Origin of the sequence: Pseudoalteromonas sp. SG43-8, from assembly GCF_014164245.1 — a bacterium.
GTDB lineage: Bacteria > Pseudomonadota > Gammaproteobacteria > Enterobacterales > Alteromonadaceae > Pseudoalteromonas > Pseudoalteromonas distincta.
The window spans coordinates 938227-995897 of the sequence record NZ_JACJEX010000001.1 but is presented as its reverse complement, the minus strand read 5'-3'; the positions used below and the strand labels follow the sequence as shown (position 1 = coordinate 995897).

Annotated in this window: 42 protein-coding genes (2 of these 42 only partly in view); 22 read left to right on the top strand and 20 right to left on the bottom strand. The window is 39.5% G+C overall.

Translation table 11 applies throughout. The features are described from left to right. On the top strand, positions 1-46 hold the 3' end of the coding sequence (locus tag H5122_RS04455; RefSeq protein ID WP_182681391.1) for a DMT family transporter. The gene continues 824 nt to the left of window position 1, outside the view; 46 of the gene's 870 nt are visible here — the last part of the coding sequence; its start codon lies off the left edge, out of view; it ends in the stop codon at positions 44-46. Positions 47-58: 12 nt separating this feature from the next. Here the strand turns inward: H5122_RS04455 and H5122_RS04450 are convergent, their stop codons facing one another. From H5122_RS04450 to H5122_RS04420, 7 genes are all read right to left on the bottom strand, one after another. Further along, positions 59-748 carry a M15 family metallopeptidase gene (locus H5122_RS04450; RefSeq protein WP_182681390.1) on the bottom strand — a complete coding sequence of 230 codons (690 nt, stop codon included), beginning with the start codon at positions 746-748 and terminating at the stop codon, positions 59-61. Beyond that, positions 748-1878, bottom strand: coding sequence for a succinyl-diaminopimelate desuccinylase (dapE, locus tag H5122_RS04445; RefSeq protein WP_182681389.1), 1131 nt, complete (start codon positions 1876-1878; stop codon positions 748-750). The genes H5122_RS04450 and dapE overlap by 1 nt, the downstream gene beginning before the upstream one ends. After that, on the bottom strand, positions 1875-2222 hold the full coding sequence (locus H5122_RS04440; protein WP_002959693.1) for an ArsC family reductase: 348 nt from the start codon (positions 2220-2222) through the stop codon (positions 1875-1877). Before H5122_RS04440 ends, dapE begins: the two co-directional genes overlap by 4 nt. A 4-nt stretch (positions 2223-2226) precedes the next feature. Continuing rightward, positions 2227-2724 carry a PTS glucose transporter subunit IIA gene (locus H5122_RS04435; RefSeq protein WP_002959694.1) on the bottom strand — a complete coding sequence of 166 codons (498 nt, stop codon included), beginning with the start codon at positions 2722-2724 and terminating at the stop codon, positions 2227-2229. Between the two features lie 3 nt (positions 2725-2727). After that, a complete protein-coding gene (locus H5122_RS04430; RefSeq protein ID WP_182681388.1) occupies positions 2728-3114 on the bottom strand; it encodes an ACT domain-containing protein in 387 nt (128 codons plus the stop codon). A 227-nt stretch (positions 3115-3341) separates the two neighbouring features. Continuing rightward, positions 3342-5501: a phosphate acetyltransferase gene (gene pta, locus H5122_RS04425; protein WP_002959697.1), complete on the bottom strand. Its 2160-nt coding sequence runs from the start codon at positions 5499-5501 to the stop codon at positions 3342-3344. A 1-nt stretch (position 5502) separates the two neighbouring features. Then, on the bottom strand, positions 5503-6717 hold the full coding sequence (locus H5122_RS04420; RefSeq protein ID WP_182681387.1) for an acetate kinase: 1215 nt from the start codon (positions 6715-6717) through the stop codon (positions 5503-5505). A 283-nt stretch (positions 6718-7000) separates the two neighbouring features. On the opposite strand from H5122_RS04420, the gene yfbV reads away from it, so the two are divergent. Then, on the top strand, positions 7001-7447 hold the full coding sequence (yfbV, locus tag H5122_RS04415; RefSeq protein ID WP_024596543.1) for a terminus macrodomain insulation protein YfbV: 447 nt from the start codon (positions 7001-7003) through the stop codon (positions 7445-7447). Here the strand turns inward: yfbV and H5122_RS04410 are convergent. Genes H5122_RS04410 through xthA form a run of 3 tightly spaced genes read right to left on the bottom strand, consistent with a single transcriptional unit; the run spans position 7444 to position 9715 of the window. Beyond that, positions 7444-8259 (bottom strand): putative RNA methyltransferase, encoded by an 816-nt coding sequence (locus H5122_RS04410; RefSeq protein ID WP_182681386.1) that lies wholly within the window; start codon positions 8257-8259, stop codon positions 7444-7446. The two genes, yfbV and H5122_RS04410, sit on opposite strands and share 4 nt — an antisense overlap. After that, positions 8256-8903 carry an energy-coupling factor ABC transporter permease gene (locus H5122_RS04405; protein WP_024596545.1) on the bottom strand — a complete coding sequence of 216 codons (648 nt, stop codon included), beginning with the start codon at positions 8901-8903 and terminating at the stop codon, positions 8256-8258. Before H5122_RS04405 ends, H5122_RS04410 begins: the two co-directional genes overlap by 4 nt. Positions 8904-8908: 5 nt before the next feature. Then, positions 8909-9715: an exodeoxyribonuclease III gene (gene xthA, locus H5122_RS04400; protein WP_182681385.1), complete on the bottom strand. Its 807-nt coding sequence runs from the start codon at positions 9713-9715 to the stop codon at positions 8909-8911. A 240-nt stretch (positions 9716-9955) separates the two neighbouring features. Between xthA and H5122_RS04395 the strand changes: the two genes are divergently transcribed. The 4 genes from H5122_RS04395 to rluB all read left to right on the top strand — a co-directional run bounded on the left by H5122_RS04395 (position 9956) and on the right by rluB (position 12744). After that, positions 9956-10387 carry a hypothetical protein gene (locus tag H5122_RS04395; RefSeq protein WP_007582577.1) on the top strand — a complete coding sequence of 144 codons (432 nt, stop codon included), beginning with the start codon at positions 9956-9958 and terminating at the stop codon, positions 10385-10387. A 227-nt stretch (positions 10388-10614) separates the two neighbouring features. After that, the gene (locus tag H5122_RS04390) at positions 10615-11136 is read left to right on the top strand and encodes an EF-hand domain-containing protein (protein ID WP_002959711.1); all 522 of its coding nucleotides are present in this window, start codon (positions 10615-10617) and stop codon (positions 11134-11136) included. Between the two features lie 151 nt (positions 11137-11287). Then, positions 11288-11878: an SMC-Scp complex subunit ScpB gene (gene scpB / locus H5122_RS04385; RefSeq protein ID WP_002959713.1), complete on the top strand. Its 591-nt coding sequence runs from the start codon at positions 11288-11290 to the stop codon at positions 11876-11878. After that, entirely contained in the window at positions 11875-12744 is an 870-nt protein-coding gene (rluB, locus tag H5122_RS04380; protein ID WP_138488964.1) for a 23S rRNA pseudouridine(2605) synthase RluB, read from the top strand. Before scpB ends, rluB begins: the two co-directional genes overlap by 4 nt. 83 nt (positions 12745-12827) lie before the next feature. Here rluB and H5122_RS04375 read toward each other — a convergent pair whose 3' ends face one another. Next, a complete protein-coding gene (locus H5122_RS04375; protein ID WP_002959717.1) occupies positions 12828-13574 on the bottom strand; it encodes a YciK family oxidoreductase in 747 nt (248 codons plus the stop codon). Between the two features lie 206 nt (positions 13575-13780). Between H5122_RS04375 and H5122_RS04370 the strand changes: the two genes are divergently transcribed. Then, positions 13781-16210 (top strand): VolA/Pla-1 family phospholipase, encoded by a 2430-nt coding sequence (locus H5122_RS04370; protein ID WP_182681384.1) that lies wholly within the window; start codon positions 13781-13783, stop codon positions 16208-16210. A gap of 100 nt (positions 16211-16310) precedes the next feature. Further along, complete coding sequence (sohB, locus tag H5122_RS04365; protein ID WP_182681383.1) at positions 16311-17327, top strand: protease SohB; 1017 nt, start codon at positions 16311-16313, stop codon at positions 17325-17327. A gap of 96 nt (positions 17328-17423) precedes the next feature. On the opposite strand, the gene H5122_RS04360 is transcribed toward sohB, so the two are convergent. Next, the gene (locus H5122_RS04360; RefSeq protein WP_024606768.1) at positions 17424-18758 is read right to left on the bottom strand and encodes a dicarboxylate/amino acid:cation symporter; all 1335 of its coding nucleotides are present in this window, start codon (positions 18756-18758) and stop codon (positions 17424-17426) included. 193 nt (positions 18759-18951) lie between these two features. On the opposite strand from H5122_RS04360, the gene H5122_RS04355 reads away from it, so the two are divergent. Both H5122_RS04355 and topA read left to right on the top strand, forming a co-directional pair. Beyond that, positions 18952-22275: a hypothetical protein gene (locus H5122_RS04355; protein ID WP_182681382.1), complete on the top strand. Its 3324-nt coding sequence runs from the start codon at positions 18952-18954 to the stop codon at positions 22273-22275. 247 nt (positions 22276-22522) lie between these two features. After that, entirely contained in the window at positions 22523-25231 is a 2709-nt protein-coding gene (gene topA, locus H5122_RS04350) for a type I DNA topoisomerase (RefSeq protein WP_149602799.1), read from the top strand. Between the two features lie 357 nt (positions 25232-25588). On the opposite strand, the gene H5122_RS04345 is transcribed toward topA, so the two are convergent. Both H5122_RS04345 and H5122_RS04340 read right to left on the bottom strand, forming a co-directional pair. Beyond that, positions 25589-25831: a hypothetical protein gene (locus H5122_RS04345; RefSeq protein WP_002959734.1), complete on the bottom strand. Its 243-nt coding sequence runs from the start codon at positions 25829-25831 to the stop codon at positions 25589-25591. 511 nt (positions 25832-26342) lie between these two features. After that, positions 26343-27965: an alpha-glucosidase family protein gene (locus tag H5122_RS04340; RefSeq protein WP_182681381.1), complete on the bottom strand. Its 1623-nt coding sequence runs from the start codon at positions 27963-27965 to the stop codon at positions 26343-26345. A 663-nt stretch (positions 27966-28628) separates the two neighbouring features. Between H5122_RS04340 and H5122_RS04335 the strand changes: the two genes are divergently transcribed. From H5122_RS04335 to H5122_RS04310, 6 genes are all read left to right on the top strand, one after another. Continuing rightward, complete coding sequence (locus tag H5122_RS04335) at positions 28629-31421, top strand: TonB-dependent receptor (RefSeq protein ID WP_182681380.1); 2793 nt, start codon at positions 28629-28631, stop codon at positions 31419-31421. Positions 31422-31524: 103 nt separating this feature from the next. Next, positions 31525-33018, top strand: a complete 1494-nt coding sequence (locus tag H5122_RS04330) for a tryptophan halogenase family protein (protein WP_182681379.1) — start codon at positions 31525-31527, stop codon at positions 33016-33018. Beyond that, entirely contained in the window at positions 33018-34874 is a 1857-nt protein-coding gene (locus H5122_RS04325) for a glycoside hydrolase family 13 protein (protein ID WP_182681378.1), read from the top strand. The genes H5122_RS04330 and H5122_RS04325 overlap by 1 nt, the downstream gene beginning before the upstream one ends. Before the next feature lie 89 nt (positions 34875-34963). After that, positions 34964-36823, top strand: a complete 1860-nt coding sequence (locus H5122_RS04320) for an alpha-amylase family protein (protein WP_182681377.1) — start codon at positions 34964-34966, stop codon at positions 36821-36823. Next, positions 36816-38321 carry an MFS transporter gene (locus H5122_RS04315; protein WP_182681376.1) on the top strand — a complete coding sequence of 502 codons (1506 nt, stop codon included), beginning with the start codon at positions 36816-36818 and terminating at the stop codon, positions 38319-38321. The genes H5122_RS04320 and H5122_RS04315 overlap by 8 nt, the downstream gene beginning before the upstream one ends. A gap of 9 nt (positions 38322-38330) precedes the next feature. Then, positions 38331-40745, top strand: a complete 2415-nt coding sequence (locus H5122_RS04310) for a glycoside hydrolase family 15 protein (RefSeq protein ID WP_182681375.1) — start codon at positions 38331-38333, stop codon at positions 40743-40745. 250 nt (positions 40746-40995) lie between these two features. Here the strand turns inward: H5122_RS04310 and H5122_RS04305 are convergent, their stop codons facing one another. The 3 genes from H5122_RS04305 to H5122_RS04295 form a co-directional block, all read right to left on the bottom strand. Further along, positions 40996-42903, bottom strand: coding sequence for a S9 family peptidase (locus tag H5122_RS04305; protein WP_182672685.1), 1908 nt, complete (start codon positions 42901-42903; stop codon positions 40996-40998). A gap of 72 nt (positions 42904-42975) precedes the next feature. Further along, positions 42976-46161, bottom strand: coding sequence for a TonB-dependent receptor (locus H5122_RS04300; protein ID WP_182681374.1), 3186 nt, complete (start codon positions 46159-46161; stop codon positions 42976-42978). A 274-nt stretch (positions 46162-46435) separates the two neighbouring features. After that, positions 46436-47452 carry a LacI family DNA-binding transcriptional regulator gene (locus tag H5122_RS04295; RefSeq protein WP_024596123.1) on the bottom strand — a complete coding sequence of 339 codons (1017 nt, stop codon included), beginning with the start codon at positions 47450-47452 and terminating at the stop codon, positions 46436-46438. A 290-nt stretch (positions 47453-47742) separates the two neighbouring features. On the opposite strand from H5122_RS04295, the gene glk reads away from it, so the two are divergent. The 6 genes from glk to H5122_RS04265 all read left to right on the top strand — a co-directional run bounded on the left by glk (position 47743) and on the right by H5122_RS04265 (position 54970). Next, complete coding sequence (gene glk / locus H5122_RS04290) at positions 47743-48735, top strand: glucokinase (protein ID WP_182681373.1); 993 nt, start codon at positions 47743-47745, stop codon at positions 48733-48735. Positions 48736-48773: 38 nt separating this feature from the next. Continuing rightward, a complete protein-coding gene (locus H5122_RS04285) occupies positions 48774-49787 on the top strand; it encodes a LacI family DNA-binding transcriptional regulator (protein WP_002959752.1) in 1014 nt (337 codons plus the stop codon). Positions 49788-50121: 334 nt separating this feature from the next. Then, on the top strand, positions 50122-51972 hold the full coding sequence (gene edd, locus H5122_RS04280) for a phosphogluconate dehydratase (RefSeq protein WP_182681372.1): 1851 nt from the start codon (positions 50122-50124) through the stop codon (positions 51970-51972). Between the two features lie 33 nt (positions 51973-52005). Beyond that, positions 52006-52626 (top strand): bifunctional 4-hydroxy-2-oxoglutarate aldolase/2-dehydro-3-deoxy-phosphogluconate aldolase, encoded by a 621-nt coding sequence (gene eda, locus H5122_RS04275; RefSeq protein ID WP_002959756.1) that lies wholly within the window; start codon positions 52006-52008, stop codon positions 52624-52626. A 9-nt stretch (positions 52627-52635) separates the two neighbouring features. Next, entirely contained in the window at positions 52636-53640 is a 1005-nt protein-coding gene (gene gap / locus H5122_RS04270; protein WP_002959757.1) for a type I glyceraldehyde-3-phosphate dehydrogenase, read from the top strand. A 205-nt stretch (positions 53641-53845) separates the two neighbouring features. Beyond that, the gene (locus tag H5122_RS04265; RefSeq protein WP_024597617.1) at positions 53846-54970 is read left to right on the top strand and encodes a sterol desaturase family protein; all 1125 of its coding nucleotides are present in this window, start codon (positions 53846-53848) and stop codon (positions 54968-54970) included. A gap of 79 nt (positions 54971-55049) precedes the next feature. Here H5122_RS04265 and H5122_RS04260 read toward each other — a convergent pair whose 3' ends face one another. The 3 genes from H5122_RS04260 to H5122_RS04250 all read right to left on the bottom strand — a co-directional run. Further along, positions 55050-56372 (bottom strand): leucine-rich repeat-containing protein kinase family protein, encoded by a 1323-nt coding sequence (locus tag H5122_RS04260; RefSeq protein ID WP_182681371.1) that lies wholly within the window; start codon positions 56370-56372, stop codon positions 55050-55052. A 41-nt stretch (positions 56373-56413) separates the two neighbouring features. Continuing rightward, on the bottom strand, positions 56414-57127 hold the full coding sequence (locus H5122_RS04255; RefSeq protein WP_182681370.1) for a YebC/PmpR family DNA-binding transcriptional regulator: 714 nt from the start codon (positions 57125-57127) through the stop codon (positions 56414-56416). 258 nt (positions 57128-57385) lie between these two features. Next, positions 57386-57671, bottom strand: partial view of a M13 family metallopeptidase gene (locus H5122_RS04250; RefSeq protein WP_182681369.1) — the end only. 1793 nt of this gene lie beyond the right edge of the window; the window shows 286 of its 2079 coding nt (coding positions 1794-2079); its start codon lies off the right edge, out of view — the gene reads right to left on this strand; it ends in the stop codon at positions 57386-57388.

Below are 57671 nucleotides of genomic sequence, written 5' to 3'. Positions count from 1 at the left end.
ATTAGGCGCTGTGCTGGTGTTTATTTTAAATAAAAAGAAGGCTTAACCTAACCTTCTTTTAGGTGGGCGGGCTCACGTTTGTTACAAAGCGTTTATAAATAGCAGGTAAGTTATCAAGTATTGCCTGCTTACCCTGTAGTTCACTGTTTTTTATGCATTCAAAAAGTATTTGCTCGCTAAGCTTATTCACTAATAATTGTGATTGCTTAATATGGCTTATATGCCAAAGCTCAGGCGCTACGCCACCTAAATCATGCTGGTAAGGACGATAAAAACCAAATTTAGCTAAGTTAGTATCAAGCCAATTACTTAAAGATGCAAACGGCCCACCTTGCAGGTATTCTTCAGGTGTTAGCTGTAGCTTATAATCATCACTCACCGCAGCTTTGTCAAACACATCTAAGTCAGTGCCTAAATGATGTCTGCTTGCGCCAGGTAGTGCAGAGTAGAGCATTATTGCTATGCATTTATCTACATCGTTTAATTTAGTTAAATCTACAACCTTTTGCTGTTTATTATAAACAGGTCGAATACCTAAAAACTTATTATTCCAAATAATTGACTGGCGTTCAAAGTCGCGAAAACTTGAGGCAATAGTAAGCTCAAATCCCGCTTTTTGAGCTGCACTTTGCAGCGATAAAAAGTCGCTAATAATAGCGCTGTGCAAGCGATGATTTTGTATGTCAGTTAAATGTGTATCACTTTGCCCTGTGATACACATTATCGATGTTGGTTTAGTTACATCCATTATGCTAAAAGTTGCTCTAGTATTTGCTCGTAAATGTCGGTAAGGGCTATTAAATCATCGGTACTTACGCATTCATCTACTTTATGAATAGTTTCGTTACGTGGGCCAAGTTCAATTACTTTAGCACCTGTTTGTGCAATAAAGCGACCATCTGATGTGCCGCCGGTAGTTTCTAGGTTTGTGGTTAAACCGGTTACCGATTTAATAGCATTGACTGTGGCATCAACAAGGGGTCCGTGCTCGGTAATAAAAGGCAAGCCATTTACGATCCAACTTAATTCATAATTTAAGTTATGCTTTTGTAGAATGTCATTTACACGTTGTTGTAATTGCTCATGTGTTACTTGCGTGCTAAATCTAAAGTTAAACTGTACTTCTAGCTCACCCGGGATCACATTACCTGCACCTGTGCCGCCATTAATATTTGAAATTTGAAAGCTGGTAGCAGGGAAGTATTCATTTCCGTTATCCCACACCGTTTGGCTAAGCTCTGTAAGGGCAGTGGTTGCTAGGTGAATTGGGTTTTGTGCTAAATGTGGATAGGCGACATGCCCTTGTACACCCTTAACGGTTAAAAAAGCGGTAAGTGAACCTCTTCGGCCATTTTTAACAACATCACCTAATACATCCCGTGATGAAGGCTCGCCTACTAGGCACATATCAATTTTTTCACCGCGCGCCTCTAGCGTATCAATTACACGGGTAGTCCCGTTTATAAACGGGCCTTCTTCGTCAGAGGTTATTAAAAATGAAATCGAACCTTTATGATCTGGGTGCTTAGTAACAAACCGCTCGGTTGCAACAAGCATTGCAGCTAACGAGCCTTTCATATCGGCAGCGCCGCGCCCATGTAATAAACCGTCTTTTATTAATCCTGAAAACGGCGGGTGTTGCCAATTTTTTTCAGGGCCTGTTGGCACAACATCAGTGTGGCCTGCAAAACAAAAATGCGGTGATTGTGTGCCTTTTCGAGCCCATGTATTTAATGTGTCGGTAAAAAATAATGACTCTATATTAAAACCAACCGCAGCAAGGCGGTCGTTCATCATCTGTTGGCAGCCAGCATCCTCGGGCGTTACTGACTCACGTTGTATTAGTGCTTGGGCGAGTGCAATTACATCATCTTTCATGATTTAAATATCTCATCGTATTGAGCTGCTTTAAAACCTAAATGGTAACTGCCATTGTTAATAAGTACTGGGCGTTTGATCATTGCAGGTTGTTCAACTAACAATGGGATAGCACTTTCTTTAGTCAAACTCTGTTTTTGCTCATCAGTTAATGCGCGATAAGTTGTGCCACGTTTATTAACGAGTTGCTCCCAATCGAGTTTATCTGCAAAATCACTTACCATTTGCTCATTTACGCCATCTTTGCGGTAATCATGAAACGTAAATTCGATGTTGTTGTCGGCTAAGTATTTTTTTGCTTTTTTTATCGTGTCGCAATTGCTAATACCGTATAGAGTGATCATAAATTTAGTTCTTCTTAATAATAGTTAATAAGGTATCTACATCCGCATTTACATGCGAATGTGAGTAATGAAATGTGCCGAGATTATGGCCGTTAAGTAAGATTAAACTGGCCAGCATAGGCGTTTCTAGTTCGCGTAAATCAAAATAAGCGAGGCGCTGGCCTTTACTTATTTCACTACCATTTAATTGTGCAATATGGGTATGTGTAATTGATTGCGAACCGGTAATAGTTAAGTTGATTAAAACTTTTAAACCATTTTTAGCCTGTAAAATAAACTCAGTACCTGCGTTTTTTACTTGTAATAACGTGCCATCAAACGGCGCTAAAATTTTGTGGCTACTGAGCTTTACAGTAATACCAGGACCGAGAATACCAAACCTAAAAATAGGTTCGGGGTGTTCTTGAAGCGGTATTACTTTACCTGTAAATGGGCTTGTAATAAGGATGGCACTGCGGGGCGTTTTATTGAGTGCTAGATATTCAATTGTTTGTGCTTTCATATGCTATTGGGCCACCACGTTGTAACCATCTTTTTTTAAGGCGTTAAGTGCTAGTGAGGCCGTTTGTTTTTTTACTAAAATATAATCGGTATCGTAGGTTGAGATTGAAAAAATAGAAATTTTAGCGCTTGCTAATACACCCGATATATTAGCCATTATTCCGGTCAGCGAAAAACCAAGTGGGCCAACCACCTCAAGTGCTTGCCAATCATATTCGGTATCTAAACTCTCTATTTCAAAGCTACTAGGGCAAACAATAGATAGTTCATCCTGGGTTTTAGATATAAAAAATAAAGGAAGCTTGAGTAGCGCCGCAGGTATATCGGCGTCAACATCTAAACTGTGAATAGATAAAACCGTGCTGTGTAATTGTAATGTTTGTTTTGACATTAAACGCCTGCGATACAGCATTATTGATAGCTTTATAGTATAGATTATTGCCTTCAAGTTAAAGGTGTAAGCGTGACTAAAATGAGCATTTGGAAGTGGGTTTTAATAGAGATTAAAAACTTACCCACAATTTCTGTGGATAAGTATGGGGGTTGCAGGGTATAAATAGCCTAACTACTTAATTATTAAATAAATAATAGCTAGGCTATAAAAAGCACACGTTGTGTTTAATGTGCTATTAGCGCTTCTGCTTGGGCTGCCTGAATTGCAGTTAAGGCGATTGTATACACAATATCATCGACTAATGCACCACGGCTCAAGTCGTTTACGGGTTTGCGCATACCTTGAAGCATAGGGCCGATACTTATTAAGTCGGCACTGCGTTGTACTGCTTTATATGTTGTATTACCTGTATTTAAATCTGGGAATATAAATACAGTCGCTTTACCAGCTACAGGGCTGTTAGGTGCTTTTTTAAGTGCTACATTTTCCATTATAGCGGCATCGTATTGTAGTGGGCCGTCGATAATTAAATCAGGACGTTTTTGTTTTGCTATTTTTGTGGCTTCACGTACTTTTTCAACATCGGCACCCGTACCTGACGTACCCGTGCTGTAGCTTATCATGGCTACACGTGGCTCTATGCCAAATGCAGCTGCAGAGTCGGCAGATTGAATCGCTATATCAGCAAGTTGTTCAGCATTAGGGTCGGGGTTAATTGCACAGTCGCCGTAAACTAACACTTGATCAGGTAGCAGCATAAAAAATACGGAAGATACCAGTGATGATCCTGGCGCTGTTTTAATTAACTGCAGGGGCGGGCGAATTGTATTGGCAGTGGTATTTACCGCGCCCGATACTAAACCATCTACTTTACCTTGCTCAAGCATCATTGTGCCAAGTACGACGTTATCTTGTAGTTGCTCTTGTGCTACAACGGCAGTTAGGCCTTTGCTTTTACGAATTTCGACCATAGGCGCAATATAATCATTTATAATACTTTTTGGCTCGATGATACTTACATGTTCGTTTAGCTCAATACCTTGCTGCTGTGCAATACGCATTATTTCTTCGCGATCGCCAAGCAATATAGTTTTAGCAATGCCACGTTGACCACAAATAGCAGCCGCTTTAATTGTACGAGGTTCATTCCCTTCTGGTAATACTACGGTTTTATCTGCTTTACGTGCTTTATCGGTTAATAAATAACGAAATGCAGGTGGTGATAACTTACGCGTTTTGCCTACACTTTGAGCTAGAGTATCGAGCCAGCTTGAATTGATATGTTCTGCGTTGTGATCTTTTACTTTTTCAATGCGTTGGTCATCATCATTTGGTACTTCCATATTAAAGTTATGCAGTAATAGTGATGTGCGCCATGTGTCGGCATCGGTTGCGAGTATTGGTAAACCGGTTTGCATAGCTTGTTCACACAAAGCCATAATGCGTGGCTCTGGCTCAAAGCCACCGGTGAGTAATATAGCGCCAAGTTTAGTGCCGTTCATAGCAGATAAACACGCAGCAACAAGTATGTCTGAGCGATCGCCTGGTGTTACTAATAAAGCACCTGGCGTAAAATAATTTAAAATATTAGAAACCGTACGAGCACAAAAAGTAATACGACGCAGGCGACGATGAAGCATATCGCCTTCGTTAATTATTGTTGCTTTCAAATACGCGCTTAAGTCTTTTACGCGTGGCGCTACTAAGTCAAAATCCCACGGGATTGCGCCAAGCAACATAAACGGATTCTTTTTAAAAATAGGTAAAGACGCTAAACGATTTAACTCGTTTTCAAGCTCTTCGGGTTTGTAAGCGTCGACTAAATCGGCGCGTGCACGGCCCTCTTCATCAAGTGGCGCATTTACTTTATTAAAAATACAGCCCAGTACACGAGGATGATCGATTCCACCGTAATTACCTGCTGCAATTTCTAGGCGGTCTTCTATTTGAGTAATGGTGTAATTACCAGGGGTAAGTACAAATACAATTTCAGCGCCGAGTGTTTGCGCAATTTCGCGGTTTACACGCCCAGCATAAGGTTGGCGACGAGTAGGCACCATACCTTCAATAATAGCTACTTCATCGTCGTTTATTTTACTTTCAAAGCGTTCAACAATTTCCTCTAGTAGATCATCACCTTTACCGTCGCCAATCATTTGCTCAGCATAATCAAGAGCAAAAGGGGTGGGTGGGTTAATAGGTGAACCTTGAGTGACTATTTGTGTTGATTTTTCAGGACCAGTTTCGCCTGAACGAGGCTGAGCGATGGGTTTAAAAAAGTTAACTTTAACTGTTTTTTGCTCAAGAGCGCGAACTAAACCAACTGATACCGACGTTAAACCCACACCGGTAGACACAGGAATTAACATAATACGACGTGCCATATTAAAGCTCCTTTACGATGTTAGCGGCATCAAGTGCAATAACCCACTCTTCGTTGGTCGGCATTACTACCACTTTGGGTGAAGTATTGGCTGAACTAATAATACCTTGATTACCAAAACGTGCATCAAGATTGCTCTTCTGGTCACAACTGAATCCTAAAAAGGCTAATTGATTAATGACATTTTCACGTATGATATCGGAGTTTTCGCCAATGCCGCCAGTAAATATAAGTGCATCTAAACGTTGTAATGGTACCATGTAAGCTGCAATTTGTTTGGCTAGTCGGTAGCAAAAAATATCCAGCGCTAAACGTGCTTGTTTATGTCCGGCAACAGCGGCTTCTTCAATCGTTCGACAATCGTTAGAGAGTTCGCTAATACCTAGTAGGCCGCTTTCTTGGTTTAATAAATTATCTATTTGCTGAGCGTTGTAACTAAGCTGTGTAGTTAAAAAATTAAATAAACCGGGGTCAATATCTCCACTGCGAGTACCCATAACAATACCAGCCAATGGCGTTAAACCCATACTGGTATCAACACTTTTACCATTTTTTATTGCAGTAACAGAGCAGCCATTACCTAAATGAGCACTAATGAAATTACTCTTCTCTATAGGCTGATTTAATAATTTAGCAGTTTGTCCTGCTACATAGTAATGACTTGTGCCGTGCATACCATAGCGTCTTACACCGTAGCCTGTATAAAGCTTATAGGGTAGGGCGTAAAGGTAGGCAACTTCATCCATAGTTTGATGAAATGCTGTGTCAAATACTGCTACTTGGGGTAAACCTATAAATGAAGCTTGTGCAGATGAAATACCTAACAAGTTCGCATGACCATGTAACGGCGCTAAAGAAGACGCTTTAGTAATACCGTTAATTACGTCTTCATCAATTAAGACTGACTTTGTGAAATGCTCTCCGCCATGAACAACACGGTGCCCAACAGCAATAAGGTGCTCATCAAGGTTATGATCCTTTATTAAGCTTACAAGCGTATTTATAGCCTCAGCATGTGCTTGATTAGCCGCTAAGTCGATAACCGTCTTAGTTCCATTGAATTTGTATTTAATGGAGGGGGCTTTGGCGCCCAAGCGTTCAGCAAGGCCTGATATAATTTCGTGACCGTCGTTTGCATCAATAATGGCAAACTTTAAACTAGAGCTACCACAGTTTAAAACTAAAACATGTTGGGATTCAGGGGAGGTTGTTGGCATAGATTCAATTTCCATAAACAAATTTAGTAAGTGAACGTTAATACGTGATAGTTACACTTACGGTATTAAATAAAGCTAAAACAATTAAACGTTCAACTGCAAAGTGGTTAACTCAATGTTAAATATTTTACCTTATTTATGATGTTTAAGTTAGGATTGTTCGCCATTAAAGGGGAAATTTAAGCTCTTTTACTGAGAAAGTGTAACTCCCTCATTTTGTGTTACACTTTGGGTATAGCTCGTTTTCTATTGTATTTAAAAGCAGTATCTGTGAGGAGTCATGATGCAAAAAAGTGTGATGTCACAACTACAAACAGGCCGTTTGTATGGTAAAAAATGGCCAATGCGTAAAGAGCTTGCGCCTTTGTTTTTAGAGTTTAGAGTGATTAGAGCGACTGAGCTTGCCATTACAGTAATGCCAATCTTGGCTATGCTAACGTTGTTTTTTCAGCTTAATTACTTAGGTTCTGATTTTTTACCGCAAGCTATTGCGAGTGCATTATTTTTTATATCGTTACCTTTACAAGGTTTATTTTGGTTAGGTAAACGAGCGCAAACGCCTTTAGATCCTGCGATGCAAAAATGGTACAACGAGCTGTACACTAAAATGGCGGCTAATGGATATCAAACGCAGTTAAGTGAAAACAAGCCCCGTTATATGGAGCTTGCTAACTTACTTAAAGATATGTTTGAAAAAATGGATAGAGCATTTACTAAAGAGCAGTTTTAGCGGGTTATACCATTATCTATTTTGGTAAACTGAGTAATATAAAACGATAAGGTGACATTGTGTTCACCTTTTTCTTCGAGTGCTGTCCAGTGCTCGGGTCTAAATTTCCATGCAAATGGCGTCATCATTATTAAGTTTTTAATATCAGTAAAGCTAAGCGCTACATGCTCTGTTAAAAGAGCCTGTTCTGATTTTTGAAACCCTTTTGGCGTGGCTATTTCAGTATGTTCGTTTACTTCTGAATATATATACGATTTTAGCTCTTTTAAATGATAAGGGCCTGGGCTTGCTACCACTAATGTTGCGTTTTTATTAGCTAGACGTTCAAGTTCATCCTCAAACAAAGGTGCAAATACGCTAATAAGTACATCAGCAAATTGACTTTTAAAAGGTGCTTGGCTAATTGATGCAACACTAAAATGGCAATTAGGGTAGCGCTTTGCTGCATATTTAACGGCAGATTTTGAAATATCGACACCGTACACTATAGCGTCTGTTTTACTGGCTATTGCTTGGGTATAAAACCCTTCGCCGCATCCTAAATCTATAACCGTATTCGCACTTATTCGACCGACTAAATCACTAAGATTTTGTTGTAAAAAGCGGTAGTATCCACGCTCTAAAAATGCGCGTCTAGCTTGTACCATCTCAAGGGAGTCGCCTGGTTGTTTTGAATTTTTTTGTTGGACAGGCAGTAAATTAACATACCCTTCTTTGGCAAAATCAAAGCTGTGGTTATTAGCACAACGAAGTGTTGAATCAGCTTTCAAAAGTGCGAGGTTACATAGCGGGCATTGATATTGTAGACTCATGAGTCTAGGTAGTCCTTATCGTAAAAAGTTTTTACCCAATGCGGGCGATAGGTGATCATAATTGTTATAGCCATGCCGTTGAGCATTGCTTCAGGAAACCAAATTATGGCACTTAAATAAACGTAGTTATCTGCAAGTTCTTGCCAATTGTATTGCCCTATAGCTAAGTAAAATAAAGCACCTAGGCCTATTTTTATACAGGCTATAAATCCTGCGGTTATAAACGCACAAACAAATATATAAACAAAAAAATGACGAGGTAAATATTGGTAACTAATTATAAAGCCAAGATAGCTCAATAAAATAGGAATAAACGCACCAATAAACAGTTGTACTGGTAACAGCTCAAGTTCAATTTGACCAAAGGCAGCGAGTAGTGCTGTGGCAAGTAGGCTACTTAAAATAGTCAATCGCCAGCCTAAAATTAATGTAGCAGCCGTAACGCCTAATATGTGTAAATCAAGGCCAGTTAAAATGCCAGCCTTTATTCGCCAAAGCACTGCAAACACTAACGCACATGCAAGAACTCCAGTTTGACGGGCTGGCGTATTAAGCAATGTTTTATATGTTTTTTTATCAAAGCTTAGTAGGGCAATAATAATTACAAGGGCCCAAAGTAGCCCTTGTATTGTTATGCTGAGCATAGTAATTACTTAAATGTTGACCATATAGGGGCATGATCTGAGGGTTTTTCAATACCGCGCAGTTCGTAGTCAATACCAGTATCTATACAGCGTGATGCAAGCTCATTAGTCGCAAGTACTACATCTATTCGAAGCCCTCGGTTATCTACAAACCCTTTAGAGCGATAGTCAAACCACGAATATTGATCGTCTGTTTCTGGGTTTTGTTCTCTAAAGGTGTCTTTAAAGCCCCAATTAAGTAATGTTGCAAGCCATTCACGCTCTACCGGTTGGAAAGAACATTTACCCGTTTTTAACCAACGTTTTGCATTAACTTCGCCAATACCAATATCTAAATCGGTGGGTGATATGTTGATATCGCCCATAACAATGACGTCTTGATCGGGGGTGTGGTTGGTTTCAAGGTGTGTCATTAAATCTTTATAAAATTGGCGTTTATAAGGAAATTTAGTTTCGTGATTAATATTATCACCTTGTGGGAAATAGCCATTCATGACTGTAAGGTCGCGACCGTTATCTTGTTCAACAGTGACGCTTATCATGCGTTTTTGCGATTCCTCTGTATCGGTAGCAAAGCCTTTTAAGACCGATTTAGGCTCTTTTTTGCATAACATAGCTACGCCATAATGGGCTTTTTGGCCATGAAAGTATACGTGATATCCCATTTTTTGTACATCTTCTAGTGGGAATGCTTCGTCATGAACTTTAATCTCTTGCAAGCCAATAACGTCTGGTTGATGTTTGTCGATAATTGCTTGTAATTGGTGGAGACGAGCACGCAGACCATTGATATTGAAAGAAATCACTTTCATAAAATTTACCTTAAAATTGGATCTATTTAATGAATTAAATTGTATCAGTAAATACGCGTACATAACATGACTGAAATGAGAAAATAGCTGCACAAATGTTGATCAATTGGTGAGTAAAGTTTAAACATTGTAAATGCAGTATTAATTTTTTAAATAAATAAAAAATTCAATTGAACTTAACTTTATTGAATATATAATGCGCGAAATTCACTTATTTAGCTCGTTCAAATAGGATCTCTCATGAAAACACAACTACTTTTAGCTACTGCTTTATTAGCATCTGCAACTGCTTCAGCACAAAGCAATACTTACTTCAGTCAAGATAATAAAATTGAGTCTAAGTTATGTGTACTAAGCGCAAACGAAGGCTTTAGTGTTGCTCGTAAAGAAGCTGCTCAGCACGGTGTTTACTTATCTCGTTTTTCTAAAAGCATTTTATGTAATGGTGAAGATATTCGCGATATTGCTAAAAAAACGACATTAAGCAACGCATCAGTTGAGAAAGTAGAAGTATTTGCAAAAGACGCTCAACAAGAAACTCAATTATGTATGACGGCTTTAAAACAAGGTTTAGCACCTGTTCGTCAAAAAATTGGTAACTTAAACTCATTAAAATGTAATGGTCAAAACGTTACTGAGTTTGTTAAACGCTACCAAAACGCAGCAATCTAATTATTAGCTGAACTATATAACTAAAATTGAGATACCTGGTTTTTTACCGGGTATTTTTTTGCAAAAATTACAAGGTTGTTTGCAAAGCTTGCAAGCTTAACTTATTGAAACTGTTCAATAAATGCACCAGTCGAGATTAAGTTGTTGATTCTTATAAGTTAACTATTATTGGCATTGGATTTGTATTAGTTAAAGTGACATTTAATTAATTACGAAGGATACGTCTTATGAAAAAGTTAACATTAGCAGCCACTATTTTAGCATCATTAAGCCTAGCGGCTTGTTCATCTAATCAAGGTCTTGAAAGAATAGACAGTGACTTTGCAAGTTTAGATAATGACAGCGATGGCTACATCTCAAAAGTTGAAGCTGATGACGATAGCATTTGGGGCCATTTTTCAAATATTGATACCAATATGGATAATGAAATTAGCCGCAAAGAATTCAACACTTACATGAAGTTAAACAATGGTAAAGTAGCCACTGATTCTGAAGTAAGTGAGTCGGCATTTAAAGCTGAAATCGCTAAATTTGATAAAATTGAAAGCAGCTTTTCAAGCTTAGATAACGACAGTAATGGCTATATCTCGGTAGTTGAAGGTAACGATGATGATATTTCAAATCACTTTGGTTACATGGATAAAAACCAAGATAAGCGCATCAGTAAAAGCGAGTTTATGGGTTACATTAAAAAATACGGTAACGCAGTAGCTGAAGATGATGCACTAGAAGCCATTAAACACAGCTAATATTTGTTGTTTTAAAGAGTAAATTAGAAGCCAGTGATAATCACTGGCTTTTTTGTATTTAAAATCTAGTTATTTAGTAGATATATTTTCCTAGTTTGGTGTTGTTCTGTCATAATAGATGGCTGTGTATTTTTATTTGTTAAGAGTGTGTATGGCGGGTCGGCGAATTAGTGATGAACAACTAGTTGAGATCATTGAAGCAGCTATTTTTGTTGCAGATAAGCCTGTGAGTAAACGCCACCTTAAAGATACTGTATTAATAGATTTAGCTATTTCTATGGCGCGAATAAACGACGCAATAGATACAATACAAGAACATTTTCAAACTCGTGGTATTCGCTTAGTTGAAGTTGGTAGTGGGTATCGTTTTCAGGCATGTAGTAGTTTAAGCCCTTGGTTAAATAACTTGTGGCAAGAACGCGCACCAAAATACTCGCGTGCTTTACTGGAAACATTATCACTTATTGCATACAGGCAGCCCATTACACGCGGTGAAATTGAGCAAGTACGGGGTGTTACTACGGGTTCGAATATTATTAAAACCCTACTCGAAAGAGAGTGGGTTAAAGTGGTAGGGCATAAAGAGGTTCCGGGTAAGCCGGCTTTATATGCAACTACTAAACAATTTTTAGATTATTTTTCGTTAACTGGACTTGAAAACTTACCTGCGCTGCCAACAGAGCAGCAAAGTAAAATTAACCAGTTATTAAGTGATCCTTCTGTGAGAGAACCATCCGAATGAGTATACAAGGTGAAAAGTTACAAAAAGTCCTAGCCCGTGCAGGCGTAGGCTCACGCCGTGAAATGGAAAAATACATTGATGCAAACCGCGTTAGTGTAAACGGTAAAGTGGCAAAGTTAGGTGACCGTGTTGAAGAAACTGATTTAATTCGTGTAGACGGACACACTGTAAAGATTGAAGAAAAGGCAGATAGAATCTGTCGTGTAATTATGTATAACAAACCAGAAGGTGAGTTAAGCACACGTAAAGATCCAGAAGGACGCCGTACAGTATTTGACCGACTTCCTCGTATTGATGGTGAGCGTTGGATTGCGGTTGGTCGTTTAGACGTTAATACATCGGGTTTGATGCTCTTTACTAATGATGGTGAATTAGCTAACCGTTTAATGCATCCAAGCTATGAAGTAGAGCGTGAATACTCTGCACGTGTATTTGGTGAAGTAACCAACGAAACGGTTAAAAACTTACTACGTGGTGTTGAGCTTGAAGATGGTCCAGCCAAATTCACGACGGTAACCCCTATGGGTGGCGAAGGCGTTAACCGTTGGTTTAACGTAACGTTAAATGAAGGGCGTAACCGTGAAGTTCGTCGTTTATGGCAGTCTCAAGATGCGGAAGTATCTCGTCTTATTCGTATTCGTTACGGTAAACTAGAGCTTGATAAGCGCGTGCCACAAGGTGGTTGGATGGAGTATGATTTAGAAACAGTAAACTACTTACGCAAAACCGTTAAATTAGGGCGCGAGACACAAACTAAGCTTTCTGTTATGCCTGAAAAACGCAAAGATAAACGCGCTAAAATCAACCAGATCCGCAAAGCAGTTAAAAAACACAATCAACGTGTTAAGCCTACCAAACGTAAATAATAAATTAGTTATTTGTTGAACACAAAAAAGCCGCTAATTGCGGCTTTTTTAATGTGTGTTGTATAAATTTTTTAAACTCTAAATTACTTTTTTACTTGAGCATCTAACGATTCGCCATTCACTTTACTAGAATCATCGCTCATCAAGTATAAGTAGGTTGGCATTAAATCTTCTGGTGTAGCAAGCGCGTCTCTATCTTCTCCTGGGTATGCAGCAGCGCGCATAGAAGTGCGAGTAGCGCCTGGATTAATACAGTTTATACGAATATTCGTTTTGCCTACTTCACATGCCCATGTTTGCATCATGCCTTCTACTGCAAATTTTGAGATGGCATATGGTCCCCAAAACTCACGGCCTTTGCGGCCTACACCTGATGACGTAAACACGATTGATGCATTATCAGACTTACGAAGAACAGGAAAAAGCGCTTTAGTGATCATCGCTTGCGCGGTCACGTTTACTTTCATTATGTTTTCGAACGTAGATGAGCAAAAATGTTCAAGTGGACCAAGTGACCCTAAAATACCTGCATTATTAAGCAGGCCATCAAGGCGGCCAAATTGATATTCAATTGTTGCAGCAAGGTCACGATAGTTTTGTTTAGTTGCGCCTTTTAAGTCCATGGGCACAATTGCAGGTTTAGGGTAACCTGCATTAACAATTTCATCGTAAACACATTCAAGTTTATTAGTTGTTTTTCCTAATAAGATAACTGTAGCACCGTATTTTGCATACGTAATTGCTGCTACTCGGCCAATACCATCACCGGCGCCTGTTATTAAAATAATTTTATCTTTAAGTGCGTTTTCAGCCGCTTGATATGTGTGCATAAAAGTACCCATTCATCTATTTTTTTTGATTTTAACATAGCGAAACGTGAAGTAATCGAATTTATTGTAAAATTAGGTGGCGAAAATAGAAACTTTACGTTAAGTTTAACTGGTCTAATGTCTCATTAATAACCTGATTACATTGTTTTAACTTAATACACTGATTAAACACACTATAAAAATAAAATATGTGCGGAGCCAACAATATGAAAAAAATGCTACTTTCACTCTCTGTTACAGCTGCCTTGGCAGGTTGTGGCGGCGGAGAAACGTTAGAAGATGTTAAGAACGACACAGCAACCGTTATTCCAACAGCAACAGTTACATTTGACCCTGCTGCAGGTATCTTATCGGTACCTAATGATTTATTAATGAGTGGAACCCAAGACGGTACACTTAATATTCCTGGAGAATTAGATGACGACAATGTGTCTATTTCTCGAGCAGCTTATGCTAACCCTCAGCTTGCTCTAGGCGCACTTGACGGTTGGTCTTCTCAGATTCCTTATAAAATCGATTTAACATTTCCGCCAAATGTTAGCTTAGATGAAACGTCTGCTGGGACACCAGGTACAGTCCGTATTTTTGAAGTAGTAATGGGTGCAAGTTTAACTGACGCAGAATGTTCAGTTGTAGCTGCAGGTACAGCTTGTAAATTGGTCGGTGAGCTTACTTTTGGTGTTGATTTTGTCACTCAAGCTTCTGGTGATGCCGTTGCAATTATTCCTTTAAAACCATTTACGGCAGGTAGCTCATACATCAATGTACTAACTACTGGTCTTAAAGATTCATTAGGGCGTTCTATCGAGCCTTCTTCTACTTATGGGCTGGTTAAACAAGAAGCGCCATTAATTACAGAAGCCCAACTTGGTTTGCAGGGAGCTGTTAACAGTTACGAAAATGTAGTTGTAAGTTCAGGAAATATAACAAAAGAAGATATTATTTTTTCTAGCGCAATGACTATTCAGTCTGCGGGGCCAGTACTTGGGACAATTAAAAAATTGCTAGCTGCAAGTTTGCAACAGCCTGCGATGCCAACGCCTGCGCTTCAAGTTCCTGAACAACCGATGGTAAATGTACAACAGGTATTTGCTTCTCAGGGTGTAGAAGTGTCTGCTGCTTTCTCTGGTGTGCAATATCAAAAAGGTAGCATTATGCTACCGATGTATTTAGGTACACCAACGGGTACTGATATTAGTGATTTAAGTGATACATATTGGCAAGGTATGTGTGATAACGCGGTGGCAATAATCGGTTACAAGGCCGTTGCTGGTGATGCATTTCCGACAGATCCTATTAGTGAAAATGATGGTTTATGTTCTGCATTAAGTGACGGGCAATTACGTGACTTAGGACTAGATAGCACACGTCATTTAACAAAATATAACTCCATTCCAAAAGTACAAAGCATGGCAAATGTGCCAGTGCAAGTTACTAAGCCTATTTTACCAATAATTAATGGTGTACGTGCGCAGTTACAATTAGATCCTATCGCAATGCCTGATAGCGGATGGCCAGTTGTTATTATGCAACACGGTATTACAACACAAAAAGAAAGTATGCTTGCTTTAACGGCGCAGCTTTCTATTCAAGGCTTTGCAACAGTTGCTATTGACCATCCAAGACATGGTGAGCGTGGAATAGATGTTGATGGTGATGGAACAGACGACTTTAATGCAACAACGGGTTCTGTGCTTAGTTACATGAATTTAAGTTCATTACTTGTTGCGCGTGATAGCTTACGTCAATCAGCGGCTGATTTATTAGGTTTACGTTTAGGTCTAAACTTTATTAATGATGCAACGATTAATGCGCAAGATGTAACTTACATTGGTCATTCATTAGGCTCTATTGTAGCCCCTGCATTTATTGCACAAGCTAATAACCCATTAGCGCCAACTGTCGACCCATTATTTAATGTAAACACAGTAGCACTTGCAAGTGGCGGCGGCGGTATAGCTAGCTTCTTACTAGAATCAGCTGCATTTGGTCCATTTATTCAAGGTTCAGTACTTTCACAAGCAGGTACAACAGAAGCTGATGAGTTTAACGCGTATTTACAAGTTGATGCAGTGTCTAACTGTGGTGCAGTATTGCCAGATATGGAAGCATATTTAACCTGTGGTTATAACGAGTATGTAGCTTCGTTAACTACAGCTGGTGAAACAAGTAAGCTAACTAATATTCAAGGAGTGTTTACTCAATTTGCATTTGCGGCGCAAACAGCACTTGATAGTGGCGATCCAACTAATTACGCAGCCACTGTGAAAGCATTAGGCACTCCTGTTTATACTAATGTTGTTGTGGGCGATGGTGTTGATAACAAGCCTGACCAAGTGATACCACCAATGGCAGCTAATAATCCTATTTCTGGCACAATTCCATTAGCTAACTTAATGGGTCTCGAAACAGTAAGTACTTCGCAAGCATTGAGTGAAACACCAACTAGCTACTTAGTTAAATTTACTAAAGGGCATCATGGTTCTATTTTAACGCCTGCTCAAGATGCTGCAAAGGCTGCAACTGTTGAAGGCAGTGCTGCCGCTAATGCTGAAATGCAGTTGCAAGTAGCTACTTACTTAGCTGCTCGCGGTCGAATGTTATTAGTTTCCAACCCTGAGGTTGTGACTGATTAATAGCCAATAAAATAATTAACCTTTAAAAGCCACTGAAAAGTGGCTTTTTTTTGCTTTAAAGCATGCTAAATTAGCTGAAATTTATAAATGGAGAAACCAGTTGGAATTTTTATACGAATACGGTTTGTTTTTTGCTAAAACAATTACTTTTGTTATCGCTATAGCAGTTATTCTAATGCTAATAGTTGGCGCTGCAGTTAAGCCTAAAGCCAAAAAAGGTGAAATACAAATTGACGACATATCAGAGCAATTAGTCGATCTTAAAGAAAGTTTTCTACAAAATACGCTGGGTAAAAAAGAGCTTAAAGCACACCAAAAACAGCTTAAATCGCAAAGTAAAAAAGCAGATAAAGATGAGCCTAAACCTCGTTTATATGTAATTGACTTTGTAGGTAGTATGGACGCTCACGAAGTAGAAAGCTTACGAGAAGAAATAACAGCCATTATCTCTATTGCTAACCCAAGTAAAGACAAAGTACTTATTCGTTTAGAAAGTGGCGGCGGAGTAGTGCATGGCTACGGACTTGCTGCATCTCAGCTACAGCGTATTAAAAATGCCGGTATTCCTTTGAGTGTTGCAATTGATAAAGTAGCAGCGAGCGGTGGTTACATGATGGCGTGTGTAGCCGATGAGATACTGGCAGCCCCTTTTGCCATAGTTGGATCTATTGGTGTGATAGCTCAAATACCAAACTTTAATAAAATATTAAAGAAAAATGATGTGGAATTTGAGCAAATAACTGCAGGTGAGTTTAAACGTACGCTTACTTTATTTGGTGAAAACACAGATAAGGCCCGTGAAAAATTTCGTGAAGAAATTGAACAAACACATGATTTATTTAAAACGTTTGTAAGCACTCAACGCCCAAGCTTAGATATAAACTTAGTTGCGACAGGCGAGCATTGGTTTGCAACTCAAGCGATTGATAAAGGTTTGGTAGATGTTATAAAGACAAGTGATGATGCATTACTGGAGCAGCAACATGAGCGCCAAATTTATAAGATTAAATACAAAATTAAAAAGGGATTAAGCGATAAGCTAGCTCTTGGCCTGAGTAGTGGTGTAAATAAAGTGGGAATAAACTTACTCTCTAAATTTAAATCCCTAAATCCTTAGATTAGAATTTTTTTACGATTCAGTTTAATTCTTTCTACTCGAAAAAAAACCTTGATGTATTGCATCAAGGTTTTTTTATAGCTGTATAAATGTAGCTTATGAGTCAATAGACTTATGATAATCTTCTAAGTCTTTAGCTGCATTAGGGTCGTTAAAGATGCTCTCATCAAGTTCACCTTCAGACTTGGCAACAACACAGGTAACCATACAATCACCGGTTACATTAACTGCTGTACGTGTCATATCAAGTAATCTATCTACACCGATAATAATTGCAATCCCTTCTACAGGTAAGCCAACTTGGTTAAGTACCATGGCCAGCATTATTAAACCAACACCAGGTACGCCTGCTGTACCTACAGAGGCAAGTGTTGCTGTTAATATAACCATTAGGTAATCAGAAATTGTTAAATCTACACTAAACACTTGTGCAATGAACACGGTAGCCACACCTTGCATGATGGCAGTGCCATCCATGTTAATGGTAGCACCCAGTGGGATAGTAAATGAGGCAACCGAGTTATTAGCACCTAGTTTTTTAGTAGCAGTTTCAAGTGTAATAGGCATAGTTGCGCTTGAGCTCGAGGTACTAAATGCGAATAAGCATGTGTGCTTCATTTTTGCTAAGAAAATAAGCGGGTTTAAGCCCGTTAATATTTTTAAAAGCAATGTGTAGTTTACAAAAGCATGTAATAACAGTGCAAGCACTACAACGCCAAAGTATTTGGCTAGGCTAACAATTAAGTTAAGCTCAATTGTTGTAAATAGTTTTGCCATTAAGAAGAACACGCCATAAGGTGCAATGTTCATTAACAGCGTAACTAGTTTTAAGATTACTGTGTTTAAATCTTCAAAAACACTTGCTACGCGTTTGCCTGTTTTACCACTTAATGCCATTGCTACACCAAATAATAGTGCAAACACTATAACCTGAAGCATATTACCTTTGGCCATTGCTTCAAATGGGTTAGTAGGAAACATATCTATAATTACACGTGCAAGGGTAGGCGCTTCTTTAGCATCATAAGTTGCATTAGATGGCAAGCTTATACCTTCACCAGGGCTAAATAATAAGGCAAGTGTAATAGCCACCGTTATAGCAATAGCTGTAGTTAATAAATATAAACCAATAGATTTACCACCTAGGCGGCCTAGTTTTTTAGGGTCGCTTAAGCTACAGGTACCACAAACGAGCGATACAAAAACAAGAGGCACAACTAACATTTTTAAGCTGGCAATAAATATTTGGCCACCAACATGGAAAATACCATCAACAAAAAAGGCTTTAATTGGCAAAGAGAATAACCCAAGTGGTATTAGATAATCGTCTTCACCAGCTAATATAGCCTGAAATATAAAACCTACTGCAACCCCAAGCGCCATACCAATCATGATGCGAGTGGTTAAACTCATTGAACGGATTTTTGACATATTCCCTGATCTACATTTTATAAATTTGCCATAGACTACCAGCAAGGAAATATTTACTACAGAAAAAATTGGTATTTATTTAAAATTATTTTGCGCAAAAAAGTAATAAAAAACTGAGATTTTAGACTAAGTTATAGGTTAATATTAAGTGAAAATTAATTTTGATTATAATAACAACGCTAGGGAGAGGTTCATGCCTTTAATGCGACTGCTCGGCATTTCATTGCTAAGTTTTTTACTCACAGCCTGTGGTGGCGGTGGGTCACTTGAAAAAGACGGCTCTATTAGTGATGATGATTCCACTACAGAGGCTGCTACATACTCGGTTTCATTAAAGGGGTATTCTCAAACAGACGCAACAGAGTCAAATTCTGTTACACCTACCTCCTCTTTAGATTTACGCGCAATTCTTACTCAAGATGGCGAAATTGTTGCTGGTAAGCGCATCACGTTTACATTAGAAGACGATATTGGTGAACTGTCTCCATCGAGTGCATTAACCCAGAACGATGGCATTGCAACTGTTGAGCTTACAGCAGGTGCTCAAGCCGGTGCTGGAGAAGTAACCGCTACTTATACGGTCGATGGTGAATCTTATACAAGTACTTTTGCTTTTCAGTCAAGCGGTGGGCAGGGTGATGATACTGGTGTTAGTGGGTCAACAACTCTAACAGTAAATATTGTAGATGAAAATGGTGCTAAGTATTCAGATACAAACCCGGTTACAACTGACAATTTAGGCACGGTAACAGCAATTTTAAAAAATGATGGAGTTGCACTTAGCGAGCAGCTTGTTACTTTTACTACAAACTTCACAGGTAAAATAACGCCAGACTTAGGAACTGCAATTACAAACTCAGCGGGTGAGGCAAAAGTAACTCTCTCTAGTGGTAGTTTCAAAGGCGCAGGTCAAGTGGTTGCAACTTATAATCCTACGAACTCAACAGAAGTGAGTAATACGGCTGTATTTTATTCATCAGGTGATTCTGCACCAGTTGATTTGGCACAATTCTCTATATCAGTAAAGCTTTTAACAGGTTGTAATGCAGGCTGGGACGATAATCGTTCAAGTGTAAAACTTGACCCTACACAAGCATCATCGGGTTGTACGGTAGCTAATACTATCTCTTCATCAGAACTAGGTGAATTATTTGTTGAAGTCATTGATGAGCAAAGTGGTGAAGGTAGTAAAAATTCGCTTGTTAATATTTCAACAAATTTAGGTTCTGTTCTTCCTTCATCTGGAACAGCTCTTACCGATAACTTTGGTATTGCTTTACTAAAATTACAGCCTGGAAATACTGGTGGCGCAGGTACTGTGACTGTAACGTCTGTAGGTGAAACTAATTCAACTAATTTTGCTGTAGGTATTGCTGATTTAACCCTAGAGGTTGATAACGGGCTTAATAAAGATACTTCAGGAAATGTTATTCCTCTAAAAGCAGGTGGTAGTACCGTTATTGAAGTAACACTTTTAGATGAAGACGGTAATTTATACTTAACTCCAACAGATGTTGAATTCAGCTCAACTTGTGTAATTAGTGGCGACTCAGTAATTGATGCATCAGTAAAATCATCAAGTGGTATCGCAACATCAACATACCGAGCTACAGGTTGTAGTATTGACGATGACATTAATATCACGGTTGAGACAGGTGGTAAAAACTTTACTGCTACTTCGATTATTCCTGTGGAAACATCAGCGGTACAATCAATACAGTTTGTTGATGTGAGTGAGACATTTATTGCATTACCACCAGGTGAAGGCGGCGCCCCGACTCAATCGATCGTTAGATTTAAGCTAATAGATGCAGATGGCCTTGCATCCACGCAACAACGTATAGATTTTAAGTTAACAGATTCAGTGGGCGCAGCTAAACTGTCACTTAGAACAAGTGATACAAATAATGAAGGCTTTGTTCAAACAACGGTTGAATCTGGCATAGTGCCTGGTCCATTAGTTGTAAAAGCGTGTTTTATTTCTAAAGAAGATGTTAATAACTTACCTGAAGGTGATGACTTAACATGTTGGGTTGATGATGTAGAACTGTGTGCATCAGAACCTAACAATGAAATTTGTCCAGACGGAACACTTACTTTAGTACCATTGAGCGAGCAGATAAGTTCTGTATCGGCTCAATTAACACTGGCTTCGGGCGTAACAGACCAAAACAGTTTTGATGCAAGCCCAAATACGTTTAATACTAACTCACTTAATTATAACGGTGTTTTAAATGATATTACGGTATATTTTGGTGACCAATTTAATAATTATAACGGTGACGGTGTAGAAGCAACTATTTTAGCTGAAGCGGGTGTCATTGGCTCATCTAGCAATGAAGTTACGTGTAAAACTGACGATGCTACCTGTGTTGTAACCTGGCGCTCTCAGGGAGACCGTCCATTTTATGATTACAAATGGGGTAACCGAATTGGCGATATTGATGGGGACGTAACAACTACTGAAGGTATTAATCCAAAAACAGGTATTATAAATTGTGACCCATATTTTGGTATTGCAGCTCCTTGTATAAATGGTATCACACGCGCTAAAAATAGTGCTGATGGTGTTGTTATGGGAGGGCGTGTAAGTATTCTCGCTGTCACTAAAGGGCAAGAAAACTTTGTAGATGAGCAAACCACTGATGATGTTAAACGTACCAATGGCTTGTTTGATATTGGTGAATATTATACTAGTTACGATTTACCTGAAGCATTTATAGATCACAATGAAAATGCTGCCTTTGATAAAGCAAACTGTAGTGATGCAGATGCTTCAAATTATGACCCGTCTACGGATGAATGTTCTGAGTTAATTTCACGAGGTGGTCATAATGAAACATGGCGAGACCTAGATAATGACGGTATTTATGACTTTGCTGATGGTAAATATAATGGTTTATTATGTAGCGAAGCCGCTGAAAATGCAGGTGAGTGTTCTCGTGAGTTAATTGAAGTGCGTAAACAAATTGAATTGGTTATGTCTGGAGATAATCCATATGTTCGTTTTTCTGTGCTGAAAACAACGGATATTCTTGATGCGCCGTACCCTGTTTATGTTCCTGCAGATTGCTCTGTTTCAGTTGTAGCAGTACTTGAGCCATCCGATGTATCTGAACGTTGTGATATATCAGCAGTTGATCTATCAAATGTGCTTGCTGATAATCCTGCGTATGATGAAACTGACCCTGATGAAACTGATCCTGAACAATTAGAAGTTGGTTTAGCTGGTATTACTATTCGTATTCACTATACAGATGAGTTTGGCAATCCGTTACCTGCAGGTACAACAGTGTCAATATCATCTACAAATGGCGACTTATCTATTATCGAAAATAACGCTATCATTCCAAGTACGAATACGGATAAACCAATGTATTCAGATGTTCGTATTTCTCGTGAAGCGGATGGTAATGATAAATTTGATGGGGTACTTTCAATAACATTTGAGTTTACTACTCAGGCTGGTGGGACTAAAACAGTCTCCAAAGGAATCGAAATTTACGATAGTAAATAAGGCTTTATTTAAAAATGCCAACCTTTAGGTTGGCATTTTTGTTTCTGTTCTATATATTCCACATCAATTAATCTAAAAACACCTGTTTGTTTAATTTAACGACAAAAATTGTTCGTTTATTCAGTAAATACTGAAAAGTTTGTATTAAAAGCTTGTAACAACTAGTGTTTGTAGATATACCTATAAATATTCGCGCCGCTTATGTCGGCAAAACACATTTTTAATATTTGGTTAGAAATAGGCAACTATGGGCAAATCGCTAGTAATTGTAGAGTCACCTGCTAAGGCTAAAACAATTAATAAATATTTAGGTAATGACTTCATCGTAAAGTCCAGTATTGGGCATGTACGTGATTTACCTACTTCAGGTTCGAGCAAAGCTAAAGTGCCGGCAACTAAAACGCCAGCAGAAGTTCGCAAAATGGAACCTGAAGAGAAAGCAGCGTATAAAAAGCAACGAGATTATACTAACCTGGTCGCGCGTATGGGTATTGATCCTGAGCAAGGTTGGGAGCCGCATTATGAAATCCTGCCAGGTAAAGAGAAAGTTGTTCAAGAATTACAAAAGCTGGCTGAAAATGCAGATCAAATATACCTCGCAACGGATTTGGATAGAGAAGGGGAAGCAATTGCTTGGCACCTTCAAGAAATCATTGGCGGTGAACCTGAAAAGTATAAGCGCGTAGTTTTTAACGAGATTACCAAAAACGCAATACAACAAGCCTTCGAAACACCTGGCGAGCTTAATACAGACATGGTTTACGCTCAGCAAACACGACGCTTTTTAGACCGTGTTGTAGGCTTTATGGTTTCTCCTTTATTGTGGGCAAAAGTTGCACGTGGTCTATCTGCAGGACGAGTTCAGTCTGTTGCGGTACGCTTATTAGTTGAGCGTGAACGTGAAATTAAGGCATTTATCCCTGAAGAGTTTTGGGATATTCACGCTGATGTTAAGAATACTGAGTCTGAGTTACGCTTAGAAGTAACCAAACAAGCAGGAAAGGCATTTAAGCCTGTAAATGAAGCTCAGGCTAGCGCAGCTGTTAAAAGCCTTGAGAATGCAGAATACAAAGTAATTAGCGTTGAAGAAAAACCAAGTAAAAGTCGCCCAAGTGCGCCATTAATTACTTCAACCATGCAACAAGCAGCAAGTACACGCTTAGGTTATGGCGTTAAAAAGACTATGATGCTCGCTCAGCGTTTGTATGAAGGCGGTTATATTACTTATATGCGTACCGATTCAACTAATCTTTCAAAAGATGCGGTTGAAATGTGTCGTGAGTATGTAACGAACGAGTTTGGTGCTAAATATTTACCAAAAGATCCAATTAACTATAGCTCTAAAGGCAATGCACAAGAAGCGCATGAGGCGATACGTCCTTCAAGCGTTACTGTGTTGTCTGGTCATATCGAAGGCGTAGATGCCGATGCTAAAAAGCTGTATGAGTTAATTTGGCGTCAATTTGTAGCGTGCCAAATGGTACCTGCTGAATACGACTTAACAACACTGACTGTTGCAGCTAACGATTTCCAGCTCAAAGCAAAAGGCCGCGTGCTTCGCTTTGATGGTTGGACAAAAGTACAACCTGCTGTGCGTAAAAAGAACGAAGAAGATCAATCACTGCCGGCTGTTAAAGAAGGTGAAATACTTACTTTAATAGAACTTGATCCTAAGCAGCACTTTACTAAGCCGCCTGCTCGCTTTAGTGAAGCAAGTTTAGTAAAAGAGCTTGAAAAACGCGGTATTGGTCGTCCATCTACTTACGCGTCGATTATATCAACAATTCAAGACCGTGGTTATGTACGTGTAGAAAATCGCCGTTTCTTCGCTGAAAAAATGGGTGAAATAGTTACCGATCGCTTAGTTGAAAACTTCACTGATTTAATGAACTTTGATTTTACAGCTAAAATGGAAGGTCGTTTAGATGACATTGCTGAAGGCGAGCGTGTATGGACTCAAGTTTTAGATAAGTTTTATGCTGATTTTTCAACTCAATTAACTGTCGCTAAAGACGAGCCTGAGAATGGCGGCATGCGTCTTAATGAGATGGTTGAAACCGATATAGAATGTCCTACATGTAGCCGCAAAATGGGTATACGTACGGCTTCAACCGGTGTTTTCTTAGGGTGTACTGGTTACAGCCTTCCACCAAAAGAGCGTTGTACTACAACAATGAACTTAGTGTCGGGCGATGAAGCGGTTGCTGCTGATGTCGAAGACGTAGAAACCGAAAAATTAATGCAGATGAAGCGTTGTCCTATTTGTGAAACTGCAATGGACTCATACCTAATTGACGAAACCCGTAAACTACATGTGTGTGGTAATAACCCAGCATGTAAAGGGCATATAGTTGAAGAAGGTACCTTTAAAATTAAAGGCTACGACGGACCAATTATCGAATGTGATAAGTGCGGTTCTGACATGGAGCTTAAATCGGGTCGCTTTGGTAAGTACTTTGGTTGTAATAACGACGAGTGTAAGAACACACGTAAGTTACTTAAAAATGGCGAGGCTGCTCCACCAAAAGAAGATCCTGTTCACATTACTGAATTAGAGTGTGAAAAGTCAGATGCGTATTTTGTTTTACGTGATGGCGCTGCGGGTATATTTTTAGCCGCAAATACTTTTCCTAAGTCACGTGAAACACGTGCACCTAAGGTTGAAGAACTAAAACGCTTTAGAGACCGCATTTCGCCTAAGTTTTATTATTTAGCAGATGCACCTGCTAAAGATCCTGATGGTAATCTTGCTGTTGTACGCTATAGCCGTAAAAATAAATCTCAGTATGTTATGACTGAAGTTGACGGTAAAGCTACCGGCTGGACTGCTCATTATGAAGCAGGTAAATGGACAGAAGAAGCGAAGAAAAAAGCAGCGCCTAAAAAGAAAGCAGCTGCAAAAAAGGCACCAGCTAAAGCTAAGCCTAAAGCGAAAGCTAAAAAAGAAGATGAATAAGCTCGTTATTGCTTATTCATAGCTTTTGTAGATTTAAAAAGTCATAAAAAAACCGGAATGCACAGCTTGTGTCTATTCCGGTTTTTTTGTGCTTAGTTGAATGCTTTCGCAACGGCTTTATTAGCAGTACATTCACCTAAGCGTGTTACCAATTTGATTAAAAACATGGTCATTTTAGCATATTAAATAACTCAGTTACTGCGTTAAAAGCTATTCATATATGACTGCGTAGATGCAGAAAGTAGGCATTGCAGGGAGCAGCTGCCGAGAACAAATATATGTCATGCTTTTTCGCTTAGCTATTGAGCTATATTCTTAGCGCTATAATTGATCACTAATTAAATGTAATTGGTATAATTAAATCTTAACAGAAGATACTTTTTTATAGCCTTCAGATTCAAGCTCATCATTTACGCATTTTAATACGTAGGCATTTAGCTCTTCATTGCTTACGTCATCATCTTTAGCCCAGTTAACACACATTTCTGTGTATTCTTTTATCATTTCGGCTGAAGCTGTTGGCGCATCGTCTGCAACCGCGTAAGTCGCAGATACTGCAAATAGTGGTGCTACGATTAATGCTAGCAATGCTTTTTTCATTCGTTTATTCCTAAAAAAATGGTGTGATGACTGATTTATCCAGTTTAAAGTTAGGTATAAATCAGTAGTGCCCAATCCAGAACAACTCTGTTGGTATACTGATTTTTAATCGAAATTGAAATAAAAGATAACGAAATTTTTTTATCGTGAGGATGAGTAATTTACTTGTCAGTTTTTTAACTTTAGTAAGTAGAGCATTATTAGCTGGAGTAATATATTTAGTAGCTACGAAAACCTGATTCTACGCTTTATATTAATAACATTTAGATTGTTTTAGGGAAAATTGATTTCTTAGGTTCAAAAATGAAATGCATAAGCGTCATTGTTTATTTCTACTATGAGGATATTTTAAGTTTGTAATATCAGCCGTATTATTTGCTTTAACTGAATGTCTAAATGGTGAAACTAAAAGTCACTAGAATGCGTTAAATACAAAAAAGCCCAAGTGAATAGCTTGGGCTTTTTCGTGTGTAACGCACTTAGGTAAACATTAAGCGCAACTTTTGACTCATTAACACTGAGCGTAAAAACATGCGTAAGGCTCAAGCGTTGTGGTGCCTTGGTCTAACTTTGAGCTGTGGTGGCTAAGCTCGGTGTATTCTTTAACGATTGATGTTGGCATATCAATACTTGTTTGCTTAGCGCTGAGATTGAACATACAAAGCATTCTTTGCTTTCCAAGCGTTCTATAAAAAGCAAGCACAGGCTCTGGCGTTTCAATAAATTCAATATCACCCTCAAGTAAAACTGTTTGACCTTTTCGCCATGCCATAAACTCACGGTAGGCATTTAAAATTGAGTTGTTATCATCTGTTTGTATAGCTACTGATTGCTGCTTATGTGCATTATCAACGGGTAGCCAAGGTTTTACTTCACTAAAACCTGCATGAGATGAATCAGCTAGATCCCAAGGCATTGGTGTTCTACAGCCATCACGCCCTTTAAAATTAGGCCAAAATGTAATGCCGTATGGGTCTTGTAAATCTTCAAATGCCACACTTGCTTCACCTAGACCTAGCTCTTCACCTTGATACATACACACGCTGCCACGAAGAGAAGCTAATAGGGCGGTTAGCATTTTACATTGTTGAGGGTTTACTTCGCCATTTTCGCTCCAGCGGCTCGCTACGCGCTCTACATCATGATTACTAAATGCCCAGCATGGCCAGCCTTCAGTCATACGTTGTTCTAGAGTTTCAACCGTAGTTCTAATATATTCACTTGAGTAATCATTTGTTAATAGTTCAAAGCTATAACCCATGTGCAGTTTGTCGCCACCTTGGGTGTACTGCGCCATTGTAGCTAATGAATCTTCTGATGAGATTTCGCCAAGCGATACAGTACCTGGGTATTTATTAAGTAATGTGCGAATATCTTGCATAAACTCAATATTTTCAGGCTGAGTATTATTGTAGTAATGGTACTGAAATGCATACGGATTATCTTCACTAAAACCACGCCCCTGGCGCTTATCTTTTGGTTTAGCCGGATTATCACGTAATTGCGCGTCGTGATAGCAAAAATTAATTGCATCAAGCCTAAAACCGTCAACGCCTTTTTTAAGCCAAAACTCAACATTATCAAGCACAGCTTTTCGAACATCTGGGTTATGAAAGTTAAGATCCGGTTGTTCGGTTAAAAAATTATGTAGGTAGTATTGCCCGCGACGAGGCTCCCACTGCCAAGCACCACCACCAAAAATAGATAGCCAGTTGTTTGGGGCTGTCCCATCATCTTTTGCGTCAGCCCAAACATACCAGTCGGCTTTACTGTTATTTTGATTTTCACGGCTATCAGTAAACCATTGGTGTTGATCTGATGTATGGCTTAACACCTGATCAATAATTATTTTAATATTACGAGTGTGGGCTTCGCTTATTAGCTCATCAAAATCATTTAGGTCACCAAAAAGCGGGTCAATGTCACGATAGTCGCTAATATCATAGCCAAAGTCTTTCATTGGCGATTTGAAAAAAGGTGAAATCCAAATAGCATCAACGCCTAAGCTTTTAATGTAATCAATACGATTAATAATCCCTCTTAAATCACCAATGCCATCGTTGTTGCTATCTTGAAAGCTACGCGGATAAACTTGATAAATAACCGCACCTTTATACCACTGCTTTTGGGTCATGCTTTTCTCCGTCATTCCACACAGTATTTAGACTATTTTTATTTGTGATTACAATTAATCACGTTATTTGCAAAAAGCATACGTGAAGCCTTGTACACTGTAAAAAGTCTGCATACGTATGCACTAAAATTAACGCAATTAAATTATTAAAAATAAGTACTTATAGCTAGCTTAAAGGTGTTTTATTTATGTGTTGGGTGTTTACCAATTATGGTACTGACTTACTTTCTGGCTTTTATTAAACATAACGGTTTGTCATACAAGAGAAAATATATTTTATGTTTTTAATTTAATGGTCTGACCAATTAAACATTTGAATTGTGTCTAATATTTCTTATTTAGAATAGCGATACTAATTAGTTTCACTTTGTTTACATTGCGTCCTGTTAACTTTTAGTTTTTGATACAGTAGATTTTACATGTAAAGTTAGCCACGTCATTTTCAATGGTTTTATTTTAAATAAAATCAATTACTTAACATTTATTTGGCAAGGTTTGTATTAATGTGAAGTCGTGCTATAACTGTTGAATACGTATGCATAAAGTTGTTAATAAAATAAAGCTGGCGTTAATATCCATCCTGACAACAAAATTAGCTCGCCTGTTTGACTATCACTCAAATAAAGAAGCGAGTATCACAATATGGGTAACGGGAAAAACATCATGTCTATGTTCAAACCAAGTATATTAACGTTGGCAATGGCTACTGCAGGATTAGCAAGCTTTGCCTCTGTAGCAGCACAAGAAGATACAGTCAAAAATGATGACGTTGAGGTTATCGAAGTAAAAGGCTTTCGTGGCAGTGTTGTAGAATCAATCAACACAAAGCGTTTTTCTACTCAAGTCGTTGAGTCAATTTCAGCAGAAGATATAGGTAAGCTACCTGATTCATCTATTGCTGAGTCTATTGCACGCTTACCAGGTTTAACGGCGCAACGCCTAGATGGTCGTGCAAGTAGAGTATCTATTCGTGGCTTTGGCGAAAACGAAAGCGGTACTACATTTAATGGCCGCGAGCAAGTATCTATTAGTGATAACCGCGGCGTAGAATTTGACCTTTACCCATCAGAAATTATGAGCGGTGTAACTGTTTATAAAACACCAAGTGCAAATTTAGATGCAGAGGGTATTGCGGGCATAATTAACATGCAAACAGTTCGCCCACTAAGTAAAGGTGAACGTGTTGTTCAAGTAAATGGACAGTATGAGCAAACAAGCTTTGATAAATTAAACCCTGACGGCAACGACGACGGTTACCGTGGCACTTTCTCATACATCGACCAGTTTGCTGATGACACCATTGGTATTGCATTTGCACTAAACACTATGAGCTCGCCAAACCAAGAAAAACGTTGGAATTCATGGGGCTACCCTGAATTCACTGCTGAAGATGGTAACTCGTATTCAATTTTAGGCGGTGCTAAACCATATGTTCGTTCATCAACACTTGAACGTGATTCAGCAATGCTTGTTCTAGAAGCAGCGCCTACAGATAAACTAAATATGACGTTTGATGCGTTGTATGTAGACTTTACAGATGAGCAAATTTTACGCGGCATTGAAGTTCCTTTTGCTTGGGGTCAAGGTAGTATTGATGCAAGTAGTGCTACTGTAGATGCAGAAAGTGGATTTATAACAAGTGCTGTAACGCAAGGCCAACGTGTTGTTGTGCGTAACGATTACCAAGAGCGTGATGCTGAACTAACTGCATTTGGCTTTAACACTAAATACGATATTGATGATTCATGGTCAGTAGAATTTGACGCAAGCTACTCGCAAGTTGACCGTAAAATTTGGAGTATAGAAAGCTACTCAGGTACAGGGCGTGGTGATTCTCGCGGTGTTGCAGATAACTTAGGTTATGCTTTTAATGGTGGCAATACTGGCGCTACTTTTTCACATGACTTAGATTACAGCGATTATGATCTAATTCAATTAGGTGGGCCGCTTTCGTGGGGTGCAAGTTCTGCACTAAATGATGCATATGGATTAACTGGCACAGAGTATGAAAACCAAGCTCAAGACGGTTTTATTAATGCTCCAACTATTGAAGATGAATTAGTTACATTAAAACTTGCAGCGTCTAAAGTACTAGAAAACGAATACATTAGTTCAATTGAATTTGGCTTAGGTTATAAAGAGCGTGAAAAGTCTAAATCTTCGCAAGGTTACTTCTTGACTTTAACTGATTTTTCTCTTGAAAACCCAGGAATGCTTAGTGTACCTGAGCAATACCGTTTAGGCAGTGTTGGCCTTGACTTCATTGGTCTAGGCGACATGATAGCCTACGATGTAAATGGTTTAGTTAATGATGGTTACTATGAAACCCTTGACGAAAGTTTAACTAGCTCAACTCATGCAACTAAGTCGTGGACAGTAAAAGAAGAAATCACCTCAGCATTTGCACAAGCTAATATTAATGCAGAAGTAAGTGATCTTCCATTAACTGGTAATGTTGGGGTGCGCTATGTTCATACAGATCAATCCTCTCAAGGTAATGCTTTTGGTGTAGATGGGAATACTGGTCTAGTCATTACTTCACCTACAGATATTGGTCACGATTATTCTCACGTTTTACCAAGCTTAAATTTATCACTTGCGATTGATGAGCAGCAAACAATACGTTTTGGCGCAGCTAAAACAATCTCACGTGCGCGTATAGATGAAATGAATGCCTCTGTTAATGCATCATATAATGATACACCGGATGAAAACGGTAACTTTTGGTCTGTATCGGGTGGTAACCCTAATCTAGAACCTAAAGAAGCAACAGGCTACGATTTATCTTATGAAAACTACTTTAGTGATGAAGGTTACTTCTCTGCTGCATTTTTCTATAAAGACTTAACCCAGTGGATTTTTGACGGTACTTACGCGATTGATATGTCGGGTGTTGCGGACCCATCAACAGGTGAAGTACCAGCTACGTCAGAAGGTACTGGCAGTGGCAAAGTAAATGGCGGCGGCGGTGACCTATACGGTTACGAGCTATCTCTAGCGTTACCATTTAAAATTTTCCACCCGTCTCTTGAAGGCTTTGGCTTAATTGCTAGTCATACAGGTATTGAATCTGATATTGAAGATGGAAATGGCAATGAGTACGAACTACCGGGTCTATCAGATAAAATTCAAAGCTTAACGGTTTACTACGAGATGAATGGCATGCAATTACGAACCAGCATGCGTAAGCGTAGTGATTTCAAAGGTGATGTTTACGGATTAGGCTTTAATACAGAGCAAGTGAATATTATCGGCGAAACAATTTGGGATATTCAGGCAGGTTATGACTTCTCTGAAGCAGGGGTTGAGAGCCTTGAAGGTTTATCAATTCAGTTCCAAGTTCAAAACTTAACAGAAGAGCCGTTCACATCGCTTTCTGGCGATAACGCGCTACAAGTTCGCGACTACCAAGATTACGGTCGCACTTACTTGTTAGGCTTTAGCTACCAGCTATAATAAAGGTTGTGTGTAGGAGCCCTTGTAATTTGTTTTACAAGGGCTTTTTTATAGCTACCTTATCAAACTTAACAAGCTTTAAACTGTAAACGTGGACAATAATATGAAACCAATAAAACACGTCGTAATCGCAGGCGGGGGCACAGCAGGGTGGATAACAGCCGCTTTGCTTAATAAAGTGTTAGGTAAAGTAATCAAAATAACCCTTATTGAGTCAAGTACTATTGGCACTATAGGCGTGGGTGAAGCAACAATTCCGCCTATTATTCAGCTTAATAACGCACTGGGTATAAACGAGCAAGAGTTTATAAACGCTACAAATGCATCTATAAAATTAGGAATTGAGTTCGAAAATTGGAAAACCACCTCTCATAGCTACATGCATGCTTTTGGCTCATTTGGAAAAGACTTCCCCTTTTGCGATTTTTACAATTTTTGGGTAAAAGGAAAAATTACAGGCTCTGAAGATAGCCTATGGGATTTTTCATTAAATTACCAAGCAGCTAAACAGCATAAATTTGCACCATTAAATACTATACCTAACACGCAATTACCTGGCGTAAGTTATGCGTATCACTTTGATGCAACACGCTATGCAGAGTACTTAAAAAAGCTTGCTACTTCGCGTGGCGTTTTACACATAGACGCTAAAATAGAGCAGGTTAATCAATGTCCGCACTCAGGTAATATTACAAGCCTCACACTTGATGATGATACCCAAATTAACGGCGATTTATTTATAGACTGTACCGGTCAGCGCGCTTTATTAATAGAGCAAACCCTTAACACAGGTTTTGTAGATTGGTCTCATTATTTACCATGTGATAGCGCTGTGGCGGTGCAGTCTCAAGGGACAAGTGAGCTAAAACCTTATACGCGTTCAATTGCACACAGCGCAGGCTGGCAGTGGCAAATACCGCTGCAAAGCCGAATAGGTAATGGCTTGGTGTACTGTAGCCGTTATTTACCTGACGATGCAGCAACGCAGTTATTATTAAATAATTTACCCGCTGAGCCCATTACAGCGCCACGTGTTATAAAATTTAAAACAGGACGGCGCTTAAAGCAGTGGCATAAAAACGTGGTGTCGGTTGGTCTTGCTAGTGGCTTTTTAGAGCCGTTAGAGTCAACTAGTATCCACTTAATACAAAGTGCAGTAACCCGTTTAATAAAGCTGTTTCCACATCATGGCATAAGCGAAACTTTAGTTACTGAATTTAATAAGCAAAGCGTGATAGAAATAGAGCACATACGCGATTTTATTATTTTGCATTACAAACTGACGGAGCGAGAAGATTCTGCTTTTTGGCGACAATGCAAGCAAATGGACATTCCTGACTCACTGGCCCACAAGCTCAAATTATTTAAGGAAACTGGCAAAGTAGTGCGCGAAAACGATGAACTATTTGCCGAAGTTGCTTGGCAACAGGTATTTATTGGCCAAGGCCTCATCCCCGATGATTACAACAGTATTGTTGACTCATTAAGCAGTGAACAACTAAACGACTTATTTTCTACATTAAAAACGCTTATTACCTCAACAGTAGACCAATTACCCACTCATAAAGATTTTTTAGCAAAAATTAAAAAGGCCTGATGATGCGATTTTTAAACACACTTTTACTTGTAAGTGCCTGTACTTTACCAACCATTAGCTACGCACTTAACGTTGAGCCTGCTAATTGGTGGGTTGGCATGAACAAAAATACCATAACCATCATGGTACATGAGCAAAATATTGCAAACGAGCAAATTAAATTAGCTAAATACAATGGTGTTAAGTTAAATAAAGTAACCCGTACAGATAACCCAAATTATGTATTTTTAAATATTACCATTACCGACGCCGCTAAAGCAGGAACGCTTGAATTTAACAGCAGCGAAACAAGCAATAACTTTGAGTTTCCTCTTCTTGAGCGAGATAAAAACAGCGCAAAGCGCCAAGGGTTTACATCATCCGATACTCTTTATTTAATTAACCCAGATCGCTTTGCTAATGGTGATAAACAAAACGATACTGTTCCAAGCATGTTAGAAGCGGCAAACCCAAGTATAAAGGGCGGGCGCCACGGTGGTGATATTCAAGGTGTTATAAACGCATTACCGTATTTAAACAATTTAGGCGTTACACAGCTTTGGCTTACCCCAGTGCTTGAAAACAATATGCCAGATTATTCTTATCATGGTTATGCAATTACAGATTTTTATAATGTTGACCCACGTATGGGCTCAAACCAGTTATATAAAACGCTCTCGGTAAAAGCAAAAGAGCAGGGCATAGGCCTGGTAATGGATATGGTTCTTAACCATTTTGGCTCTGAGCATACTTGGGTTAAAGATAAGCCAACTAAAGATTGGATTAACTTTAATGGCGAGTTTAAAAAAGGTAAAAACGCCACAAGCCATGCGCGCCAAACCATACAAGACCCACACGCCAGTGAATACGACAAGCGCCAGTTTAACGATGGTTGGTTTGTAGAAACCATGCCTGATTTAAATCAGCGCCAACCACTGTTAAGCGAGTATTTAATTCAAAATGCGATTTGGTGGATAGAATACGCTGATTTAAGCGGAATTCGAGTTGATACCTACTCATATTCAGATAAAGCATTTTTGTGTGATTGGACAAAAGCCATAATGCAAGAGTACCCAAATTTTAATATTGTTGGAGAAGAGTGGACGTCTAACCCAGCTATTGCCTCTTACTGGCAACGTGGCAAACATAACCAAGATGGCTATACATCAAGCTTACCAAGCGTGATGGACTTTTCGTTGCAAGAGTCGGTAATTCAAGCACTAAATGAAGATGAAAGCTGGAATACCGGTTGGGTTAAAGTATATGAATCGTTAGCTAATGACTTTTTATACCCAGATACAGATAACATTATGGTATTTGCCGATAACCACGATATGAGCCGTGTTTATACTGAACTTGGCCAAGACGTAGCTAAAACAAAAATGGCGATGACGTTATTTTTAACCACACGTGGTATAGCGCAAATGTATTACGGTACGGAAGTGCTATTAGATAACACCCCAAGTAAAGATCATGGCGATATTAGAATAGACTTCCCGGGTGGATTTAAAGGCCAAACTCGGAACGCCTTTACGGGCGAGGGGCTAACAAAACAGCAAAAAGAGATGCACAAAACAATTAGTACCTTGCTTAATTTTAGAAAAAGCAGCCCAGCACTTGATAAAGGAAAACTTGTGCACTTTACGCCTCAACAAGGCGTGTATAGTTACGCGCGTATTAGCGACGAGCAAACTGTGTTGGTATTTATGAATAAAAACACAAAAGAGCTAACTAAGAATATTGAGTATATGCAGGAAGTAATACCAAAAAATACCAAAGCACTTAACTTATTCACCCACAAAACACAGGTGTTGGGTAATACAGTTGCTTTACCGGCAATGAGTGCAACGGTATTAATTATAAATACCTCTCAATAGTTTACCTGAATACGTATGCAGCAACTGTATGGTTGCTGCAGTAATCTTTAGTATAAAGTTAATAACAATACTGACAAAAAAGACACACAATGAAAAAATCAGTTTATGTACCCGCAGTACTTTGTAGTGCACTTATTGCTATAGGGTGTTCAGAAAATAACAAACCTGAACAACAGCAAACACCCGCACACACACAAAATGAGCTTACCAAGCCGGTTGTATATCAAGTATTTACCCGTTTGTTTGGTAATACCGAAACTGCCAATGTGCCATGGGGCACTAAAGAGCAAAATGGTGTAGGTAAATTTGCCGACTTTAACGATGCAGCCCTAAAAGGCATTAAAGAGCTAGGTACCACGCACGTTTGGTATACCGGTGTGTTACACCATGCGTTAGTAGGCGATTATACCGACTACGGCATTTCGCAAGATGACCCCGATGTAGTAAAGGGCCGTGCAGGTTCACCGTACGCAATTAAGGATTACTACGATGTTAACCCCGACTTAGCCGTTAATGTGACGAACCGCATGGGAGAGTTTAGCCAGCTTATTGAACGTACACATAACCACGGTATGAAAGTGGTTATTGATATAGTGCCTAACCATGTTGCCCGCAATTATCAATCACTTGGAAAGCCTAAAGGCGTTAAAGACTTTGGCGAACAAGACGACACTAGTAAAACGTACGATAAAAATAACAACTTTTATTATGTGCCTGGGCAGTCATTTCAAGTGCCTACTTCTACAACCTATAACGTATTAGGTGGAAAAGCTCACCCACTTGCTGATGGCTTTTTTGATGAAACACCTGCTAAATGGACAGGTAACGGTGCCCGTGCACCAAAACCCGACATTAACGATTGGTACGAAACTGTAAAAGTGAATTACGGTGTAAAGCCTGATGGTAGCTACGATTTTGCTCAGCTGCCAAACGACTATAAAGACAAGGATTACCGTGCTCACTACGAGTTTTGGCAAGATAAAGAGCTCCCTAATAGCTGGTACAAATTTAGAGACATAGCGCTATTTTGGTTAGATAAAGGCGTTGATGGCTTTAGATACGACATGGCCGAAATGGTGCCTGTAGAATTTTGGAGTTTTTTAAATTCGTCGATAAAAATGCAAAAAAGCGACGCCTTTTTGTTAGCCGAAGTGTATAACCCGCTAATGTACCGTGCGTATATTCAGCAAGGTAAAATGGACTACCTTTACGACAAAGTAGGCTTTTATGACACACTAAAAGCCATTATGCAGGGTAAGCAAGCTGCTAATACTATTTTTGCAGCCCAAAGCCAAGTTACTGATATTGAAGCGCACATGCTGCACTTTTTAGAAAACCACGACGAGCAACGTATCGCAAGCCCTGACTTTGCAGGTAACGCTGCGTGGGGTAAACCGGCTATGGTGGTTTCTAACTTAATGAGCCGCGCACCCACGTTATTATATTTTGGTCAAGATGTGGGAGAAGATGGCTCAGAAAACGCAGGATTTGGCACAGCTACACGCACCAGTATTTTTGATTACATTGGCGTGCCAGCGCACCAAGCGTGGATGAATAATGGCAAGTTTGACGGTGCTAATTTAACACAAGAGCAAGTAGCACTTCGTGACTACTACAAAGCGGTTATGTCACTTAATAGTTTACCTGCTGTAGTAGGCGGTGAAATGACTGAGCTTAGCGTTACAGGAAGTGAGCGAGTTGTAGGTTTTACGCGCAAACTTGGCCAACAAGCGCTGTACGTATTAAGTAACTTTAGTGAACAACCTCAAACAATTACGGTTAATTTATCAAAAGTGCAATTAGCGGTACTTAGCGAACACACTCAATTGCATGACTTACTTGAGCAGCACAGCACCGAGATCACATCAGGGTCTCAAGGCGCAAGCTTCACACTCACACTTGATGCATTTAGCAGCGCAGTTTTAACTAATAAGGCTAATCATGAATAATCAAAATAATAATTATGACAGCAACAAACCAAACCTGAGTTTTTGGCAAATATGGAATATGTGCTTTGGTTTTTTAGGTATTCAATTTGGCTTTGCACTACAAAACGGCAATGTGAGCCGTATTTTTCAAACTCTAGGCGCACAAGTTGATGATATTCCCATTCTATGGGTTGCAGCCCCTCTTACTGGCTTAATCGTACAGCCTATTATTGGTTACTGGAGCGATAAAACGTGGGGGCGCTTTGGTCGCCGCCGTCCGTTCTTTTTTATAGGCGCAGTGTTAACAACGCTTTCATTATTTATTATGCCGCATTCTCCTACGCTTTGGATTGCCGCTGGTATGTTATGGATAATGGATGCGTCAATCAATGTAACCATGGAACCGTTTAGAGCACTTGTTGGCGATAACTTGCCAGAAAAACAACGCGCTACAGGTTACGGGTTACAAAGCTTTTTTATTGGTATTGGTGCGGTACTAGCCTCAGCATTACCATGGATGATGACCAACTGGTTTGATGTAAGTAATACTGCAGGGCCTGGGCAAATTCCAGAGTCTGTTAAATACTCATTTTATTGGGGCGGGGTGGTGCTACTTGTTGCTGTGCTTTGGACCGTTGCACGTACAAAAGAGTACAGCCCAGAGCAATTAGCGGCTTTTGAAAAGCAAAGCGCTCAACCAACTACCAGCAAGCTGGTTGATATTAATTTTAATAAAGGCGCCATTATTTTTGTAGTGTTGGGTTTAGCAACCCTTGCATTAGTAATGGGCTTATCGCTTGAAAAAGAATTATACCTATTAGCTGGTGGTTTATTAGCGTTTGGTATTGTGCAGTGGATTGCAGCAGCGCTTAAAAGTGCTAACAAAACTCAAGGTGGTTTTTACCAAGTAGTACAAGATGTATTTACAATGCCAGAAGCCATGAAGCAGCTTGCATGGGTGCAGTTTTTTAGCTGGTTTACTTTATTTGCCATGTGGATTTATACCACCGCAGCAGTAACAAGCTTTCATTATGGTAGTAGCGATGCAACCTCTAAAGCATTTAACGATGGTGCAGACTGGGTGGGTATTTTATTTGCCGCCTACAATGGCTTTGCAGCTATTGCCGCTATGTGTATTCCGTTTTTAGTTAAAAAAATGGGCTTAAAAGGCGCGCATTGTTTTAATTTATTGCTGGGCGCATTAGGCCTTGGCAGCTTTATGTTTATTCAAGACCCTAAGATGTTACTTATACCTATGATTGGAGTGGGGTTTGCGTGGGCGTCTATTTTATCGCTGCCTTACGCCATGCTAAGTAACGCACTGCCAAGTAATAAAATGGGCGTTTACATGGGTATTTTTAATTTTTTTATAGTTATACCTCAGTTACTTGCCGCCAGCATTTTAGGGCTCATTTTACGCCACGTATTTTCTAATCAGCCTATTTTCGCATTGTTAATTGGTGCAGCCTCGTTCGTTGTCGCTGCCGTTGCGGTAATGCGCGTTAAAAATTCAAATTAAGGACACACAATGAAAAAATATAACCTTATAACCGCCTCACTTTTAACGTTAGGTTTAACCGCTTGCGGCGCTCAAAACACAAGCACAACTAACGAAAGTACCACAGCAGAGGTTACATCAGCACCAGGCGCCCCAGGCACAGAGCCTTTTTGGGCTTATGCGGGTAAAACAGGTATTGGCACGTCATACGAGCAATACCAAAACGGCCAATACAGTGATTCAGCTGCAACGGGCGATGTATCTAAGGTGTGGTTTTCAATTGCTAAAGGTATGATCACCGAAACCATGTTTGGGCTTATTCACCAAGCTCAAATAAAAGACATGCAATTTATAGTAACAGGTAAAGACTTTACCGTTAGTGAAGCTGATGATTTAGATGTCACCATTGATTACTTACATAAAGATGCACAAGGTCGCCCGTTATCGCTTGCCTACAAAGTAACTAGCACTGATAAACAAGGGCGCTTTAGCCTAGAAAAACACATTTTTACTGACCCAGATGGGCAAACATTATTTGTACGCAGTGTATTTAACACTGAGCTTGAAGGGCTAAAAGCATATGTGTCTGTTAATCCGTATATTAATAATAACGGGCTAGGTGACTTTGCTAAAACAACAGAGCAAGGCCTTGTCGCATGGGAAGACGATAACTATTTATCACTTCAATCAGCGACCTCATTTAAAGATAAAACAGTGGGCTTTACCGGTGAAAGCGATGGTATTAACGCACTTAAAACTACTCAATCTTTAAACAGCCAATACACAAATACCGGCGAAACTTCAGGTAACGTAAGCATGCTTGCAGAGCTTGGTGAAATAAGTGCTAACACCACTTTCGATTTAGCACTTAGTTTTGGTAAAACGCAGGAGCAAAGTATAAAGCAAGGTGAAAAAAGCTTAGCAAAAGGGTACCAAGCGGTGCTTGATCACTATAACGGTAAAGGTGAAGCGCTAGGCTGGCAAGATTACCTACAAAGCCTTAAACCACTTAATACCATGGTTGAGCAAACCGCCGATAACGGAAAGCTTTTATACACAAGCGCCATGGTTTTAAAAGCACAAGAAGATAAAACACACGCAGGGGCATTAATTGCTTCTCTATCTAACCCATGGGGCGAAACGGTTTCGGCTAAAGAAGGCTCTACTGGCTATAAAGCGGTATGGGTGCGCGATTTTTACCAAGTAGCCATGGCATTTATGGCGCTCGGTGATACAGCCACAGCAAAAACAGCGTTTGAATACCTTGAAAAAGTGCAAGTAAACAGCAAAACACCAGGTAATAAAGGCGATACAGGCTGGTTTTTACAAAAAACACACGTCGATGGTGAGCTTGAATGGGTCGGCGTACAGCTTGACCAAACAGCTATGCCTATCATGCTTGCCTGGAAGTTACATAAAGCCAATGTACTTAGTGATGAAGAGCTAAAAAGCTGGTACGGGAAAATGTTAAAACCCGCTGCTGATTTTTTGGTTGATGGCGGCCTTGCTAAAATTTTATGGAACGACACGCAAATTACACCACCGGCAACCCAACAAGAGCGTTGGGAAGAGCAAAGCGGTTATTCGCCTTCGACTACTGCAGCAATAGTAGCTGGCCTTATTACAGCCAGTGATATTGCAACACTAAGTGGCGATGATACAAACGCAAAGCGCTACTTAGATACAGCTAAAAAATACAGCAGCGATATTGAATCGCAAATGTTTACCACTAAAGGTAACTTAAAAGGCGAGAATAGCGATGGCGAATACTTTATTCGTATAGGCCAAGATACCGATGCAAACTCAAACACTAAAATTAACGCTAATAATGGCCGCGAAGGGTTTAATAAAAAGCAAATTTTAGATGGCGGTTTTTTAGAGCTAGTACGCTATGGCGTACGCGGTGCTAACGACGAAAGCATTATTAAAACACTACCTGAGTACGATGACGAAACACTAGAAGATAACCTACAAGTTAAATACAGCTTTAGCTTTGACGACGGCAGCGGCGCATTTGCAGGCTACCGCCGCTATGGTAATGATGGCTACGGCGAAGATGAAGTAACGGGCACAAACTATGCCGAGGGTGGCAGTAATACACCAGGCCAACGTGGTCGTGTATGGCCGTTTTTCACAGGTGAACGTGGCCACTATGAAATAGCAGCAGCTAACGCAAACAACGCCTTTGATGATGCTAAACAAGCGCAAATTAAAAATAGTTATGTTAAAGGTTTGGAGCAATTTGCCAATAAAGGGCTAATGCTACCAGAGCAAGTATGGGATGGTGTAGGTGTAAATAAAGCTGGTTATGCGTTAGGCGAGGGCACAAACTCAGCAACGCCACTTGCATGGACACATGCAGAATACATTAAGCTTGTACGCTCACTCAGTGATAAACAAGTATGGGATTATTATCCAGTGGTTGGCGAGTCACTTAAAGACTAATATAAAGCAAGCTGCAGTTATTAAAAAGGCTTCTAAATAAATTTAGAAGCCTTTTTTACTATTCAGTTATTCTGTATTTAAACTAACATGAATCAGCAATAATACTTAATTATTTGTTGGTAATAACTAGATAACGAAATTTTTATCTTGTTATCAGTACGATTTTCTTACCTCAAAATAGATCACCTAATTAGGCGATTTGATATGAAGGGTGCTCTTCATATGAAATGAATGCCACCCTTTTATTACATTATTTGAGGCCACATTTATTATCAAACCAAGATAACAACTCTGTATAAAACTCTTTTTTATGATCGTAGAAAAGCGTATCAGAAAAGTGATCAGCATCTTCTAGCTCAATATATTTAAAGTCTTTTTTGTACTTTTCAAGCTCAGATACAAAGTCTCTACTGTGTTTTACTGGAACACGACTGTCGATATCGCCATGTACAACCAGTATAGGAATATTTACTTTATTTACTTGCTCTACAGGAGAGACACCAGTAATAGTAGGGCGTTGTAAGATACTTAAAAAGCGATTTTCGTTAAGAGTTGCATTGATACGACTCAAATCACTTACACCCGCACCGGCAACAACACATTTATATATGTTGTTTTCACGCATAGATGCAGCAAATGCAGCATAACCACCATAACTCCAACCAAATAAAGCAAGCTTATCTTTTGTTGCTAAACCTTTATCTATTAAATATTGTGCGGCGTCGTCTAAATCATCTTGTTTTTTCAAGCCCCAGTTATTATCACCGGCTACCCAATGCTCCAAACCGTAACCTGTAGAACCTCGGTAGTTTGGTTGAATAACTACGTAACCATGATAGGCGAGTAACTGTGCCCAGTCATCAAATACAACAGAGTCACGAACCCAAGGACCACCGTGAGGGAGTACTATTGCGGGGTAAGGACCTTTAGTTGCAGGAATAGTTACGTATGCTTTTATTTTACGTCCATCTCTTGCTTTATAGGAGATATATTTAACGGATCCCAATTTGCTTTTATCAATAAACGGAAGGCGATCACCAATCTTAGTTAACTTCTGTTTATTAGTAACAATGTAATAGCTGCCAGGGTTATCGTCAGCAGATACTCTCACTACTAATACATTATCGTTATCAGAGCTACTGATGATTTGTACAAATTTACCTTTAAATAAAGACGCAACAGATTCGTTAAGTGCTTGCAGGTTAGGATCTGTGAAATAAAACTTAGGTTGCTTAGTTGTATAGCGAAAGCCTTGTAAGGTGCCGTCGGTATCAAGTATTACACCATCGGTATCTACAGACTTAAGACCAAATTGACGTTCAGAATACTGACCTGTTTTAATATTATAAATATAAATGCCAGTCGTATTTTCGCCTAAGTTGGCATTAACATAAACTTCGTTAGGGTTACCTTTCGCAAACCCTAAAATCTCAAAGTTTTCACGCTTTTTAGGACTAACTTGCTTAATTACTTTCCAATCATCATTACCTTTATCTCGGGCATAATAATCGATTGCGTTATCAGACTTATTCCAACCTTGGGCTATTCTTATTTCACCGTCGTAATCAGAAACGAATGAGCCTGATACTTTTTCATTTCCGCGCATTACAGTAACGCTTCGTCCAGTATTAATATTAAAGCGCACTACATCTGGAATGTAGTTATTATTAATATCAACCTCTACTAATACTTCATCTTTTTTGTCAGGAAGTATATTTATTATATTAAATTGAACATTTCGTTTTTTCTTAAATGGTAATAGCCAGTCGCCTTTACCATCTGCATCGGTTATTGCAAACTTATTAACCCAGTATTTGCGACTTCCATCTTCTAATATTTGCCTAAACATAACGCCAAGTTTTTCATCGTTTAACCATACGATTGAAGATATCAGCATTTTATCAGCGCCTAATCTTACAGGCTCTGCATCTAGGTTATTTGGATCTCTTATCTCAATTATATAGTCACCATTTTTAGTAGTCGCTCTTAAAATAGCAAGCTTCTTACCATCAGGTGATGCTACAACACTGCGTATAGCAGATGACATTGAGAAAGCATCAATACTGCTTACTTGTGCCGCATCTTCAGTTTCGCTATTAGCAAAAGAAGATAGGCCTAGTAGGGTTAATCCTACTAATATTCTTTTTTTAAATTTCATTTTTATTCCCTCAAAAAAAATGGCCTAAAATTTTAGGCCATCTGGATTGAATATTTACTCAGCCAATTCTAATTAAAAAGAAGCTGTAAAACTGATGTATGGGCTACGACCTGAAGTGTCATAACCAACACCTAGAGGGATATTAGTGTTTGAAAAAGAACCACTTGGATCTACTTTAGGAGGAGCTTCATTAAACACGTTACGAACACCAAAGTTCACTTTATAAGCATCGTTAGACCAGGTCATACCGATGTTATGTACAAAGTAGTCATCGGTGAAACCAACTGGGCGACATTTAAGTGCTTCACCGTTTGCGTCAGTTAAACCACGACAACCTGCAGTGCCTTCTTCAAATTCTCCTAAATCATCCTCATCTTCACGACCTTTACCGATGAAACGCGTTTCCCAGTTAAATCTAAAATCAGAGTATTTAAGTTGTAAGCGAGCGGTACCACGCCATTCTGGAGAATCTGGTTCGCCCATATTGTCATCAATAGTACCAAGCACGTCAAAAACTTGTTCTGTCATGCGAGTAGCTTGAAGATCTAGTGTAATACCTAGGTTTTCTTCTGCGATTACTGTATCTGTTTCAAAGTAGATATTGTAATCAAAACCTTTAGATGAGATTAAACCAATATTGATAAAGCTAGCATCAACTAAATCAATTTGACCATTTTCATCACGCCCGATACGGCTACAGAAAGCATCATTACCATCAGCAGAATAACACTGACCAATACTGTAACCAGCGCTTGGTTCTGCAATACTATTCGTTACTTCAATATCAAAACGAGTTAATGACATTGTTAAATCAAATGCATCAGTGAACGGTTGTTCAAAGATAAAACCATATGTTTTAGCCACTGATGTTTCAGGACTAAGCTCAGTTGTACCGCCAGTTTCAATCTCAGCGCTGTAAGCTGCAGTGTATGAGTCAGTTCCATTTTGACCTAAACCAAGAGTAGTTGGATCAATACCTGATGCTTGACAAGCGTTTAGTACAGCTGTATCACGTGTTTCTTCTGCTGCATTATATGTAGCAGCTGAACCTGGGTTCAATGGGTCGATATTACGAGCATCTTCCGGAACAACACATGGATCGGCAACTGTATTAAAACCAGACGTACCGTTTAGGAAACGCTCGCGTAGGTTAGGTGCTCTGTACGAAGTACCTTTTGTTGCACGTAGAGTAAACCACTCAACAGGACGGTAAATTGTTTTAAGACTATAAGTTGATTCTGCATCGTAGAAAGATTCTTCAGAAACACGGCCAGAAGCTGTAAATGTAAGTTCTTCAGCGCCTTTAACACCTTTAAGTAAAGGGAATTCAACTTCTGTGAATATTTCTTTTAAGTTACGTGAGCCATCAGCGCCTTGGTCAGCAAAATAGCCCCATAGTAAGCCTTGAGATGCAGCAGCATTTGGATTTGATTCAATTTCATCACGACGATATTCAACCCCAACGATACCTGCAACAGTTTCGTTGTTCCATGGTAATGCGAAGAAATCACCACCCATGAATGCATTGAAAACAAACTGGTTTACTTTAGTTTCGATATCGCGGTCGATAAATAAGTAAGCAGCTTCTTCAGGTGAAAGCGTACCGCCACCTTCTTGATAAATACTATCTGCAAATAAATTAACAGGAACACATCCATCAGAACCGGTACCACAGGTAACAGTACCATCATCATTAAGAACAGCGGTTTCTAATGAGTTAATTAAGCGCTCTTCATCAATACCAACACGGTGGTCAGTACCTTTTGATGCGCTGTACGATACAGATGCGTCGTAGTACCAATTGTCTAAGCCGATGTTTTCAAACATACCAAGATTACCAGTAACACCAGTAACTAAGCGATATTGTGAAACTTCAACCTCAGTTTGATCACGGTCACCACGAATATTGATGATTGGCTGAACTGCTTCTGGTCCACCAGGGCCCACACCTAACACGCCAAAACAGTCAATACCGTTTGTTCCACAAGGGTTATATGGGTTTGATGCCGCTACTTGTTGGAATATCTGTGCACCTGGGCTAAAAATTGGTGATTTACGACTAGCGTATAAACCTTCGTAGTAGAAAGTTGTATCGTTATCATCTTGGAAGTTATATTCACCATTAAGCATTAGTGAAATACGTTCATTTTTACTTCTGTAATCACCGCTTTTGTAGTAATCAGATTGTTGGAAAGCGTATAGAGGGTCTTGGAAATCAACGTCACGGAAACCATCGCCGTTACCATCTACAAATACACCATCATTGATACCATCGCCATCAAAATCGCCCGCTACCCATGAAGGTAAAAATCCTTCAAGACTTGATGGTACAGTTGATTCACTGAAGTTTGGAATACCAGTGTTTGTAAAGTCAGGTGTATAATAAACACTACCAAAGAAAGATGGTACGCTAATACGGTTTGTTAGAGGGAAAATGTCACATGAATCTTCACCGCTTGCTACAGGACCATAGCCACTGTTTCGGGTTACGATACTGCCATCTTCAGCTTCCCAAATACGCTCTTCACACCCTTTAACAAAAGGGTTGCCAGCTAAAGATTGAGATTTCTGTTCTGAATATTCAACACCAACGGTGATAAAACCATTATCCATGGTTTTGCCCCACATACCCGAAAGTACAGTTTCTTCACCGCCTTCACCTTTAGGTTGACGGTAAGATGCATCAAAAATAAAGCCTTCAACATCTTTTTTTAATATTACGTTAGCTACACCCGCTACCGCATCAGAACCATAAACGGTTGATGCGCCATCAAATAAATTCTCTACACGCTCAATCATTACACCTGGTATCAAGTTCAAATCAGGTGAAGTTGGCGCACCACCTACACCTGCGGGAGCCATTCTTCGACCGTTGATAAGTACAAGAGTACGCTCAGCACCTAAACCACGAAATCCGATTGTTGCAGCGCCTGGACCGTTATCTAGTACAAAACCACCAAATGTATTATCTATTTGAGCACCAGCCGCTTGGCTGGTTGACTGGAGCATTGAACCTGCATCGAATAAACCCATTTCACGAGATAAGTCACCGTTGATAATTTGAATTGGCGATGCATTTGAAAATTCAGCTTTTCTTATACGCGAACCTGTTACAACAATTCGCTCTGGCGCTTCTTCTTCTAGTTCAACGTCTGAGTTTAAGTCATTTTCCTGGGCTAGCGCGTTAGGCGCTAAGGCTACAGATCCTAGCAATAAAGAATATCTTATTGCATTTGATAGTGCTTTAGTTTTAAACATATGTAAATCCCTGAGATATTATTGTTATTTAAGCTATAAATCATAAATTAAACAAAGTGAAATATAGCATCACAATAAATTTACATTATTGAAACTAAATAGTAAATGCGGTTAATGGTGAGTAACTACGCAATAGGTGCTGAAACAGTCAGTTTTGGGCCTTAAAAGTGATTTTTTTCGCTAATTTTTTTTTAATTGTCTGTTTTTAAATGGTTTTCTTATTTGTAAACGAATGTGAATGGATGTAGTCGGCATATACATGGAAAGAGAAGGCTCAGCTTGACTTTCTAGGAATGAGAATAGGAGGCAACAGGGTGCTTTGAACTTCTTCACCACGTATCAGTTTTAATAGGTTCTCTACTAACATTTGCCCAGCAATAGTGGTGTTTTGCTCTATTGTAGTTAGTGGTGGGTTTACATAACTTGCAATGGCTATATTATCAAAGCCGACTACCGCAACATCTTTCGGCACGTTAATATTTGCTTCTTTAAGTGCGCGTATAGCCCCTATAGCAATTAAGTCACTTGCAGCAAATAAGGCGTTAAATTTAATATTATTAGCAATTAGTGAGCGTGTGGCGTGATAACCTGATTCTTCAGTAGATATAGCATTAGCCATTTTACGTTCATTTATTTTAACGTTGTTAGCCAATAGCTCATCTTTAAAACCCTGAAAACGACTAAAAAATTCGGGGCTGTGATCAGAAGCATCACCAATAAAAGCGCAATCAGTTCTGCTATGCGCAATAAAGTGCTCAGCGGCGAGCTTACCGCCACCGTAGTTATCACAACAAACAGTTAAATCGGGACGGTTATCTACCGTTGCACCCCAGCAAACAAACTTAGTGTTTTGTTCAAGTAAGGTGTTAAATTTTGGTTGGTAATCAATGTAATCGCCATACCCGAGTAAAATAATGCCATCAGCTCTGTGGCTGTCTTCGTAGTCTGCTTGCCAATCAGCACTGGCCGATTGAAATGAAACTAATAAATCGTAACCTTCTTTAGCGCAAGCACGGGTAATACTGCCAAGCATGGCTAAAAAGAAAGGATTTATTTGGGACTCGTCAGAAGTGGGATCTTCAAACAACAATAATGCAAGCGTGCTGCTTTGTTGGGTGCGAAGGTTACTCGCATTTTTATCAACTTTATAATTAAGCTTTTTGGCTATATCGAAAACACGCTTACGTGTTTCTTCATTAACAAGATGGCTGTTACGTAAAGCGCGAGATACAGTTGATTGAGATACCCCTGCATAGTGGGCAATATCAAATGAGGTGGCTTTACCTTTCATTGTTACAACTTAATTAATTTGATAAATAATTGTGTCATTTTCGTTTATTGATGAATAATTTCAAGCTTTTTGTGAATTAACGTATATTTTTATTGATAAATTCCTGACACCGGTGTCATAATGTCATTGTTTTATCATTTTGTTGTCAAAACGTATTCGCTGTCTATATCTTTATAGGCAGCATTTTTTACTGTGATAGCTACTTTGAGGTGATAGCTCAAAGTATAAATAACAATGGTACACCATTGTAAAATAATAAGCATGAGTCGCTTAACAAAAGAGATAATACTATGAGCCCAAACGCTTCTGCCCAATTTGATCCCATCTTAGTTGCTGATGTCGGCGGCACTAATGCCCGCTTTGCTTTAATAACTGCTTTTAATGAACAGACTAACCAATTTATAATAGAGCACATTAATATTTTTCCTAGTGCCAATTTTGGTTCTCTTGAAAGTGCGCTTGAGCAATACTTACAAACAGTCCCGCATATTTCACCCAAACGCGCATGTTTAGCCGTTGCAGGGCCAATAAAAGCTGGGCAAGTGCATTTAACCAATCTAGGTTGGCATTTTAGCGTCAGTGAATTTAAAACTCATTTCGATTTACAGCAACTTGAAGTCATTAATGATTTTGCTGCCTTTGCTTACGCTGCACCTTACTTAGATCCTAAACAAAACGTCATTGTTAAATCAGGTCAAGCTGATGATAACGCAAACATTGGTGTTATAGGTCCAGGTACTGGTTTTGGTGCCGCGTGCTTAGTTAGAACGTCTCAATCTACCGCAGTGCTAAGTTCAGAAGGAGGGCATATATCACTTGCACCTGTTAATGAACTCGATACTTTATTATTAAATGAGTTACGTAAAGATCATCCCCATGTTTCTATCGAAACAGTTTTTTCAGGTCCTGGCATAACGCATTTATACAAAGCAATGTCTGCGGTTAAGGGTGTAACAGCTAAAAATTTAGATGCCGCACAGATTAGCAGCCTTGCAAATAGTGGTGAATGTGACGTGTGTGATGCAACCTTAAACCAGTTTTGTGATTGGATTGGCAGTGTTGCCGGTGATTTAGCGGTTGTTTATGGCGCGTTAGGTGGATTATTTATTGGCGGTGGAATACTACCTCGTATGCAAGCGAGACTTCTTGAGAGTCGTTTTGTTGAACGATTTTCGCAAAAGGGTATTATGTCGCAGTACGCAGGACAAATCCCTGTAACACTCGTAACACAAGACAACATACCGCTTATTGGCGCTGCTGCGTGTTTACACGATAGCAAATAGGGCTTTGGTCTTACAGGTTGTATTTGGATAATGGACAGATGAAAAAAGTAACCATAAATAGTGTAGCAAGCCATGCAGGGGTTTCTAAAAAAACCGTCTCACGCGTGTTAAACAATGAGCCTAATGTAAGTGCCGCCACCCGAGAAAAGGTGCTTGCGGTATTTAAAGAGCTTGATTACACCCCAAATCCAATTGCACGAGGTCTTGCTCAAAATCGTAGCTTTATTATTGGCTGTTTATACGACAACCCAAGTAAAAGTTATATTACCCGAGTGCAAACGGGCGCCTTAGAAGCGTGTAAAGAAAACAACTATAATTTATTGATACACCCTTGTGAGTTTCGTGGTGAAGCACTTATAAATAATATTGAGCAATTACTACAGACTTCTCGATTAGATGGCATTGTGCTAACACCTCCTTTTGGTGATTTTGCTGAGCTTGCTTCTTTTTTAAAATCTAAAAAAATTCCTTATGCAAGAGTTGCTTCAGCTTTACTACAAGATGATTCAATTTCAGTGCGTAGTAACGACGAGCAAGGCGCATTTGAGATTACCGAGCATTTAATTAACCTCGGTCATAAATCTATAGCCTTTATTAAAGGGCACCCGGATCACAGTGCCACGCAACAACGTTTTAAAGGTTACAGGCGTTCACTTGCAAGCCATGGTATAGAATTTGATGAGCGCTTAGTCGAGGAGGGTAACTTTAGTTATCACTCAGGTGTAGATAGTGCACGCAGCATATTAGATTTATCCCCTAGGCCAACCGCTGTATTTGCATCAAACGATTACATGGCGGCTGCCGTACTTAAATTAGCAACTCAGCGCCAATTAAAAGTGCCTGATGACATTTCAATAGCTGGGTTTGATAATGCGCCCATTGCACGTCATATTTGGCCTGGGTTAACAACGATTGCACAGCCCGTTGAAGAAATGACTAAACAAGCCGTAACGCAACTTATTTCACACATAGCTCAACCACAAGAGCAGCCGTATCAGGTAACGCTTGAGTCGCGCTTGATTACACGCGAGTCTACCTCAGCAATAAAATAGTGAGTTTAAAACACTTTCACAGTAGCCCGAATATGAGTGACGCTTATTCGGGCTTTTTTACTCTGAACTTGCTAAAACATGGTTTGTGCCTAAAAATCAATTAGGTCATTATTCGGTCATGTTAAAATATTAAACTATTTTTGTTACCCGGGGTTGACACCGGTGTCATTGCTATGCGTTAATACAGTGACACCGGTGTCAGGGTTGTTGTGAGAGGCTCCCTGGTAGCGTACCTTTGAACGGGTAAATCAAAGATGCTCAGTACAGTTATTTACGTGGAGTCTGTAGTTGCTACTGAGCCTTTATCCTCTAACTAATAGAGATGAGTTAAATTATGTTACATCCTCGTATTCAAGAAGTTACCCAGCGCGTTATCGAACGCAGTAAAAATACCCGTCAAGATTATTTAGATCGCATTTCGCACGCAAAAAAACAAACAAGAGTTCGTGCCGGTTTAGGTTGCGGAAATATAGCCCATGTTATGGCTGCATGTAGCAGTGATGACAAAGCGCGCTTAAAGGCTGATGAGCAACCAAATCTTGCTATTATCAACTCATATAACGATATGTTATCGGCTCATGTGCCATACAAAGACTACCCAGATTTAATTAAAGACATTGCAACAAAATACGATGCTACAACTCAAGTTGCTGGTGGCGTTCCTGCAATGTGTGATGGTGTTACGCAAGGGCGTGACGGCATGGAACTTTCACTTTTTTCTCGCGATGTAATTGCTATGTCTACGGCAATTTCCCTTTCGCACGATGTGTTTGATGGCGTTTTTTGTTTAGGTGTTTGTGACAAAATCGTCCCGGGTTTATTAATTGGTGCATTGTCGTTTGGTCATTTACCTGTGTTCTTTTTACCAGCAGGTCCAATGCAATCAGGTATTCCGAATAAAGAAAAAGCACGTATTCGCCAAAAGTTTGCACAAGGTTTAGTGAGCCGCGAAGACTTACTCGAAGCTGAAAGTGCGTCTTATCACAGCGCTGGTACATGTACGTTCTACGGTACTGCCAATTCAAACCAAATGTTGATGGAAATAATGGGCTTACACCTTCCAGGTAGCTCGTTTATTAACCCTTACACTGAGCTTCGCGATGGCCTTACAGGTAATGCTGTAGAGACAATGCTTAAGCAGCTTATAGATGATAAAGAAAGCCCGTGTTTAGCCGATGTGATCAGTGAAAAAACGATCATAAACGGCTTAGTAGGCCTGCTTTCTACAGGTGGTTCTACTAACCATGCTATCCATATTGTTGCGATAGCAAAAGCGGCGGGCATTCAGGTTACGTGGAAAGATATGTCTGATTTATCAGAAGTTGTACCATTACTTACACGTATTTACCCTAACGGCTCAGCTGATGTAAACCATTTCCAAGCAGCTGGCGGTATGGGTTTCTTGATGCGAGAACTAGCAAGCGCTGGTTACTTGCACACAGACGTTAAAACAATGCTAGGCGATGGTTTAGCACCTTACATGACAGAGCCTCGTTTGGATAAAGACGATAGCTTGATCATGAGCGACTCAACCGGCCCAACTAAAGTTAAATGGGTAGATTGCCCAGCAAACTCGCACGATGAAGAAGTACTTCGTCCAGTGAGTAACCCATTTAGTAAGCAAGGTGGTCTGCAACTTCTAACTGGCAACTTAGGTAAAGCTGTTATCAAAGTGTCAGCGGTTGCTGAAGAACATCAAACCGTTACTGCTCCTGCAAAAGTATTTAGCTCGCAAGGTGCTCTTCAAGATGCATACACTCGTGGCGAATTAAACCAAGACTTTATTGCCGTGCTAAAAGAGCAAGGCCCTAAAGCGAAAGGTATGCCAGAGCTACACAAGTTAACGCCAGTAATGGCAACGCTTCAAGATGAAGGCTTTAAAGTAGCCATTGTTACTGACGGTCGTATGTCGGGTGCATCAGGTAAAGTACCTGCTGCTATTCACTTAGCACCAGAGGCAGTAGAAGGCGGCATTATTGCTAAAATCCGAGAAGGCGATTTAGTGACGCTTGATGCGCCAAACGGAATCTTAAAAGTACACGTTAGCGACGAAGAGCTTGCTAAGCGTGAAGCAGAACTTAGCCTGCCAAGTGCAACATTTGGTACAGGTCGTGAATTATTTACTGGATTTAGAAATATCGTAAGCAGTGCCGATTTAGGCGCGAGTGCTTTTGGACTTGAATAAATATTAGCCATACTGGGTAATGAGGAACAAGTAATGAGTATTGAAAAAATCTTAGCATCGGCACCCGTAGTGCCAGTGGTTGTAATCGAAAAATTAGAAGATGCAGCACCACTTGCAAGAGCTTTATACAACGGTGGCTTAAAAGCCTTAGAAATAACACTACGTACACCCATTGCTGCAGAAGCTGTAAAGCTAATGAAAGCAGAAGTACCTGAAGCCTATGTAGGTACTGGTACGGTAGTAGATAAGGCAAGTTTTGATCTTTCGGTTGCCGCTGGTGCTGATTTTATGGTGAGTCCAGGTGTTAGTGATGAGCTTATTGCTTTAGCTAAAACATCAGATATACCATTTTTACCAGGCGCTGCAACTGCAAGTGAAGTTATGCAACTTGCGTCGCATGGTTTTAAGTATTTAAAATTCTTCCCAGCAGAAGCTGCAGGCGGAACAGCTATGCTTAAATCAATCGGTGGCCCATTACCACATATTACTTTTTGCCCAACTGGCGGCATTAGCCTAGCAACTGCTCCTAATTATTTAGCGCTTAACAACGTTATTTGTGTTGGTGGTACGTGGATGCTAGATAAACAACTAATTGAAAATAAAGACTGGCAAGCAATTGAAGCGCTTGCTCGCCAAGCAAGTGAACTTAAATAGGAGTCTAAAATGATTAATGTAGCAATTAACGGTTACGGCCGTATCGGTAGAAATGTTTTACGTGCACTTTATGAGTCAGCCCAAAACAGCGAAATTAAAATTGTAGCAATTAACGATTTAGCACCAGCTAACGTAAATGCACATTTAACGCAATATGACTCTGTTCATGGTCAATTTTCAAAAAAAGTAACACTTGAAAACAATACTATGCTAATTGGGGATGACGTAATTACGTTAACGCAAGAGCGTGACCCTGCAAACTTACCGTGGAAAGAGCTAAACGTAGATATCGTTTTAGAATGTACTGGTTTTTTCACTAAACGTGATGACGCCGCTAAGCACATTACTGCAGGCGCTAAAAAAGTAATCGTATCTGCTCCAGGTACTGGTTTAGATGCAACAGTAGTGCATGGTGTAAACAGCGACGTAATTAATGCTGACAGCAATATCATTTCTAACGCTTCTTGTACTACTAACTGTTTAGCGCCAATTGCAAAAGCAATTAACGACACAGTAGGTATTGAGCAAGGTAGCATGACGACTATTCACGCTTACACCAACGATCAAAACTTATCTGACGTTTACCACCCAGATTTATACCGTGCGCGTAGTGCAACTCAATCTATGATCCCAACTAAAACAGGTGCTGCGGCAGCTGTTGGTTTAGTATTACCAGAACTTGCTGGTAAATTAGATGGTATGTCGGTACGTGTACCTACAATCAATGTTTCTTTAGTTGATTTTACGTTTATCACTAAGCGTGATACGACTGCAGAAGAAATCAATGCAATCATGAAAGAAGCATCAACGGGTTCAATGAAGAGTATTTTAGAATATAACGAGCTTCCGCTTGTTTCTATCGACTTTAACCATAACCCAGCGTCGTCTATCTTTGATGCAACGCAAACTAAAGCCAATGGCAAACTAGTTAAAGTAATGGCTTGGTACGACAATGAGTGGGGTTTCTCAAACCGCATGTTAGACCAAGTTAAAGCATTAGGTCAGTACTTATAATTGACCTTGTAAAAGTTTAGCTTTATCCAACCAAGCCACGCATTGCGTGGCTTTTTTGCGTTTAGTTTATCTGTATATTTGCAATTCAAAATTAGAAGGGAACTATTTGTATTTTTTATACCCTAAATTTTGTTAATATGTGGGTGTGTAAATCAATGGAATTTCGTTGTATTTAATCAACTCAACGACGCAAGGAATAATAAAAATGATCAGAGCTCTATCGCGAAAAGTATTTCGCACAAATCATCTTCAGATAGGTGAGGGCAACATAAGTGGCTACATAGCCTGCTTTTTAGCAATACTGAGTTGCTTAGGCGTATTAGCGTTTCACTTTCCTGAATATTTAACCACACCAGAGCTGAGAAAAAGCTACAGCGTCGACTTTTTACGTCAGCTTATGTTTGCATCATTATTGGTCTCGGGCAGTTTAGGATTACTTAACTTTGTACGTAATACCAATAAGCGTTTAGGGGCTACAGCGTGGTTTTTTATTTTACTCGCTATTATGTTTGGCGGACCAAACGTTGAAGTAAACGAATTTGCTTCTGATACACCTTATATAGGGCTTGATTGGTTTATTTTAGATTTACTCGGCTCAACACTTATATTTATTGTGATTGAAAAGTTATTACCTCATCGTAAAGATCAAAAAATATTACGTAGCGAATGGCGAGGCGATTTAAACCACTTTTTTGTAAATCATTTAATTATTGGTTTTGTATTACTCGTTACTAACCACTTTGTGCATTATGGCTTTGGCTGGGCTGTATCATCTACAGTACAAGGTTATATAGAGCAAACACCCTTCATAGTGCAGTTGTTTTTAATAATACTCGTGGCTGATTTAATGCAGTATTGGGTGCATCGTGCCTATCACGAAGTCCCTTTATTATGGCGCTTTCATGGCGTACATCACAGTGCTAAAGAAATGGATTGGTTAGCGGGCTCTCGCCAGCATATTCTTGAAATACTCGTAACGCGCAGCTTAGTGCTCACGCCTATATTTGTACTTGGTTTTTCACAGCAAATAATTAGTTTGTACGTAATAATTGTGGGTTTGCAGGCTGTGTTTAACCATGCAAATGTGCGTGTGAAATTTGGTTGGCTAAAATATTTTATGGTTACACCGCAGTTTCACCATTGGCATCATGCGTCAGATAAAGCCGCGATTGACCGAAATTACGCTGCACATTTTTCGTTTTTAGATTATGTGTTTGGTACTGCTGTTAAAGGCCAAAAAGAGTGGCCACAAGCGTATGGTGTAGTCGGGGATTACATGCCCGTAGGTATGCTTAAACAACAGGTTTACCCGTTTAAGCGCACTAAATAAGTACGGAAAATCCGAATAAACATAAAATAAAAGCGAGCAAGGTGTTACATTTTGCTCGCTTATATTATTAATATTAAATTTATTTTAGCTCTGCTAAAAACTCAGTAAATGTAGGTCTTTGATTTAGCGTAGGTTGCATGGCACATTTTGCCATATCGGACATTTTAATAAAGAGCTCACTATGCCTATCATCGCCAGTTACCGTGCCTAATAAGTCTTCAATTAAACACCCTAATGCACGTACTTCAATTAACTCGATTTGCTTTTGTTGATAATCACTTAACATGGCTAAGTTTGTGGCTGCACCAAAATCACCAAATAATACATCAGCATCTTTGTTTATCATGGTGTTATGCGCATACACGTCGCCATGGCTTACTTTACAAATATGCAAGTGATGTAAGGTACTTACCATTTGCTGTGCAATTTTTAAAATAGCGTGAGTTGAGTAATGGCAATCATTATTAAAGGTATCACGCGTACAGGTTTCAAGGCTTGGAGGCAGGCCTAAATTAGCAAAGCTTTTATCTATTAGCTCCATTACTAAACCTAGCTGATCACTTTGATCAATGTAGGCAAGTACTTTAATTAAATTAGCGTGATCGCCTGCTTGTAAGCAGCAATTTACTTCATCAAGCGGATAGCCGTCGCTGGTAATTGCGCCTTTAAATAATTTAATCGCTACAGCACTTTCAATAGCTTGCGCTAAATGAATAACGCCCGATGCACCTTGGCCAATAACATGACTAAGTGTGTAATCGTTAAGAGGTTTATTTTCTAAGCTGCATTTTGTAAGGCACTGGGCTTTATTAAAATCGTTACCGGCGAATGCAAGCCAAGCAAGTTTAGGCAATTCAAACAGCCAGTCGTCTACGTGTGTTAAGTTATTAGCAGAGAGCCTAACAAGCTCAAGGTTTTTGCACTGCGCCATACTACTTGGCAGTTGCTTAAGTTGATTGCCTGCAAGCGCAAGCTTTTTAAGCTTGGTATAATTACCAAAATCTTCAGGCAATTCGCTTAACGTATTATCGGTGAGTATTAGCCACTCAATATTTTTTGGCAGGCTGTTTAAAGCAAATTCAGAAATTTGGTTACCTTTAAACGCGACCATAATTAAAGCAGGGCATTTAGCGAGCACTTTAGGAATATGCTTAAACTGATTAAACGATAAAAATACACGCTTCAGGTGTGTTAAACAGGTAAATTCATCAGGTAGTGTTGATAAGTTATTATTTGATAAATCGAGAACTTCAAGCGTGTCAGCTAAACTAAAGATTTCTTCAGGAAATGTCGTTAGCTCTTCTACCAATTGCAGGCGAGTAGCACCAACAAGTTTGCCACTTTTAAGCTCTTTAAGGGAGTTCATATTAATACCATGTTCTAAAAATGAAAAAGCCAACATAGCTGTTGGCTTAAAGTCGTTCTAACTTACTAAATCGCTCTTTAGAATTGCGCGTTATGGTAAACGTTTTGTACGTCGTCGCAATCTTCTAACATTGCTAAAAAGCGTTCCATAACTTCAACGTCTTCACCTTCAATCGGTGTTTCAATTTGTGGCACAAAGCTAATTAGGTCTTCGTCAAATTCAGTCACGCCCATTTCTTCAAGCGCTGTACGTGTATTGTTGTACTCTGTATGAGGAGCAAAAACAGTAACTTTACCGTCATCTACTTCTACGTCAGTTACATCAACATCAGCCATCATAAGAGCTTCAAGTACAGCTTCGTCGTCATCACCGTCAAATACAAAAATAGCAAGGTGATCAAATAAATGTGACACAGAGTTTTGAGCGCCAATTTTAGCATTTGCTTTGGTAAAACAAACACGTACATCAGCAAAGGTACGCTTGTTGTTGTCTGTTAAACAGTCAACAATAATCATACAGTTACCAGGGCCGTAACCTTCGTAACGTGTTGCTGCGTAGTCTTCACCGCCGCCGCCTTTTGCTTTTTCTATTGCGCGGTCAATAACGTGTGCTGGTACTTGGTCTTTTTTAGCGCGTTCAATTAAACGTCGTAATGATAAGTTACCATCTGGATCTACACCGCCGTTTTTTGCACAAATATAAATTTCTTTGCCGTACTTAGAATAAACTTTAGTTTTAGCACCCGCAGTCTTAGCCATTGAATCTTTTTTGTTTTGGTAAGCTCTTCCCATCTGCGTTTCGCCTTAATATATGTAAATAATAGAATAAAATTATAATGCGTATTCTAAAGGTAAATGCATTCAAGGGCTAGTAAGTATTAAAACAGATTAAATCGGTAACGTTTAAAAGCCATGTAAACTGTATTTTATTAATGGGATCATCGAGGGTTCTAGACGTTGGAATTATATCTATTGTGTGTAAATTTAATTCAATAAAAAAGCAACCTGTATAACAGGTTGCCTTACTAAGTAATAAAAAGTAAGTGTTACTTACCAAATACGTACACGCTCATCATCAGGAAGGTATAACGCATCGCCTGGTTTTACATCAAACGCTTTGTACCATGCATCGTGGTTACGCGGCGCTTGTGCTCTAAAGCGACCTGGGGCATGTGTGCCACCACGCAGTTGGTTAAGCATGCTTTGCTCAGTACGTTTTTCTTTCCATACTTGTGCCCACGCAAGGAAGAAACGCTGATCGCCAGTAACGCCGTGAATAACAGGCGCTTCTTTACCATTTAAACTGAGCTTGTACGCGTGATAAGCCATTGATAGC

Coding starts and splice junctions, on each gene's coding strand:
- glk (WP_182681373.1), top strand. CDS start 47,743: ATGAGCCCAAACGCTTCTGCCCAATTTGATCCCATCTTAGTTGCTGAT.
- eda (WP_002959756.1), top strand. CDS start 52,006: ATGAGTATTGAAAAAATCTTAGCATCGGCACCCGTAGTGCCAGTGGTT.
- gap (WP_002959757.1), top strand. CDS start 52,636: ATGATTAATGTAGCAATTAACGGTTACGGCCGTATCGGTAGAAATGTT.
- H5122_RS04395 (WP_007582577.1), top strand. CDS start 9,956: ATGAAAACACAACTACTTTTAGCTACTGCTTTATTAGCATCTGCAACT.
- H5122_RS04330 (WP_182681379.1), top strand. CDS start 31,525: ATGAAACCAATAAAACACGTCGTAATCGCAGGCGGGGGCACAGCAGGG.
- scpB (WP_002959713.1), top strand. CDS start 11,288: ATGGCGGGTCGGCGAATTAGTGATGAACAACTAGTTGAGATCATTGAA.
- dapE (WP_182681389.1), bottom strand. CDS start 1,878: ATGAAAGATGATGTAATTGCACTCGCCCAAGCACTAATACAACGTGAG.
- H5122_RS04440 (WP_002959693.1), bottom strand. CDS start 2,222: ATGATCACTCTATACGGTATTAGCAATTGCGACACGATAAAAAAAGCA.
- H5122_RS04360 (WP_024606768.1), bottom strand. CDS start 18,758: ATGTCAAAAATCCGTTCAATGAGTTTAACCACTCGCATCATGATTGGT.
- xthA (WP_182681385.1), bottom strand. CDS start 9,715: ATGAAAGTGATTTCTTTCAATATCAATGGTCTGCGTGCTCGTCTCCAC.
- H5122_RS04340 (WP_182681381.1), bottom strand. CDS start 27,965: ATGACCCAAAAGCAGTGGTATAAAGGTGCGGTTATTTATCAAGTTTAT.
- H5122_RS04375 (WP_002959717.1), bottom strand. CDS start 13,574: ATGCACACATATCAAGCGGCTGAAAACGCACTTAAAGATAAAATTATT.
- H5122_RS04315 (WP_182681376.1), top strand. CDS start 36,816: ATGAATAATCAAAATAATAATTATGACAGCAACAAACCAAACCTGAGT.
- H5122_RS04370 (WP_182681384.1), top strand. CDS start 13,781: ATGAAAAAAATGCTACTTTCACTCTCTGTTACAGCTGCCTTGGCAGGT.
- H5122_RS04355 (WP_182681382.1), top strand. CDS start 18,952: ATGCCTTTAATGCGACTGCTCGGCATTTCATTGCTAAGTTTTTTACTC.
- yfbV (WP_024596543.1), top strand. CDS start 7,001: ATGCAAAAAAGTGTGATGTCACAACTACAAACAGGCCGTTTGTATGGT.
- H5122_RS04405 (WP_024596545.1), bottom strand. CDS start 8,903: ATGCTCAGCATAACAATACAAGGGCTACTTTGGGCCCTTGTAATTATT.
- H5122_RS04325 (WP_182681378.1), top strand. CDS start 33,018: ATGATGCGATTTTTAAACACACTTTTACTTGTAAGTGCCTGTACTTTA.
- rluB (WP_138488964.1), top strand. CDS start 11,875: ATGAGTATACAAGGTGAAAAGTTACAAAAAGTCCTAGCCCGTGCAGGC.
- H5122_RS04420 (WP_182681387.1), bottom strand. CDS start 6,717: ATGCCAACAACCTCCCCTGAATCCCAACATGTTTTAGTTTTAAACTGT.
- H5122_RS04305 (WP_182672685.1), bottom strand. CDS start 42,903: ATGAAATTTAAAAAAAGAATATTAGTAGGATTAACCCTACTAGGCCTA.
- H5122_RS04310 (WP_182681375.1), top strand. CDS start 38,331: ATGAAAAAATATAACCTTATAACCGCCTCACTTTTAACGTTAGGTTTA.
- edd (WP_182681372.1), top strand. CDS start 50,122: ATGTTACATCCTCGTATTCAAGAAGTTACCCAGCGCGTTATCGAACGC.
- topA (WP_149602799.1), top strand. CDS start 22,523: ATGGGCAAATCGCTAGTAATTGTAGAGTCACCTGCTAAGGCTAAAACA.
- H5122_RS04450 (WP_182681390.1), bottom strand. CDS start 748: ATGGATGTAACTAAACCAACATCGATAATGTGTATCACAGGGCAAAGT.
- H5122_RS04285 (WP_002959752.1), top strand. CDS start 48,774: ATGAAAAAAGTAACCATAAATAGTGTAGCAAGCCATGCAGGGGTTTCT.
- pta (WP_002959697.1), bottom strand. CDS start 5,501: ATGGCACGTCGTATTATGTTAATTCCTGTGTCTACCGGTGTGGGTTTA.
- H5122_RS04255 (WP_182681370.1), bottom strand. CDS start 57,127: ATGGGAAGAGCTTACCAAAACAAAAAAGATTCAATGGCTAAGACTGCG.
- H5122_RS04430 (WP_182681388.1), bottom strand. CDS start 3,114: ATGTCAAAACAAACATTACAATTACACAGCACGGTTTTATCTATTCAC.
- H5122_RS04260 (WP_182681371.1), bottom strand. CDS start 56,372: ATGTTGGCTTTTTCATTTTTAGAACATGGTATTAATATGAACTCCCTT.
- H5122_RS04335 (WP_182681380.1), top strand. CDS start 28,629: ATGTCTATGTTCAAACCAAGTATATTAACGTTGGCAATGGCTACTGCA.
- H5122_RS04345 (WP_002959734.1), bottom strand. CDS start 25,831: ATGAAAAAAGCATTGCTAGCATTAATCGTAGCACCACTATTTGCAGTA.
- H5122_RS04300 (WP_182681374.1), bottom strand. CDS start 46,161: ATGTTTAAAACTAAAGCACTATCAAATGCAATAAGATATTCTTTATTG.
- H5122_RS04320 (WP_182681377.1), top strand. CDS start 34,964: ATGAAAAAATCAGTTTATGTACCCGCAGTACTTTGTAGTGCACTTATT.
- H5122_RS04435 (WP_002959694.1), bottom strand. CDS start 2,724: ATGAAAGCACAAACAATTGAATATCTAGCACTCAATAAAACGCCCCGC.
- H5122_RS04265 (WP_024597617.1), top strand. CDS start 53,846: ATGATCAGAGCTCTATCGCGAAAAGTATTTCGCACAAATCATCTTCAG.
- H5122_RS04410 (WP_182681386.1), bottom strand. CDS start 8,259: ATGAGTCTACAATATCAATGCCCGCTATGTAACCTCGCACTTTTGAAA.
- H5122_RS04295 (WP_024596123.1), bottom strand. CDS start 47,452: ATGAAAGGTAAAGCCACCTCATTTGATATTGCCCACTATGCAGGGGTA.
- H5122_RS04390 (WP_002959711.1), top strand. CDS start 10,615: ATGAAAAAGTTAACATTAGCAGCCACTATTTTAGCATCATTAAGCCTA.